Below are 57059 nucleotides of genomic sequence, written 5' to 3'. Positions count from 1 at the left end.
GACAGACGGTTCGTTGGCCCCAATCGCATCAATGACCACTATCGAAAAGGGTGATTATCGGAAAAATCGCCGCGACCTTAAGGTAGCTCCATAGATCGATGGAGGTCCTTATGATGTCTCAAGTTCAGATTATGTCCGTTATCGGCAGCGCCGTTCCCGCCCCTCTTAGAGAGCTGGGATTGCTCGCTTGCTGGTATTTGGTCAAGGACGGCGAACAGATCAGTGGTCCGCTCACCTCACTTCCGGCCGCCAAGGCGCTCTCCCAGCGGATCGGTACAGACCAGGCAGGCAAACTCAGCGCCTAAGGCAACTGAACCCGCGGTTTGGTTTCGATGAAAATGGCCCAACTCGACATGAACAGGGCAGCAATCAACGGGCCGATGACGAAGCCGTTAAGGCCAAAAATCGCCAGGCCGCCGAGGGTCGAGATCAGGATCAGATAGTCCGGCATCTTGGTATCCTTGCCCACCAGGATTGGCCGCAGCACGTTGTCGACCAGGCCAATCACGAAAACCCCGAACAGCCCCAGCACAACGCCCTGCCAGATGGCCCCGGTAAACAGGAAAAACGCCGCCACAGGTGCCCAGACAATCCCCGCGCCCACTGCTGGCAACAGCGACAGAAACGCCATCAACACCGCCCAGAGCAAAGCACTGGGGATGTCCAGAAACCAGAAAATCAAACCGCCTAATGCCCCCTGCGTGATCGCTACCAGCAGGTTGCCCTTCACGGTGGCCCGCACCACGCGATTGAATTTCAGTTGCAGACGGCGTTTCTGGTGTTCCTGCAGCGGTACAGCAGAGCGAACCTTACGTGCCAGTTCCGCGCCATCCCGCAGAAAAAAGAACAGCAGATAGAGCATGATGAAAAAACTCACCACAAAATCGAACGTGCCCTGACCGACACTGAAGACCTGCGTGGCGACAAACTCGTTGCCTGTCACCGCACTCTTGATGATTTTCTCCCGCAGCCCGTTCAATTCGCCCACCCCGAAGCGGTCCAGCAAGTGCTGGAAGTACGGCGGCAGGCTGTGCTTAAAATGCGTCACATACCCTGCAATGTCCAGCTCGCCACTTTCGATGCTCTTGTAAACAGCAGCCCCCTCCTGAACCAGCAAGACACTGAGGATGATCACCGGCAGGATCGCGATCACCAGACAAATGCTCAGGGTGAGCAGCGATGTCACATTGCGTTGCCAGCCGAACTTCAATTGCATCCGCCGCTGTAGAGGCGCAAAGAGGATGCCGAGAATCACCGCCCAGAACACCGCCCCGTAAAACGGCAGCAGAATCCAGATGAAGGCGACACTCACCAGTCCCAGCAAAATCGACAGCGATTTATCCTGTAGCGTCTCTTCGTTCATGTCCGATCCATGTCAGTCCGCCATAACGCAAAAGTTGCGCCCTGACGCCTTAGGCCGCCACGGTGATCGCAAGTGCCATCCGGTTGTTCATCAAGCATAGATGCAGATAAACAAACCCTCGGGCTAACACTTACCCCTGTAGGAGCTGCCGTAGGTTGCGAGCTTTTGATTGTGCTTTTTTCAAGATCAAAAAATCGCAGCCTTCGGCAACGCCTACAGAGGCTCAGGCGAATTCTTCGCGCAACATCGCCACAAACGCCTCTCGCGCCGGGTGAACGCCGGCATTTTCGTGCCAGTAAAACAGGTTTTCGATGGCGGTCAGCTCCGGGAACTCATAACCGACACAACCGGCGCCTTTGGCGTATTGATCGAACACGCCTTTGGGCACCAACGCCACGCCGGCCCCGGCGCTGACGCAACCGACAATCGCGCCGTAACTGGCCAGGCTGACAATCGGCAGCGCTTGCCCTTGGCGTAATAACCAATGCTCCAGCGCCGCCCGGTACGGACAACCTTGAGGCCACATGAACAGTGTCTTGTCGTGCAAATCCGTGATGTCGCGCACCAGCCCCAACGATGTCGAAGCAATCAATAGAAGGTCTTCGCGGTACATCGGTGTGCGTTTGAGGTGCGAGCGCTCGACATCCACGGCGACGATGGCGCCGTCGAGCCGATGGTTGAGCGTGTCATCCAGCAACTGGCCCCAGGTGCCGGTGGTCAGCTCCAGCGCCACCGCCGGGAAGCGCTTGTGGAATTTCGCCAGCAGGCGCGGCAGGCGCCCGGTGGCCGAGGACTCGATGGCACCAATGCGCAACGGCCCGGACGGCTCGGCCGAAGGGTCTACTGCTCGTTTGGCCTCTGCGGTCAGGGCCAGGATTTTCGAGGCATAGGCCAGAAACGTCTGGCCCGACGGGCTGATGCGCAAACCGCGACCTTCGCGCAGAAACAGCGCGACACCCAGCTCCGCTTCCAGCGACTTGATCCGTGCCGTGATGTTTGACGGCACGCAATGCAGCATTTCGGCGGCACGGGCAATGCTGCCTTCCTCGGCCACGGTCTTGAACATGCGAATCTGCGACAACTCCATACATCACCCAAAGTGAACAGTTGGCGCAGTATAAGTCAGTTGTGGAGAACGATCCGGTTTCTGATACTCAATGCACTTGCCTACCGGTGCACGATCATGAACTCCGTTTCGCCCGCCCCCGGCTCTCCCTTGAAAATCATTCTGGCCATGGCGTTTGTCGTGGCTTGCTGGGGCTTTTCCCCGACCGGCATCCACATCGGCCTGCAAGCTTATGATCCGGTGCATCTGGCGCTGCTGCGCTTTTTGCTGGCATCGCTGTTCATGGCTGTAGTCGCGGTGTTCAGGGGCATTCGCCTACCGAACCTTCGTGACATTCCGCTGCTGCTGGGGCTGGGTTTCTTTGCGGTGAGCCTGCATCACGTGGCGATCAATTTCGGCCAGCAAGGTGTGAGTGCCGGTGCGTCGAGCGTATTGGCACAGTCGACACCGCTGTTCAGCACGCTACTGGCGCGTTTTGTGTTCAAGGACCGGGTGAGCGTCTGGCGCTGGTGTTGCGTGCTGCTCGGACTGCTGGGCGTGGTAATCGTGGTGGCGGGCGATCATGGCTTGGGCAGCATCGATGCCCACGGCCTGCTGATCCTGCTGGCGGCGCTGTCCTGGAGTCTCTATTTCGCACTGCAAAAACATCACACCGGTCGCTACGACGGGTTGACGCTGGTCTGTTACACGGTTTGGTCGGGGACGTTGTTGCTGCTGATGTTCCTGCCTGGATTGGTGGAGCAAGTCGCCAACGCACCATTGCGAGTGCAACTGGCGGTGTTTGCCTTGGGGATTTTTCCCAGCGCGCTGGCCTATTTGACCTGGGCCTATGTGCTGGCGCATGTGGATTTGAGTCGGGCGACGATGACGCTGTATCTGGTGCCCCCGACGGCCATGGCGATTGCGTCCGTTGGCTTGGGTGAGCAGCCGACACTGATGGTGGGAGTTGGGGCGCTGGTGGTGTTGATCAGCGTGTTGGCGTTGAATCTGGAGCGGCGCGTGGTGGTGGTTCGAGCGGCCAGTGTTTGATGGTTGATTTGTGCTAAGGCAACTGGCCTCTTCGCGGGCAAGCCTCGCCCCTACTGGATTTGTGTCGAATCGAGTAGGGGCGAGGCTTGCCCGCGAAGAACGATGACTCGATTTCACTGACTATCAGCTCGGCGAAAAACGGTCCCGACTGTTGGTCAAGTGCAGCCACATCGCCGCCCGCGCTGCGTCCGGGTCCTGGCGTTTGATGGCGTTGAGAATCGCCTCATGCTCAAGGTTGGCCAATTCTCCGAGCTTGCTCAGGTCCACCGCGCCGCGCTCGGTCGCATTGACCCGGGTTCGCGGAATCATGGCGCTGCCCAGGTGTTGCATGATTTCGGTGAAACACACATTGCCGGTGGCTTCGGCGATCAACAGATGGAAACGCCGGTCAGCTTCGACGCAGCTGTCGTTATTGGCCAGCAGGCTTTGATAGTCGTCGAGCGCTTCACGCATCTGCACCAACTGCTGATCCGTGCGGCGAGTGGCGGCCAGCGCGGCGGCCTGGGTTTCCAGGCCCATGCGCAACTCCAGAATGCTGCGCACCCCCAGCGCGGTATCGACATTCAGCCGTAAGCCCTGCTCCGGCGCACGCTCCAGCACGAAGGTGCCGATGCCGTGGCGGGTTTCCACCAGCCCGGACGCCTGCAACTTCGAGATCGCCTCGCGCACCACGGTGCGACTGACCCCGTGTTCCTGAACGATCGTGTTCTCCGACGGCAGCTTGTCGCCGGGCGACATCTGCCCGAGCAGGATGCTCTGGGTCAGTTTGGCGACCAGGTCATGGGCCAGGTTATGGCTGCGCTTGCGGGCAGGTGCGTCGAGGTCTTCTTGCATAGCGATCATCCAAAGGCAGAGCTAGCGGAATCGTAGCATTGCGCTCAATTGGAATCTCAACAAAACATCGATCAGCTTGTATGACAACACTCAACAACAGGCGCAAAAACGCCCATACAACCAACGCCACCTCCTCTGAAAAGTATAACAACCGTCGAACAAAGCGCCATTTTGCTGGACGAAAGTTATTGCACGTCAAAAAAATCTAGTTGTATGATGTCTATCAACAACGCAGCATCCCGTCACACCCCGCATAAAAATAACGAGTGGGAGAAAACGCAGTGAATACATCCATCTCAGGGATGGACAAGGGTGCCGATTCGGCCCTGACGTCCGCCATATCGAAAGTCAAACGCCACGTCTTGCCGCTGTTCGTCATCATGTTCATCGTCAACTACATTGACCGCGTGAACATCGGCTTCGTCCGCGCCCACATGGAGCACGACCTGGGCATTGGCGCTGCCGCCTACGGCCTCGGTGCAGGCCTGTTCTTCATCGGGTACGCGCTGTTCGAAGTCCCGTCCAATATCCTTCTGCAAAAAGTCGGCGCACGCATCTGGCTGACCCGCATCATGCTGACTTGGGGCCTGGTGGCTGCGGCCATGGCGTTCATCCAGAACGAAACCCACTTTTACGTCCTGCGCTTTCTGCTGGGCGTGGCTGAAGCCGGGTTCTTTCCTGGAGTGATCTACTACTTCACTCGCTGGCTGCCCGGCGTGGAACGCGGCAAGGCGATTGCGATTTTCCTCAGCGGTTCGGCGGTTGCATCGCTGATTTCGGGCCCGTTGTCCGGTCTGCTCCTGCAAATCAACGGCTTCGGCATGCACGGTTGGCAGTGGATGTACTTCATTGAAGGGATGTTCTCGGTCGGGCTGTGCGTGTTCGTCTGGTTCTGGCTGGACTCAAAACCCCATGACGCCAAATGGCTGACCCCTGAAGAACAGGATGCGCTTGTCAAAACCATCGACGACGAACAACTGGCTCGCGAAGCGGCGACGCCAATCAAGCCATCGCTGGGCAAGCTGCTCAAGGACCGGCAGATCATCCTGTTTTGCCTGATCTACTTCTTCATTCAGTTGACCATCTATGCGGCCACCTTCTGGTTGCCGAGCATCATCAAGAAGATGGGTGACCTCAGCGACTTCCAGGTCGGGATGTTCAACTCGATTCCGTGGTTGCTGTCGATCATCGGCATGTACGCCTTCGCGACGCTGTCGGCCAAATGGAAGCATCAACAAGCGTGGGTCGCTGCTGCGCTGCTAATCGCTGCCGCCGGGATGTTCATGTCCACCACGGGCGGGCCGGTCTTCGCCTTCGTTGCGATCTGCTTTGCTGCACTGGGCTTCAAATCGGCGTCGTCGTTGTTCTGGCCTATTCCCCAGGCTTATCTGGATGCGCGCATCGCTGCCGGGGTGATCGCGTTGATTAACTCGGTGGGCAATCTCGGCGGTTTCGTTGCGCCGACCACCTTCGGCTTGCTGGAAGAGCGTACCGGCTCGATTCAAGGCGGGCTGTACGGCCTGGCCGCGACCTCGATCATCGCCGCGATCATTGTCTTCGCTGCACGCAACAACCCCAAAGCCGCACCTGTCACTGCTCCGGGCAAACCAGCGCCCCATCACGCCTGAACACTCATTCAAGAGCACGGTTGAAAGGAAAACAAAAATGACCTTACAAGAAACTGCCAAAGCCCCGATCATCACCAGCATGCAGGTTGTTCCGGTGGCCGGCCACGATGGCATGCTGCTCAACCTGAGCGGTGCCCACGGCCCGTTTTTTACCCGCAACATCGTCATTCTCAAAGACAACGCCGGCCACACCGGCGTCGGCGAAGTGCCGGGTGGCGAACGCATTCGCCAGACTCTCGAAGACGCACGCAGCCTGGTGGTTGGCAGCCCGATCGGCACTTACCAGAAGATTCTCAATCAAGTCCGCCAGACCTTCGCCGACCGCGATGCCGGTGGCCGCGGCCTGCAGACGTTCGACCTGCGCATCACCATCCACGCCGTCACCGGCCTGGAAGCGGCGCTGCTCGATCTGCTCGGCCAGCACCTGGACGTGCCGGTTGCCGCCCTGCTCGGCGAAGGCCAGCAGCGCGACGAAGTGAAGATGCTCGGCTATCTGTTTTATGTCGGTGACCGCAACGAAACCGACCTTGCCTACCGCAGCGAACCCGATGCTGATAACGACTGGTTCCGGGTGCGTCACGACAAAGCCATGACCGCCGAGGCCGTGGTACGTCTGGCCGAAGCGGCCCATGCTCGCTACGGCTTCAAGGACTTCAAACTCAAGGGCGGCGTGCTCAGCGGCGATGCCGAAATCGAAGCGGTCACCGCCCTGGCCGAACGCTTTCCCGAAGCACGCATCACCCTTGACCCGAACGGCGCCTGGTCACTCAAAGAAGCCATCCGCCTGTGCCGCGATCAGCACCAAGTGCTGGCTTATGCAGAAGACCCGTGCGGCGCGGAAAACGGTTACTCGGGCCGCGAAGTCATGGCCGAGTTCCGCCGTGCCACGGGCTTGAAAACCGCGACCAACATGATCGCTACCGACTGGCGGGGAATGGGTCATGCCATCCAGCTGCAATCGGTCGACATTCCGCTGGCCGACCCGCACTTCTGGACGATGCAGGGTTCGGTTCGTGTCGCCCAGATGTGTCACGAATGGGGCCTGACCTGGGGTTCGCACTCCAACAACCACTTCGATATTTCATTAGCGATGTTCACGCACGTCGCGGCGGCTGCGCCCGGTGAAATCACTGCCATCGACACCCACTGGATCTGGCAGGACGGCCAACGCCTGACCAAGGCCCCGTTGCAAATCGTCGAGGGCTGCGTGCAGGTGCCGCAGAAACCGGGGCTGGGTGTTGAGCTGGATATGGATCAACTGGCCAAGGCCCATGAGCTGTACAAGGGCATGGGCCTGGGTGCGCGGGATGACAGCGTGGCGATGCAGTTTCTGATTCCGGGCTGGACTTTCGACAACAAGCGACCATGCCTGGTGCGCTGATCGAAAATGCACGCCCCTGCTGGAAACTTGGCCTGATCAGCAGTGACGGGGTTTAATGACCGCTCTAAATCGAGCGGTCAGCCCAATGAAATCCCCTAAAACGATGAAGGACTCAATCGGCATTGCCAGGCCGAAAATGCTTGCGATTTGCTTGGCAATGCTCGCCACAAGCCCCTGTTTTGCGCAGGAAAATATCGAGTCCGTGGTGAACGACGCCGTGCGCCAGGTCATGCAAGCCCAGGGCATTCCCGGCATGGCCGTGGCCGTCACCCTCAACGGCAAACCGCATTACTTCAACTACGGCGTGGCCTCGAAAGAAAACCAACAGCCGGTGACCGAAAACACCCTGTTCGAAATCGGCTCGCTGAGCAAAACCTTCACCGCCACCCTCGGTGCCTATGCTCAGGCCAGTGGCAAACTGTCGTTCTCCGACAAGGCCAGCCGGGTGCTGCCAGCCTTGCGCGGCAGTGCTTTCGACACCATCAGCCTGCTGCAACTGGGCACTTACACCGCTGGCGGTCTGCCGTTGCAATTCCCGGATGCCGCCGATTCCACGGACAAGATGCTCGGCTATTTCCAGCAGTGGAAACCGGTCTACCCCGCCGGCACCCACCGGCAATACTCGAACCCCAGCATCGGGTTGTTCGGCTACCTGGCCGCACAAAGCATGGGCCAGCCGTTCGATGATCTGATGGAAAACACCCTGTTGCCCAAACTTGGGTTGAAGCACACCTATCTCAAGGTACCGCAGGCCCAGATGGACCTGTACGCCCAGGGTTACAGCAAGGACGACAAAACCGTGCGCGTCGGACCAGGAGCGCTGGACTCCGAGGCTTATGGGGTGAAAACCAGCGCCTCTGACCTGATCGGTTTCGTCGAAGCGAACATAAGGCCCGGCACACTGGAAAAGCCCCTGCAGCAGGCCATTGCCCTGACACACACCGGTTATTACAGCGTTGACGACATGACCCAGGGTCTGGGTTGGGAACTCTATAAATACCCGGTGACGCTCGATCAATTGCTCGCCGGCAACTCGACGCCGATGGCCATGGAAGCGCACAAGGTTCAGTGGCTGAATCCGCCTCAGTCTCCGTCGAAAGAGATATTGATCAACAAAACGGGGTCGACCAATGGCTTTGGTGCCTACGCGGTTTTCGTGCCTTCGAAAGGCATTGGCATTGTGATTCTGGCCAACAAAAACTATCCGAATGCGGAGCGCGTGAAGGTTGCGCATCAGATATTGAGTGCCTTGAGTAACTGACAGAGCAACATCAAAAGATCGCAGCCCCGCGGCAGCGCCTACATGGCCACTGCGCGCGACAAAACCGCCACAATCAACTTGTGCACGACACCTTTCATTGCATAGCCAACCAAACCGGGTACGATCGCGCCTTTTTTTATTCCACCTGCCATGCATCAGGCTCCCGGCGCTGTTACTTCGCTGCGGGACTATGCTGAATCAGGGCATGAGGGCTGATCGATGAAAGTGTTGCTGGTCGATGATCACGCGGTGGTGCGCATGGCGATCGGGATGATTCTGGCCCGTGAAGGCCATGAGATCGTCGGCGAGTGCGACAACGGCGTGGATGCGCTGAGCAAAGCCTTCGAACTCAAGCCTGATGCGATTGTGCTGGATCTCGACATTCCGCAACTCGATGGCATGGCGGTGATTGACCGTTTGCGTATCGGCGGCAGCCCGGCCCATGTGCTGGTGCATACCGGGCTGAAAGGCCAGGCGTATGCGGCGCAATGCATGCGTGCCGGTGCGGCGGCTTATCTGTCGAAAATCGATGATCCGGTGGAGATCGCCACGGCCCTGAAAGCGGTCGCCAGCGGCAAGACCTGGTTCCCCATCGGCACTTTCAATTCGGTGCGTAAAAGCGATTTCGCCCAGACCGATGCGCAATTGCTCAGCGCTGTTTCGCGCCGTGAACTCAAGGTGCTGCATGGTTTGGCGCTGGGCAAAAGCAATAAGGAAATTGCCGACGACATGCTGCTGAGCAACAAGACCGTCAGCACCTACAAAACCCGGCTGATGCAAAAACTCAACGCTGCCACGCTGCTGGAACTGATTGAGTTCGCCAAGCGTAACGATCTGGTCTGAATCATGACCACGATCTGTCGGGTGCTGCTGGGCGTGTTGATGCTCTTGTCATTCCCGGCATCCGCCGAACCTCTGTCACTGCTCAGCCGCGCCGCCGATAGCAGTGTCAGCCTGACGCTCAACGCTGAGCAGCGCCAATGGCTGGCCCATAAGGCCGTGCTGCGGGTCGGCGTGTACTTGCCCGACCGCCCACCACTGGACATGACCGCCAACCAGAAAGATTACGAAGGCCTGTCGGCCGATTACCTCGACGTGCTGGCGCGGGCGTTGGGCGTGCGCTTGCAGGTCACTCGTTATGCCTCTCAGGAACAGGCGCTGGCCGCTCTGCAGCAACGCGAAGTCGACCTGATTCCGCGCATCAACCACCTCGAAACGGTTTACAGCGATCTGCTACTGAGCGCGCCTTATGCCTACGACCAGGCCGTGCTGGTCAGCCGTTTCGGTACTCACTGGCCCAACGACCAGCCACCACCGGGCACCCGCGTGCTATTCGATCCCGACTGGATTGCGCAGGGGCGCGTAGTCGCACTGTTTCCCCAATTGCCGGTCGAGTCGGTGTCCTCCACCGAACAGGGGCTCGGCCGGGTGGCCTATGACGAAGGTCTGGTTTTGCTAACCGATGCGATTTCCGCGCAATACCTGCTGGAGCGCAGTTATCAGCAAAGCCTGAAGCAGACCCTACAGCGCGACTCCGAAGGTCTGGGTTTCAGTTTTGCGGTGCGGCGTCAGGACCGCCAGTTGCTGACACTGCTCAATACCGCGCTGGCGAAAATCTCGCCACCGGAACGTGCCGTGATCGCTCGGCGCTGGGGCATCGGTGCCAATCCGAAACTGGCCTACAACCGCCTGCAATTGACCGTCGGCGAGCAGCAATGGATCAAGGATCACCCGCAGATCGAAGTGTTGGCCAACGACTTGTACTCGCCTTTCAGCTTCTTCAACGCTGACGGTCAATTACGCGGCATGGCCGCCGACTTACTGGAGTTGATCAACGACCGCACCGGGCTGGTGTTCGTGCCAAGCAATATCACCTCGGTCGACGCGATGACTAGCCGTGCGCAACGGGACCCGGTCAGCATCATTGGTGCCCTGACATACAGTTCACGCCGCGAACCCAATTTGCTGTTTGCCCGCCCCTATGTGGTCAATCCCTTTGCACTGGTGACCCGCATCCAGCCGGAACATGCCGGCCTCGCCGGTTTGAAAGGCCGGCGCGTGGCAATCATCAAAGACTCGGCGGCGGCCAACTGGCTGGAGCGCGAGTGGCCAGACATTCTGCCGGTGGAAGTCGACACACCGATCGAAACCTATGAATTGCTCGCCGAAGGTCGAGTGGACGGTGTGATCCAGCCACAGATGGGCGCCGCTTACCTGATCGACCGGTTTTTTCGCGGTCGGCTGCAAATCGACTCGGTGATCGGTTCCCAACCCGCGCTGATCGGTTTCGCCACCGGCCATCAGAACACCGAACTGATCTCGATCCTCGACAAAGCCATGCTCGACATCGGCCCAGACACATTCACCAGCCTGGCCAACCGCTGGCAAAACCCGCAGGAAAGCCAGGGCGGCTGGAGCGCCTACAAAAACTGGTTCTTCAGAGCCGTGCTCGGCCTGATGGTCGTGGTGCTGGCGATCCTCGCCTGGAATCTTGGACTGCGTCGGCAAATCGCCGAACGGCAAAAAGCGCAAAAAGCCCTGAACGACCAATTGGTGTTCATGAAGGTGCTGGTGGATGGCACGCCGCATCCGATTTACGTCCGCGACCGCAAGGGTTTGTTGCTGACCTGCAATCGCGCTTACCTGCAAGTGATGGATATCGAACTCGACCAGGTGTTGAACAAGGGCCTGATCGAAGCGGACATTCTGCCTGTCGACGACGCCCATCATTACAAGCGGATTCACCGCGCGACGCTTGAAAGCGCCGAGCCGTCGTTCGCCAATTTCACCATGACGGTCAAGGGCCGGACTTACCACATCTACCACTGGGCCCTGCCCTATCACGATTCCGACGGCACCATGACCGGGGTCATTGGCGGCTGGATTGACCTGACCGAACAACAGAACCTGCAACACGCGCTGCATCAGGCCAAGGATCACGCCGAGGCAGCCAACCGTGGCAAGAGCCACTTCCTGGCGGTGATGAGCCACGAGATCCGCACGCCCATGAGCGCGCTGATCGGCGTGCTCGAACTGCTGCGTGACCAGCGCCCCGACGGGCAATTGATCGACATCGCGCAAAAATCCGCCAGCGGCATGATGGAGCTGATTGGCGAAATTCTCGACCTGTCGAAAATCGAGTCCGGCAAGTTCGAACTGCGGACCGGCGCCTGTCATCCGGTGAGGCTGGTCAGCACCGTGGCCGAGAGTTTTGCCAGCCTCGCCCAGCAGAAGAATGTCGCACTGGCTTTCCTCAACCATGGGCCGGACATTGCCGTGGACCTGGATTCGCTGCGATTTCGGCAGATCGTGTCCAACCTGATCAGCAACGCGATCAAGTTCACCCCGCGGGGCACAGTCGGCGTTGAGCTGACGCTGGAACCCGCACACGGTTCTGCCCATCTGCGCCTGCGCGTGACGGACACTGGCATCGGCATGAACGAGCAACAGCGCCAGCGATTGTTCCAGCCCTACACGCAATTCGATTCAAACGACACCGAATTGCAGGTCGGCACAGGCTTGGGCCTGGCGATCTGTCAGCAACTGACGCAAGTGATGGGCGGACGCCTTACTTGCGTCAGCGAGCCGGGGCAAGGGTCGTGTTTCACCCTGGAACTCGACGTGACGGCCGTGACGGAGGACGAGGCAATACCCATCAACGATGCTGGACCGGTTGCACCTCTGCCCGCCCGCAACATTCTGATCGTCGAAGATCACGAGTTCAATCGCGTGGTGCTGCAACGGCAACTGGAATCCCTCGGCATGCGGGTCAAGTGTGCAGAGAACGGCCTGGAAGGCTTGCGCCTATGGAGCCAGCAACCTTTCGACTACGTCATCACCGACTGCAACATGCCGCACATGAGTGGCGAGCAGATGGTCCGCCAATTGCGTGCGACCGAAGCCCGTGAAGGGCGCGCCGCCACTCATGTGGTGGGATTGACGGCCAATGCGCAACCCCAGGAAGTCCGGCTCTGCATCGAGGCTGGCATGAACGACTGTCTGTTCAAACCGGTGACCCGCTCGACCCTCGAACACTACCTGCGTCAGGCCGAACAAGCGCCACTGGAAACGACGCCCTGCTTCGACATTTCCAGGGTTCGCGACATCACGGCCGGCGATGCGGCAATGACCCGGCAATTGCTGAGCACGGTGCTGCGTACCAATCAGGAAGATTTCGATGCACTGCAGCAGCTGTCTGCCGCGGGTGACTTGTTGGCGGTGAAGCGTCTTTGCCACAAGATCCTCGGCAGCGCGCGGATCATCCATGCAGCGCCGTTGATCAGCACCTGTGAACAGCTCGAACAGGCTTGCGAGGCTGGCGTTCAAGGTCCGGAACTGACTCGATTGCTTGAAGCCTTCACCCTGCAAACAACCCGGCTTCAGGACAGTATTCGGGTCAGTATCAACGGCCAGTCGTAGGAAGTTTCCTACAATATTTCAGGAATCATCGGCGTTACCCACACCGTCGCCCTCCGCAGAATGCCCGCCACTTTCCTCTGCAGTCGGTGGCTTTCCATGTTCAAGGTCGGTGTGCGGTTTTCTCGTGTATCGGTATCCAGTGCCATGCTGTTGCTGGGCCTGGTGCCACTCAAGACGTTCGCCGCCAGCTGCGATCTGCTCACGTGCCTGACCACCGCTGAAGCCAATCTTTTGCTCAACGATGGTTCTTCGGTGAATGTGGGCACCGGCGGTTCCCTGATCGATAGCACCGTGAGCAATGGCAACATCCATATCTGGGATTCAGGTGTTTCGCAGGGCACGACGGTGCAGAACACCGGATGGCTGCAACTGCATGACACCGGGGCGGCCTACGACACCCTGTTGCAAAACGGTCAGATGGTGGTCTTGGGCTCGGCCACCGCACTTCGCACCACGGTCAATGGCGGTTTTCTGGATGTCGCGGAAAACGCAGTCGTCAGCGATACCCGTCTCAAGGGTGGCGCCATGTTTGTATACATGGACGCCCTCGCGAAAAACACCTCCGTCAATAATGGCCAAATGACTGTTTATCAGGACGCTCATGCCGAGCACACGACCGTGAATAACGGCGGCGTCCTGTCGGTCAATGACCGCGGTTCAGTCAGCGATTCAGTGGTCAATCAGGGCGGTCTGCTGGAAAGCGTAGCGGGCACCGCTGTGCACAACACCCTCGTCAATCAGGGCGGCCTCATGGTGTTGGGCGATCGGGCCGAAGCCAGTGAGACGACGATCAATCAGGGCGGTTTCCTGCAGCTCAAGGGCGACGCGATCCTGGGTTTTTCGAGCCATGTCGAGGGTCAGGTCAGCTTCGCCGATCCGGCCATTAACGGCTTCCATACGCTGACGATCAAAGGTCCGTTGAGCGGCAACGGCAGTTTCCTGATGAACACTGACCTGGCCTCATTGCAAGGTGACTTGATCAGGGTGCAAGGACCGATCAGCGACACGCATACCCTGGTGGTCACCGATTCGGGCAATGCGCCGGGTAGCGCGCGACCATTGATGCTGGTGGATGGCAACGGCGGCAGCGGCGACTTCAAACTCTACGGCGATACCGTGGATGCCGGCGCCTATCGTTACCAATTGCAGCACATTGGCGAAGACTGGTTTTTGCTCAACACCGCCGAGGTCGATCCGATCAACAAACCGGATGAAGGACGAGACCCACAAACGCCGGGTTTTCCTGCGGACCCTGCTGAGCCCGACATCCCGACGCGTCGTCCTCAAGCTGAAACCCTGAGTAAAGGCGCCAACGCGGCGGTCGCCAGTCACGCTGCCAGCGCAGCCCTGATCAGTGCGCAAATGAGCGCCACCACCGGACACTTTGGCGAATTGCGTTCCGGCAAGGATCAGGGTGGTTTGTGGACGCGTGGCTATGGCACCGAACAGCGCCTGGACACGGGCACCAGCCGGGCTTTCCAACAACAAGTGAACGGCATGGAAATCGGCGCCGATAAAGCCCTGCCCTTTCTTGATGGAACGCTTTACGTGGGCGGGTTGGTCGGCCAAGGCCAGGGACGACAGGATTTCGGTGAGGCCAGCAAAGGCACCATCGACAGTACGACTCTCGGGGCCTATGCCAGCTATCTCGACCGCTCCGGTTTGCATATCGACAGCGCTCTGAAGTACAGCCGGCTGGACAACGACATCGACATCACCAGCAACCTCGGAAAAAAGGTCAGCGCACACTTCAAGAACCATGCGGTGAGCGCTGATGTTCAACTCGGCAAGCATGTCGAACTGGGTCAAGGCTGGTTCGTCGAACCTCAAGCAGGGCTGCAGATGAGCCGCATCGGTCGCGGGCACTACACCGCCAGCAATGGCCTGAGCGTCGAACAGGATGCGATGACCTCGATGCAAAGCCGAGTCGGCGGCGTGCTTGGGCGCGATCTGCAATGGGGCAACGGCGTCGCGGTCAAGCCTTATGCCAAGGCCACCTGGATGACCGAACATGCTGGCGACAGTCACGTGAAGGTCAGCGGGGTAAAACTGGACAGCCGCCTGCCGGGGTCACGGGGCGAACTCGGTGGCGGGTTAATGGTGTCGGTGGCTGACAAGCACCATTTCTTCGTCGAAGGCGGGTACACCAAAGGCAGCGATATTGAACAGCCTTGGGCGGTAAATGCCGGTTATCGCTACAACTGGTAACCGTTGATCGATGCAAAACCGGTAGGAGCTGCCGCAGGCTGCGATCTTTTGATTTTTAAAAGCAAAGTCAAAAGATCGCAGCCTCCGGCAGCTCCTACATGGATCAGGTGGTCAGTGCTCGGTCAATCGTCGGGTTGCTCAGCAGGCTTGGCGGGTTTCGCTGGTTTGCCGGGCTTGGTGCCTTTGGCGCCCTTGGCCGGGGCCGGCTCGGCGGCGACCGGTGGCGGGGCGTATGCGGCGGCTTCCTTCTCCTCCGCCGGCAGCGCATCGATGGTGTCGAAGACCTTCTTCAGATCGACCGACTTCGACTCCTCCCCTGACCTTTCGAGCTTCACCTCACCGTCCTTGCCCACCAGAATCACTTTGGGCAACGCACCGGCACCGAGTTTCAACGAGCGGATGAGTGCCATGGTGTCCTGTTGGCCGAGATCCTTGCCATCGAGCTGGCCGAACATGTTCAGCACGCTGTACACCTTGATATTGCGCTGCGCAACACCCTGCTTGTTGGCCGGATCCTCCAGCGACTTTTTCAGGCTCACCCAAACCGGGTCAACGGTGCTCGGCGCAATAATGATCAGGGGACGGGCCCTGCCCTTGTCCATATCCAGCGGTGAGTCGCCATCGGCGGCGAACAAGGGGCCGGCAACTGCCAGCAAGGTAGCCAGGGTCAGTGACCTGATGAGCATGCGCATCTCCTTTTGATATCCACGCTCTAATGATTGCGCATCGCGGCGATCGTTCCGGGTGACGCTCCGCAAATGTGTTTCGCCTTGCCCAAAGCTTAGGTCAGGGCGGTCATTGCGCAACAGGCTGAACGTAGCGCTCGAAGGAGATATTTGATTACGCGGGTAGGCGGCGGGTGTATTTCGATGACCCGGACGGGCATCGGCTGGAAATTTTCACCCGCGAATGGAAGTTGGCGTGTCGCAAGCAATCAGAAGGCCAGTTTGTAACCGATCAGCAACAGCATGGTTGCCAGGCACGGACGCAGCAGTTCATCGGAAATGCGGCCCGTCAGGTGGCTGCCCAGGTAAATCCCCGGCAGCGAACCGATCAGCAGGAAACCCAGTACGTGCCAATCCATATTGCCCATGCTCGCATGACCAAGACCGGCGACCAGGGTCAGCGGCACGGCGTGCGCGATTTCAGTGCCCACCAGGCGACGGGTCGGCAGGAGCGGATAGAGAATGAACAACGCCACGGTGCCCAAAGCGCCGGCGCCGATGGAAGTCAGTGCGACCATGGTGCCGAGCACCAGGCCGGTGATGACCGTCAGGATATTGAGGCGCGTGCCACTCGGGTTGTAATTGCCGCCAGCACGTTTGTGGGCGAAATCCAGCAGACGCTTCTTGAACAGGATCGCCAGCGCGGTAGCGAACAAGACGAAACCCAAAGCCTGTTTGATGATCGCGTTCATGGCATCGGGGGCGCTGTGCAAGCTGCTGAGGAACCACAGCGTCAGCGCCACGGCCGGCACGCTGCCGAGGGTCAGCCAACCGGTAATCGCCCAATCGATGTTGTTGTTCTTTCTGTGAACCAGCACGCCGCTGGATTTAGTGATGGCCGCGTACAGCAAATCGGTGCCGACCGCGGTAGCGGGGTTGATGCCAAACGCCAGCAAGATGGGGGTCATCAACGACCCGCCACCCACGCCAGTCATGCCGACGATGAAGCCGACCACCAGCCCGGCCACAATCAACCCGATGTTCACTAATTCCATTGATACGTCCACATAGACTGCAAGGAAAATCTGGCCCGCAGCATAGCGATAATTCTTATAACCAGTTATATCGATGCGATCTATCTTTATGCCCAGAACATCCCGATGCAGGAGCTGTCGAGTGCAACGAGGCTGCGATCTTTTGATTTTGATTTTTCAAGATCAAGAGATCGCAGCCTCGTTCCACTCGACAGCTCCTACAGGGGGTTATTGGACGGGCAGGAAATTCAGGAACAACAGGCTCTGGGCGTAATTGAGGCCAATGCGCCGATACCGTTCGTCCAGCATCTGTGTCAACAGATCCAGGCGTGCAACGATTTTGCCGAACTCCACGGCAAAACTCAGGTTGCTGCCCTCTTCCGAAATCTCATTGGAAAACAGCAGCGGCTGGCCGTCCTGTTTTTGCCGCTGGCTCAAAATCCAGGTAGCGATTTCGATGTTGCGTGCGGCGTTGCTGACAAACGTCGGGTTGATCGCGTCCGTCATGTAGAACTCCAGGCGATTGCCGTGGGCGGTGACCAGCATGCTGCCGATGGCATAGATGAACGCACCGACCCGGTCGCCGAGGAACTCCGGGCTCATGGCAAACCGCAACGCCGCCAGGTCTTTTTTGCCACCCAGCGTGGGCAGCGACTGCTGCTGTTCGATGGCCATGCGCACTTGTTTGCCGGCGGTGCGGGCGTCAAGGAAACCGGATTTTTTCAGCTCGTCGGGATTGCGCAGGTACAGTTTGCTCATCAGCAGGTACAGGCTGTCGAGGTTGTCGCGCATGGTCAGGGTGGCCATGCGGTCGACACTGGTTTGCAGAAATTCCTGGGGCTTGCCTTCACGCATCTGAGTAAAAAAGTCGTTGCCGTCCTGATGACTGCAACCGCTGGCGCAGAGCAGCAACAGGCCGGCCAGCAGGCGAATTCGGTAACGGTGAAGGGGCAACGCTCGAACCATAAGGGATGGGCTGGCACATGTTTGCGCGGCGGGAGTCGCCGCAACCTGGCTATGGATAGAGCCGGTCGTTGCGAAAAAGTGCAGTGTAGACAGTCATCAATCGATCACCGGCAAAGCCAGGATCAAAAAATCGCGACGTCATGTAGGAGCTGCCGCAGGCTGCGATCTTTTGATCTTCTGGCGGAACCCGGAAGCTATGCTAATGCCAACAGTAATATTGATCTGGACTTAGACGGAGATTTGCATGCGTTCTCTCGAGTTGGCCGGCGTCAACGTGCCGGTCATCGGCCAAGGCACCTGGAAAATGGGCGAAGACCGCTCCCGGCACAGTGAAGAGGTGGCGGCCCTGCGCATGGGCATCGAGTTGGGCATGACGCTGATCGACACCGCCGAGATGTACGCCGACGGTGGCGCCGAGATCGTGGTGGGTGAAGCCATCGCCGGCCAGCGCGACGAGGTTTTCCTGGTCAGCAAGGTCTATCCGCACAACGCCAGCCGCCAAGGCATTCCCCAGGCCTGCGAGCGTAGTCTGCGTCGACTGAACACCGACTACATCGATCTCTACCTGCTGCATTGGCGCGGCCAATATCCCCTTGAGGAAACAATCGAAGCCTTCGAACAGCTGCGCGAAGCCGGCAAGATTGGTCGCTGGGGCGTGTCCAATTTCGACGTCGACGATCTGCAGAAACTGCCCGCTCCGGCCTGCGCCACCAATCAGGTGCTCTACAACCTGGAAGAGCGCGGCATAGAATTTGATTTACTGCCCTGGTGCCAGCAGCACAAAATGCCTGTCATGGCGTATTGTCCGATTGGTCAGGGTGGGAAGATGTTGACCCATGCCACGCTCAGGCAAGTGGCCGCCCGTCACGATGTGACGCCGGCACAGGTGTCACTGGCATGGCTTTTGCGCAAGGATGGGGTGATCGCCATCCCTAAAGCGGTACGCCCCGAGCACGTGCGACTTAACGCACACGCGGCGCAATTGACGCTTGAGGCTGGGGATCTGGAGGCGCTGGACCAAGCGTTTCGCGCGCCACAACGCAAGCAGCGCTTGGCCATGGTCTGAGCCATCGCAGTCTGCCCGAGGGCTTCAATATGAGAAGCACCGATGCGCTTGACGCCTTTAACCTGCAGCGCTTTGTTCAGGCGCAGGACCCGGTGTTCGACCGGGTTCAGGCTGAGTTGAATGCCGGTCACAAGCGCAGACATTGGATGTGGTTCATCTTTCCGCAGTTTGCCGGGTTGGGGAGCAGTGATATGTCCCGACGCTTCGCGATCCGCTCCCGGGAGGAAGCCCAAGCCTATCTCGACCATCCATTGCTGGGCGCGCGGCTTCGGACGTGCACACAAGAAGTGCTGAATATCCCGCAACGTTCGGTGGCGGAGATTTTCGGCCATCCCGATGATCTGAAATTCCACTCATCGATGACACTCTTTGCTCAGGTCGCCGACGACGACAGCCCCTTCCATCAAGCCTTGAACCAGTACTTCCACGGCATTCTGGACGACTGGACATTGTCACTGATGGACTCAAAACAGGCCCAATTGCCCACCGATCAGGGTTGAGAAATCGTCGTCGACAAACGGCAAAATCGCGTCGGCCACCGGTTGCAATTGCTTCGTGACGTAATGGTCGTAATCGATGGGTGCGCTGCGAATCTCCAGCGGCTCAGGACCGGCGACGGTGATCACATAACTGATCCAGCCGCCATTTTGATATTGCCGCGGGCGGCCTTGCTGGTCGTTGTAAGCGTCGGCGATACGCGCCGCCCGCACATGCGGCGGGACGTTGCGCTGGTAGTCGTCGAGGGTACGGCGCAGGCGTTTGCGGTAGATCAGGCGTTCGTCGAACTCACCGGCCAGGGTCTTGCGCACATAATCGCGCACATAGTCCTGATAAGGTTTGCGATTGAAGATGCGCAGGTACAACTCCTGCTGGAACTGCCGTGCCAGCGGCGACCAGTCGGTGCGTACGGTTTCCAGGCCTTTGTAGACCATTTCATCGGTGCCATCGGCACGGGTGACCAGCCCCGCATAGCGCTTCTTGCTGCCCTCCTCCGCACCGCGAATGGTCGGCATCAGGAAGCGTTTGTAGTGAGTTTCGAACTGTAGTTCCAGCGCACTTTCCAGCCCGTATTCCTGCTGCACGTGCTCGCGCCACCACTGGTTGACGTGATCCACCAGCGCGCGGCCGATCTGTGCGGCCTCCTGCTGACCGTGGGCGCGGCGCAGCCAGACAAAGGTCGAATCGGTGTCGCCGTAAATCACCGTGTGCCCCTGGTCTTCGATCAACTTGCGGGTGCGCAGCATGATTTCGTGACCACGCAGCGTGATGGATGAAGCCAGGCGCGTATCAAAGAAGCGGCAACCGCTGGAACCCAGCACGCCGTAGAAAGCGTTCATGATGATCTTCAGCGCCTGGGACAGCGGCGCGTTGTGTTCGCGCTTGGCAATCTCCCGGCCTTCGGCGACACGGGCAACAATGGCGGGCAGGCAATGCCGGGTGCGGGAAAAACGCGCCCCGCGAAAGCCCGGCACGGACTCACTGTCATCGGGATGTTTGAGTCCTTCGATCAAGCCCACCGGGTCGATGAGGAAAGTGCGGATGATCGAGGGATAGAGGCTTTTGTAATCGAACACCAGCACCGACTCGTACAACCCCGGTTGCGAGTCCATGACGAATCCGCCGGGGCTGGCTTGCGGCGGGCGCCCGCCGAGGTTCGGCGCGACGAAGCCCTGGCGGTGCATCAGCGGCATGTAGAGGTGAGTGAACGCCGCCACCGAACCGCCCATGCGATCTACCGGCAACCCGGTGACGCTGGCTCGCTCCAGCAAAAATGTCAGCAACTCGGTCTGGGCGAAAATCCGTGTGACCAGCTCGCAGTCCTTGAGGTTGTACTTGGCCAGCGCCGGTTTGTCCTCGGCGAACATACGGTTGATTTCGTCCATGCGCTGGTACGGGTTGTCGATCGACTTGCCCTCGCCTAGCAAGGTTTGCGCGACGTTTTCCAGGCTGAACGACGGGAAGCTCCAGGTCGCCGAGCGCAGGGCTTCGATGCCGTCGATGATCAAGCGGCCAGCGGCGGAAGCGAAATAGTGGTTGCCGTTGCCGTGTTCACGCCACTGCATTTCCTCGCCACCACGCCCCAGTTTCAGCGGCACCGCCAGGCGCCTGGCGTGTTCGTGCAGCACCCGCAGGTCGAACTGCACGACATTCCAGCCGATGATCGCGTCCGGGTCGTGTCGGGCGAACCATGCGTTGAGTTTTTTCAGCAGCAGAGTCCGGGACTCGCAGTATTCGAGCTGGAAATCCACTTGGCTGTCGTCGCCATTGGGCGGGCCGAGCATGTACACCTGACGTTCGCCGCAGCCTTCCAGGGCGATTGAGTACAACTCGCCCTGGGCGGTGGTTTCGATGTCCAGCGAGACCAGTTTGAGGTTCGGCCGGTAGCCGGGGTCAGGCTTCATTTGCGCATCAATCAACAGGCCATCGGCACCCGGCGTACCACCAAAACGCACCGGGGCGGTGATGAAGCGTTCCATCATATAGCGTTCCGGTGGCCGCACATCCGCCTCGAACACCTCGACACCGGCCCTGCGCAGCGCGTTTTCCAGGCGCATCAATTGCCCGTGCTGCTGGCAATAAAGGCCGAGCACCGGACGGTGTTCGAAATCCTGCAAGGCCAATTCTCGCAGTTCGACGTTCTTTTCGTCATGCAGCAGCGCCTCGGCCTGCTCGCGGTGGGCTTCGGGGATGAATGCCACTGAGGGCTGATGAGGCAGGCGGATGCGCCGGGGACCGGTATCGGTCGCCAGCCAGAACTCGACTTCCGTGCCGGTCGGGGTGTCGCGCCAATGCCGGGTCAGGACGAAGCCCTGCGGTAAATCCACCACTGCAAACCTCTCATTTAATTCAGAGGGTGATTCTACGCGTATCCGTAGGAGCTGCCGCAGGCTGCGATCTTTTGACTTTGATTGTGAACAGCAAGATCAAAAGATCGCAGCCTGCGGCAGCTCCTACAGGGGGATGGGGTGGCTTTACCGAAGAAAAACCGCCAAATGACGTTTTTTGAGTGTTATGTGCCGTTTTCTCTCTTGCCCTCAACGCTTGGGTCTACGATTCTTCAAGAACAACGACAACACCCGAGAAACCGCCATGAAAACCGTCGCGCAACTGCTCAAGTTGAAAGATCAGAAGAATCAGGAAGTGCACCAGATCAAACCTGATCATATGGTGCTCGAAGCGCTGATGAAGATGGCCGAGAAGAACGTCGGCGCCTTGCTGGTGGTGGAGAATGACGAGGTGCTGGGCATCATCAGTGAGCGCGATTACGCGCGCAAACTGGTGCTGCATGGCCGCTCTTCGGTGGGTACGCCGGTACGCGACATCATGGTGTCGCCGGTGATCACCGTGGATACTCACCAAACCGTCGACACCTGCCTGGGCATCATGTCCGACAGACGCCTGCGTCACCTGCCGGTGGTGGAAAACGGCAAGTTGATTGGCTTGCTGTCGATTGGCGACCTGGTCAAGGAAGCCATTGCCGAACAGGCGGAATTGATTCGCCAGTTGGAGCAGTACATTCGCGGCGAGTAATGCGAAAGCACAGCAAATCCTGTAGGAGCGAGCTTGCTCGCGATGAGGCCATTCCAGCCGACATTGATGTTTAATGTAAGGCCGCCATCGCGAGCAAGCTCGCTCCTACAGTAGATTTCGGTGCTCAGCCTGGCCAATGCCGGGCAAACACCGGTGCCAGCGTCGGATGCCGGTCGATGCGTTCCAGCCAGGCGAAAAACCCCGGTCGGGCATTGCGCAAATGTTCGCGGCTCCCCGCCCACCGGCTGACCACCGCCGCCAGCACATCCAGCGCCCCAGGTGTTTCGGCGCCCAAGTACAACTCGCCCGAGAACTGATCGGCAAACACCTCCCAACTCCAATGCAGCCGTGTACGGGCGCCTGTCATGAGGTTTTGCCGTGACGATTCATCGGCTTCGGCCAACCAGCGTTCGGGGTAGTCGATTATGCCGATGGCCGCATAGCAATTGCTGACGATGTAGACCAGACCACGAATGGCCTGATCGCGGTCGGCAGGATCACTCGGCAACAACTTCGCCTGGGGGAACGTCAGCGCCAGGTGAATCAGGATTGCCGCGCTCTCGGTGAGGATGCTGCCGTCGGGTAATTGCAGCGTCGGTATCTGTTTCAGCGTATTGAGCTTTTCCAAGGCCAGGGCTGCCTCCGGGGTCGCTTCGACATCGATGAAACGATAGGCAATCTCGCACAGTTCCAGCGCGGCCTCGATCGCCGCGGCACCCGAATTGCGGTGACCATAGAGCTGATACATGCACATCTCCTTTCGGTGATCTCTTTGCAGCGACTGACTCTACTCACAGTAGAAAGACTCTTTTTACCAGCACGCGCCCGCTCACCAGTGTAGAAGCCGCTACCTGTCTCGCTCTGGCCATCCGACGACCGCATCATCAGGCCCACGATGGGTATGCCGTTCGCCCTATCAATGCCGTCGATGTTCACCATCACGTCAATGAAGTTCTCATAAAAAATCCACGGCGTAACATCAGCTCCATACCAACCAATAACACCCCGGAGCACACGATCATGAAACGCCAAACCATCCTCAGCATCGCTTTCTCGATCTTCGCAGTGAACGCTTTCGCCGCTTCCTCTGCTCAGCCTGTCGTCGCTGAAGGCGGTTCGGATCGTCTGATTGAAAGCCGTGTCGCTGAAGGTGGTTCGGATCGCCTGATCCAGAATCGTGTGGCCGAAGGTGGCTCCGACCGCCTGATCGAAAACCGCGTCGCTGCTGATGGCTCGGATCGCCTGCAAGGCAACACCGTTGCCGCCGATGGTTCCGATCGCCTGCAAGGCAACACCGTCGCCGCCGATGGCTCTGACCGCCTGCAAGGCAACACCGTCGCCGCCGATGGCTCTGACCGCCTGCAAGGCAACACCGTCGCCGCCGATGGCTCGGACCGTCTGCAAGGCAACACCGTTGCCGCTGATGGCTCGGATCGCCTGCAAGGCAACTCCGTCGCCTGATCAAAATAGCTTCACCGCAACACCCACAAAAAACCCGGCCTGATCAGCCGGGTTTTTTCATGCCTGCGAATATTGGTTACGGGTGACTTGAGATCAAGAGATCGCAGCCTTCGGCAGCTCCTACAGGGGATCACATGTAGGAGCTGCCGAAGGCTGCGATCTTTTGATCTTGTAATCCATCGACCTCGTTTATTCTGTGCGCCCCATGCCACGAAATCACCGGAGACATACGTGCCACTCACCGCCCGCGAGATTTACCAGCAACTGCGCGACGCAGCCATGGGCATCCGCACACTCAAGCGCCTCGACCAACAGCCGACGCCGGGCCAGGTGCAGGTCGACATCGAAGGCTGGTTGCTGAGCCTCGATTTTGACGGAACTCACTTGCACCACTGCCAGAGTTGCCAACGCCCGGACGGTCATGACCAATTCGATGGATTACAACGTTATGGCACCGACCCGGTCAGCTTGCTCAGCACCTGGGAGTTGGCGCAAATCGAGCGATTGCTGATTGAAACCGCGCCTCGTTGAAATCTGCCAGCCTCTCGTTACGTGGCCGCACCTGTGCTACATATCTACTGATTGTGAATCCCGTGTTTATGAGGTTTGCCCATGTTTCACTGCTTACGCCTGCCGCAACTGCTGACCTGCGCCCTGTTCGGTTTACTCGCGGGCGGCGCACAGGCCGCCACACCCTCCCCGGCACCTGATACCTTGCAACCCTTGCTGTCGACGATCAGCGAGCGCCTGGACCTTGCCGATCTGGTAGCGCTGACCAAGTGGGACAGTGGCAAGCCGATCCAGGACACGACTCGCGAAGCGCAGGTCATCGCCAATGCCAGGAAGCAGGCGGCCGAACGCAAACTCGACCCGGACGAAGCCGCCGACCTGGTCGCCGCACAGATAGAGGCCAACAAACTGGTGCAATACGGGCTGCTCGCGCAATGGCAAGCGGCACGCAAGGCACCTGACATGCCACGACCGGACCTCAATCAGATCAGGCCAAAACTGGATGAGTTGCAAAACCGTCTGTTACAGCAATATGCCGACTTCCAACCCTATCGCGTTGACCCGGAATGCCCGGTCTGGCTGGCTCAACAACGCTCCAGCCTGATCAGGGATGCCCTGCATGGTCAGGCACTGATTCGTGCCACCGGCGAGTTGTGCATCACGGACCAGGAAGGGTGAAATTGGCCCGTGCAGGAGCAAAGCTTGCTCGCGCAAGCGTTATGTCAATCGACATCAATGTTGAATATGCCGGCTCATCGCGAGCAAGCTCGGCTCCAACGGATTTCGGGTCATTGACTAAGTCAATAGTCACCATTAACTCAATGAAGTTCTCTTAAAAAATCCACGGCGTAACATCAGCTCCATACCAACCAATAACACCCCCGGAGCACACGATCATGAAACGCCAAACCATCCTCAGCATCGCTTTCTCGATCTTCGCAGTGAACGCTTTCGCCGCTACCTCGGCTCAACCTGTAGTCGCTGAAGGCGGCTCGGATCGTCTGATTGAAAGTCGTGTGGCTGAAGGTGGTTCTGACCGCCTGATTGAAAACCGCGTCGCCGCCGATGGCTCCGAGCGTCTGCAAGGCAACACCGTCGCCTAAATACATCGCCGCACCGCAAAACCCAAGAAACCCGGCCTGATCAGCCGGGTTTTTTCATGCCTGCGATTATTGGTTACGGGTGACTGAAGATCAAAAGATCGCAGCCTTCGGCAGCTCCTACAGGGGAACGCGGTTAATGTAGGAGCTGCCGAAGGCTGCGATCTTTTGATCTTCAATCACCCCACGCATGCAATAAAAAATCCCGACCTGATCAGCAGGCTTTTTTGTGGATGCTAATTAAGCGAATCTAGAGTTCCCTTCTGTGGCCCCGACATGAGCAAAACTGAAGCGCTGGCCAAAATCCTGCTTGGCCCTGTATTGCTGATCCAGGGTGCGTACACCCGTCGGGTCACGCCGAAACTGCCCGAAGCCGAGGGCGAACGCACAGGTGTGGCCGGCAGTGGCAATGTTTTGCGTATGTTGATTCTGGGCGACAGTGCCGCTGCCGGTGTGGGGGCCTCGACCCAGGCCGAGGCCCTGAGCGGACAGTTGGTCAACCGATTAGCCAAGGACTACCAGGTCGAGTGGACGCTCTGGGCCAGGTCTGGCCTGGATTCACAAGCGTTGTTGGAACGCCTCGGACAGCAAGCTGCGCAACCCTTCGATGCGGTGTTGCTGTCCATCGGCGTCAACGATGTCACGAGCTCATTGTCGGCTGATCAATGGATCGCCCGGCAACGGCATTTGATGGAAGTACTGCGCAGCAAGTTCGAAGCGAAGCAGATTGTCGTCTCCCCGCTCCCGCCGATGCATCTGTTTCCCGCGTTACCGCAACCGCTGCGCTGGTATCTGGGTAACCGGGCGGCGCGTTTCAATAGGCAGCTTGCCGAACTGGCGGCGAGCAAGGATCACTGTAGGATGCTGACAACCCGGTTGGCGCCAGTGGCCGGTTCGATGGCGCGCGACGGCTTTCATCCGGGCCCGGCGATCTACAGTGTCTGAGCAGACGATGCTGCGCAAGTCATTGCCCGGGGTTTTGCTGAAACCGCAGTTTGAACAACAACAAAAAACAGGAGTTGAACATGTCTGAACTGAAACTAAACCCACACGCCGCAGAATCTTTGAGCCAGTGGCACGCCATGATCCGCACCGGCGACTTGAAAGCCTTACCCGAATTGCTCGACCCACAAGCGGTGTTCCGTTCACCGATGGCGCACACGCCGTACCCGGGAGCGCCGGTGGTGTCGATGATCCTCAACACGGTGTGTCAGGTGTTCGAAGACTTCACCTACCACCGTGAACTGGCGAGCGCCGATGGCTTGAATGTCGTGCTGGAATTCAGCGCCAAGGTCGGCGAAAAACAGCTCAAGGGCATCGACATGATCCGCTTCAATGAGCAGGGAAAAATCGTTGATTTCGAGGTGATGGTCCGACCGCTCAGTGGCTTGCAGGCGCTGGGCGAGGAAATGGGCAAGCGCCTCGGTGCTTATCTGGCTGCCAGTAAAGCCTGATCATCGTGCCGCGCCGGTCGAGATTTCCGCACCACCTGCAATTCGACCGGCTCGCAGAAACAAGCTCGACAGCGCAAACGTAACCAGCGCTCGCCCGGATCGTTATGCACGGTGGCGCGCCAGACCATCGAAAGTTCCTGCACCGGCAGCACCAGCGGTGCCGGTTCAGCCCTCATTCCCGCCGCAGAGGCCATCGCCTTCGCCACGTAATCCGGCACGATCGCCAGCAGGTCACTTTGCGCCAGCAACACCGGCAGCGCACTGAACTGCGGGACGCTCAGCACGACTTTGCGTTGCAGGCCCACTCGGCTCAAGGCGTGATCCGTGTCATCCAGGGCATGGCCCATTGACGACACCATGGCATGGGGGCGACGGCAGAACTCATCCAGCCCCAATGGGCCAGGCTGACTATCGGCCCGCAGCAACATCGGGCGAATCGGTCGCAATCCCTTGCGCCGCGAGTTCGCTGGCAACTCAAGGGTATGGCTGATGCCCAGGGAGATGTCGCCGCCAAGCAACATCTGTGACATCTGCCGCTGGTCGACGCGACGCACGACCAACGTGATGTTCGGCGCCTCGACACGCAGTTGCCGTAACAGGCGTGGCAGCAGCGCGTATTCGACATCGTCGGACAAACCCAGATGAAAAGTGGCCTCACTGGTACGCGGGTCGAACGATTGGCAGCGACTCAACGCAGCCGCAATGCCATCAAGCGCCGGTGCCAGGTTGGCAAAGATTTCCTCGGCCCTTGCGGTGGGCTCCATCACCCGCCCTGAACGTATGAACAACGGGTCATCGAACAGCAAGCGCAAACGGCTCAGCGCACCACTGATGGTGGGCTGTCCGAGAAACAACTTCTCGCCGACACGGCTGACATTGCGCTCATGCATCATCGTCTCGAAGACCACCAGCAAATGGATGTCGGCACGACGCAAGTCATTTCTGTTCATGAGTTCGTTACTCGGCACGCGGCCAATGAGGAGTTCAGAGGTGCAGGAACAGGTTATGCGCGCCGCTGAAAATCGTCTGCCGTCCATGCGGACATCACGATCATGCGTTAGATGAACGCGTTAATACTTGAGTATAGAGATGACCTGAAAAGCCAATTTAATGAATGGGTTACGCGCTCAGGCCGGCATGTTGCCAGATCAGATTGATGGCAGATAATTCGGGTTTTTTGTCCTAACCGCAGCGGAACCCGTGCTTCTACGATAGGGACCCGATTCTCTGCTCCTAGCCCGAATAAAAACCGAGGCGCGCATGATCGAAATCAAAACAAACCAGCCTGCCAACGCACGCAACGCGCCTCCCTTTCTAAAAGGAACTTGCAGCAAGATGCTGTACAACTGCGGCCAAAGGACTTCTCGCTTCTTGATTGCCCTCGGCCCCAACGCGCTGGAAAACGCACTGGTGTGGCTGATGGCTCTGATTGTCGCGTATGGAATATTGATCAATACCGAAACCCGGACCGACCTCGCCACCACGACGTTTTACATCGCGCTGTTGCTGATGGCGATCAACCTGTTTTCGATCAGCGCGGTGATCGTCGTCGCGTTGTCGTGCATGTTGGTGCTGACTTCGATATTCCTTTATCAGGGCGTTTTTCAGCGCTGGGAATCGACGACCGAATTGCTGCGCAGTCTGACAGTGCTGGCGGCGATTACCTTTCTGGCGCTGCGCAGCAAGCAAGTCTCCGACCGACTGCGCCACAAGGAAGTTTATATGGTGGGTGCCCAGCGCCTGACCCAGACAGCTTGCTTTGGCTTTCGCGCAGACCTCGGGAGTATGGGCTGGTCGGAGCAAGCGGCACGGATCCTCGAGTACCCGGCGGGCATGCCCGCTACAGTTTCATTGTTCCTGGCGCGCACTCACCCCGATGACCTGCCATTGGTGCTGGCCGGTTTCGACAAGGCTGCGCGCCATGAAAGCCTGATCGAGGTCAAACATCGACTGCTGATGCCCGACGGGCGAATCAAGCATTTGCACATGTTCGCCACCCCGCTCTTCACCCGGCATGGAGGCTTTGAATACCTGGGCGCGCTGATGGACGTGACCGCCAGCAAGCAGGCCGAAGAAGCGCTGTACCGCGCCCAGACTCAGTTGGCCCACGTCACCCGCGTAGCATCTCTGGGCGAACTGGCAGCCTCCATTGCCCATGAGGTGAATCAACCGCTGGCGGCAATCACCAGCAGTGGCGAAGCTTGCCACAACTGGCTAAGCCGCCCGGTTCCAGACCTCGACGAAGCACGCCAGGCACTGGATCGGATCATCGCCAGCTCGATTCGGGCGAGCGAGATCACGGGGCGGGTCAGGGCCTTGTCGCGCCAGTCCGATCCGCTGCGCCAGAGCGAATCGCTTAATGACATCGTCAGTCAAACCCTGTGTCTGGTCAGGCATGAGCTGTTCCATCACAACATCATGGCGAAAATCGACCTCGCTACCTTCGATGCTCAAGTCAGCGCCGATCGCGTGCAACTGCAGCAGGTCATCATCAATCTGATCATCAACGCGTGCCAGGCGATGGACGTGGTCACAGCCTCCCGGCGGACCCTGCACATCCGAACCTGGGTGAAGGACAACGAAGCCGTGCTGGAAGTGACCGACCAGGGTTTGGGCATTCCAGCCGATACCCTGTCGCATTTGTTCACGCCGTTTTTTACCACCAAGGAGAACGGCCTGGGCATGGGGCTTTCCATTTGCCGCTCGATCATCGACTTCCATGACGGGAGAATCTGGGTAACCAGCGAAACCGGCCAAGGCAGTTCGTTTCTGTTTGCATTGCCAGTGCTGGTCGCCGAAGAGTCTGGCTACGCATCGGCCATTTAAGGCAACGGCCTGAAGCGGATAGACCCAGGTATTAAACGACTATCCACACGTATGAGTGCCTCCAGCCCGGCATGCACTTAATGTAGCCGCCGTCGCAATCAACACCGCGCGGAGGCGGCTGCATGTCAAAACACCTTGGGAATACGTAATGAACGAACATCATCCCATCAACAGAACCACCCACAATGAGCCCATCGTTTTCATCGTCGATGACGATGCGCCGCTGCGCGAATCCCTCGGCAGCCTGTTGCGCTCCATCGGTCTGCGAATCGAATTGTTCGGTTCGGTTGCCGAGTTCATGAAGTACCAGCGACCGGACACGCCCAGTTGCATGGTGCTGGATGTGCGGCTGCAAGGCAGCAGTGGCCTGGATTTTCAAAACGCCTTGGCCGCCGCCGGAATCAATGTGCCCATCGTGTTCATTACCGGGCACGGCGATATCGCGATGACGGTACGGGCCATGAAAGCCGGAGCGGTCGACTTCCTGACCAAACCCTTTCGTGAGCAAGATTTGATCGATGCCGTGTGCGCTGCCCATACGCGGGACAAACAACGTCGTGAGTCCGAGCGCTACGCCGATGATTTGCGTGTACGCCACGGCATGCTGACGGCACGGGAACAAACCGTCATGGCCCTGGCGGCCTCGGGCTTGATGAATAAGCAGATTGCCGGGGAAATCGGCCTGAGCGAAATCACGGTCAAGATTCACCGTGGCCAGGCCATGCGCAAAATGGAAGCACGTTCGTTTGCCGATCTGGTACGGATGGCCGAGGTAATCTCGGCTCAAGCCTCAAGGAAGTGACTATACGCACGTATACTGTGCATCGATTGAGGACGGCGTATCTTGCAACGATGGCGGACAGCATTTAGTGCTTTGCGCTTCACCGCAGGGCAGACCGATGCGCAATGAGGCAATCATTTCCGTTGTCGACAACGATGAATCAGTTCGAATGGCACTGGACAGTTTATTGCGTTCCAGCGGGTATACGGTACTTACCTATGCCGGCGCTCATGAGTTCCTGTTTTCCAAAGGTCCCGGCATCACCGATTGTTTGATCTCCGATATACAAATGCCGGACATGGACGGCATCCAGATGTATGAATTACTGGCGTCCATGGGCATTCATATCCCGGTCATTTTTATCAGTGGAAACCCTGACGCATTACGCCATCCAAACGCCAACACCATGAAACCTATTGCTTTTTTACCAAAACCTTTTCCAACCGACACGTTGATTGCCTGCATCGAAACAGCAATTAACCGAGGCACTGGCGTACGCTGATTTTTTGCAATTAATACCTTGGTATAAGCAACTAACACTTAGACATACCTGGGCTTACCCTTTGTAGCAGTGTTTCATGCAACCTCCTCGAATAACATCTTCCCCAGATCAAGTCCGACTCAACCTCTTGTTGCGATATTTATTCACGTCGGGACATCAGTAAAACCGTTCGCGCTTGAATCGCAGCACTTTTCAATGCCCTCGATTGTTCTTCAGGAGCTAAACAATGAAACAGCAGATTTTGATTATTGGTGCAGGCTTCGGTGGTGTATGGAGCGCATTGAGCGCTGCCCGACTGCTGGACAAGCACGATCGTAACGACATCGAGATCACCGTTTTGGCTCCCCAGGCCGAGCTGCGCATTCGCCCGCGTTTCTACGAGCCCAACGTGCACAACATGAAGGCGCCACTGCTCGACCTGTTCGGCGCAGTAGGGGTGAAATTCGTACAAGGTTCGGCTGAGCTGATCGACGAGAAAAACAAACACGTGAGCTATCGCAGCACCTCTGGCACCCAAGGCAAATTGAGTTACGACCGCCTGGTGCTCGCCGCTGGCAGTCAACTGATGCGTCCGCCCGTCGAAGGGATGACCGAGCATGCGTTCGACGTCGATCAGATCGAAGCCGCCATACGCCTCGAAGCCCACATCAACTCGCTGAAGAACTTGCCGGCCAGTGCAGCCCGCAACACCGTGGTGGTCGCTGGTGGTGGCTTCACCGGCATCGAAACCGCGACCGAAATGCCGGCGCGCCTGCGTGCCGTCCTGGGCGACAACGCCGATATCCGCGTGATCGTCGTCGACCGCGGTCCGCAAGTGGCCGCCGCGATGGGTGACGGCATTCGTCCTTCGATTGTCGAGGCTTCGGAACACCTGGGCATCGACTGGTTTCTCAACGCGACCGTGGCCTCGGTGGATGCCAGCGGCGTCACCCTCGCCGATGGCCAGCGGATCGAGTCCAACACCGTGATCTGGACTGTCGGTTTCCGAGCCAATCCACTGACCGAGCAGGTGCAAGGTACCCGCGATCCTCAAGGCCGGTTGCATGTCGATCCGCATTTGAAAGTGCGTGGCCATGCTGATGTGTTCGCCTCGGGCGATGTGGCGTATGCCGCGACGGATGACCTGGGCAACTTTGCCGCCATGTCCTGCCAGCACGCCATCGCTTTGGGTCGCTATGCCGGCAACAACGTTGTCGCCGACCTGCTGGGTATCGACCCGTTGGTCTATAGCCAGCCCAAGTACGTCACCTGCCTGGACCTGGGAGCCTGGGGCGCGGTGTACACAGAGGGTTGGGATCGCCAGGTGAAACTGGTGAAACACGAAGCCAAGGAACTCAAGACCCAGATCAATTCCGTGTGGATCTACCCACCGGCGGCGGAGCGTGCCACTGCACTGGCTGCGGCTGACCCGCTGATTCCGGTGGCGTAACAGCTATTGACCCTGCAAGGGTTGCAGGTCGAAACCCGGCAACCACTGCCGCTGTTGCTCACGACGATTGAGGAGGTTAAGCGCAGGTAATCGATAGGTAACCGTCTGTACCCCGGCCAGCCCTCTCCTTGCTGAGCAGGGAAACTTCCCGAACGCCCGCCACCGTTTTTTTGGCGGGCGTTTTTTTCAAGTCTGGTCCCTTGCCGTTCGATAGAAAAATCCTGGAAAAATAAATGTCTATCATCAAACGTTGCAAAGCCCTTTTTTTATCAGACGCCCTAGCCTGGCTGGCCGCCGTAACGGTCGGCAGCATGATATTTATTATCAACTCATTGCTCGAAATCGACGTCGCCCCGACGCTGCTTTACATCACCCTGGTGTTCATGTCGGCAAACGTTTTTTCCATTCCGGTTTTCCTGACCGCAGCCATCAGTTGCGTGGTCATTCTCACTATCAGCTTCATTGTCGATGAAGGTTATCGAGATCAAAGGCTCATCGCCGGTTTCGTGCGCTGTCTTATCGCGCTGACCACCATCACCCTCCTGGCACTGAGGAGCAAACGAGCGACCGACACGTTGCGTCGAAAGGAAGCGTTCTTTCTGGGCGCGCAAAAACTCAGTCATACCGGCAGTGTCGGGTTCATTCCTGATGACGAAAAAGCGGTGTCGTGGTCAGACGAGTCCGCGCGAATTTTCGAATACCCGCTGGACGCCGCCCCGACCATTGCCATGATCAGGGCGCGCACTCATCCCGACGACTTGCCCATTGTCGAAAGTGTTTTACAGCAGGCCGCGCGCCAGGAATGCCTGATCGAAGTCGAGCATCGCCTGATCATGCCGGATGGCCGAATCAAGTACGTACAGATGATCGCCAACCCGTTGTTCAATCATGGCGGGCGCATCGAATATGTCGGTGCATTGATGGATGTCACGGCATCGAAACACGCCGAAGAAGCGCTTTTCCACTCTCAAGCGAAACTGGCCCATGTCACGCGGGTGACCGCCATGAGCGAACTGGCAGCGTCCATTGCCCACGAAATCAACCAGCCGCTGGCGGCCGTGATCGCCAGCGGCGAATCCTGCAAACGCTGGATCAATCGTCCTGAACCCAACCTGGAAGAGGCACGTCGCTCACTGGACCGCGTGATTCAAAACTCCTGCCGGGCTTCCGATGTCATTGCTTGCATCAGGGCGTTGTCGCGCCAGAGTGAGGTGCAGCGCAAGGCTGAAGCGTTCGATGAGATCGTCAGTGACTCATTGAGTCTCATGCAACATGACACCGCCAGCCACCAGGTACGTGCGCACCTGCAATTGGGCGCCTCTGGTGCTTATATACAAGGCGACAGGGTTCAGCTCCAGCAAGTCATCATCAACCTGATCATCAATGCCTGCCAGGCCATGGCCAACGTGCATGACCGACCACGGACACTGCGCATCAATACCTCGATAAACAATAACGAAGCCGTGCTTGAAGTCGCCGACTCCGGCACAGGCATCGCCGAGGACATTCTGACGTCGCTGTTCGATCCGTTTTTCACCACCAAACATAACGGCTTGGGAATGGGTCTCTCGATTTGCCGCTCGATTATCGAATTCCATGGCGGGCGCATCGGGGTAACCAGCACGGTGGGACTCGGCACCCAGTTCTTTTTTGCCATACCGCTCACCGCCCTGACCCACGATGAACAATCGCCCTCGGCTGTCGGCTTCGGGGTGTGAAATCACGGGAGTGATTCAACGTGTTGATTGATTCGATAAACCAACGTCATGACCTGGCGACATGGAGACCAAACAGTGCCCCTCGATGAAACGATCCATAGCGTTAAAAACGCCGCCTGCGCAAAAACGCAACCGCATACCATCGTGTTCGTGGCCTATCCGCAAATGGGCCTGCTGGATCTAACCGGCGCTCAAACGGTGCTCTGGGCGGCGACCCACCATCTGGCCGAGCGCGGCTTGGCAGGCTATGCCGTGCACACTGCCAGCCTGGAAGGCGGATCAATCCAGACCGCTGAGGGCCTGGTGGTACACACCCGAAGTTTGACCGGGTTTGCCAACAGCCCGATCGATTCACTGATCGTCCCCGGCACGCCGTTCATTCGTCAGGTCATGGCCGATCACGCGCCGCTGGTGGACTGGTTGCGCGGTGCCTCGGCCAAAGCCAAACGCACAGCATCGGTGTGCAGCGGCACTTTTCTGCTGGCTCAGGCGGGTTTGCTCAATGGCCGGCGCGTGGCGACTCACTGGATGTTTGCCGAACTGTTCGAGCGATTGTTCCCTCAGGTCGAACTCGATCGCGAGGCGATTTTCGTGCAGCAGGACTCGCTGTGGACTTGCGCTGGCGTGAGTGCCGGTATCGATTTGGCCCTGGCATTGGTCGAAGCGGATCACGGTCGCGAAGTGGCGATGCGGGTGGCCCGGAGCATGGTGGTGTACTACCGACGACCGGACAATCAGGATCAATGGCGCACGCTGTTGCAATCACAATTCCCGGCGAATGGCTAACCACTCATACCCGGATATAACGGGCCTGCCCCCATGTGCTACGCCGTCGTCTTGAGGTAGGAGTGTTATCAACGCCACGCCAATTTATTGTGAGTGACACCCAACGTATCCACTATCGCGCTGATGCGCTTGCCTGGGGGCGGTTGCCATGAACGCACTACAAAAGTTGTATCTCGTCAGTCATCCGATGCGCATCAGTCGTTACGGCGCGCACACCTCCCTGTCGACTGCCGAGCGCGTGGAGATTGTCGATGTCCTGAGGGAAATGCTGAGTACTGCACTGAGCCTCCTTGCGCAAATCAGACGTGGCCAGCAGCACCTGCACACGGTCAGCTTCCTGCCGATACAACAGCTGTTTCACCGTCTGGTACGAGCGAATGTGGCCTATGCCGATTTCCTGGCGGCGCGCATCGCCGACCTGGGTGGCCACGCTGAAAAGACAGCCCTCTATCGCCTGAATGACATCCGCGAGCCTCGCTGTTTTGCCGAGAGCATCCAAAGTATTTGTCGGGCAACGCGTCGCCTCCGGGCCGCCAACGCCCTGTTGCGCGATTACTGCGAATGCGCCATTGCCAACAAGGACAATGCCAGTAAACGGCTCTTCACAGAGTGCGCACAGCGTAACGCGCAGTTCATCGCGCTGATCGAGGACAACCTGACCCAACCCATGTAGGAGCTACCGAAGGCTGCGTTCTTTTGATCTTTAGCGGTCTAAATGTCGAAGATCAACAGATCGCAGCCTTCGACAGCTCCTACAGGGTTCCATGGTATTCACCAGAACATAACGCCTTGACATGCAAATGCTAATTATTATCATGCTCGATCATTTCTGACGCCTTAGAAATCCTCGGGGTGACCGTAATGCTGTTCGCTTAGGGACGAACGTTGTACCTGTGGCGTGTGCGCAAACCGAGCGTCGATGGCATCATCCCCCGCTAAGTCGATTGATCGACCAAGGAAGTCCCTGATGCGAATGAAATCACTGCTGGCGTGTGCCGGCGTGCTCCTCAGCCAGATGGCCGTCGCCGACGCCCTGCCGCAGCGTTGGGTCAGCGCCGGTGGCGCGATCAGCGAGTGGGTGGTCGCCCTGGGTGGAGAGCGCAAGCTGGTGGGTGTCGACAGCACCAGCCAGTACCCGCGCTCGCTGCACAGCCTGCCGAGCATTGGCTACCAGCGTGCGCTGGCGGCTGAAGGGATTCTGGCGCTGAAGCCGGACATTCTGGTCGGCAGTGCCGAGATGGGTCCTCCACCGGTGCTGGTGCAACTCAAGGCTGCCGGGGTGCGCATCGAATTGCTCTCGGCCCAGCCTGATGTGCCGTCGTTGCAGCACAACCTGACCGAACTCGGGCAATTGCTCGGCAAACAGGCAGAAGCGCAGGCGCTGATGGAGGCTTATCAGCAGCGCTTGAACAGTCAGGCCGAATGGGTCAAACAGGTGCAGCAGAAAAACCCGGCCCCTAGGGTATTGATGCTGCTCAGCCATGCCCGCAGCAATCTTCAGGCGGCCGGCAAAGACACGCTGGCAGCCTGGATGATCGATCAGGCCGGCGGGGAAAACCTGGCCGAGCACAACGGTTATAAACCTGTATCCAACGAGGCCATGCTAGCCCTGGACCCGCAGGTCATCATTTTCGCCGATGGCCGTCTTGAAGGGGGCACCTCACCGGCAGCGCTGCTGGAGCAGAACCCGATCCTCGCACAAACCCAGGCCGGCCGTGAGGGCCGGGTGCTGGTGATTGATCCGACACTGTTAGTGGGTGGCCTTGGCCCACGAGTGCCCGCTGCGCTGGAAACCTTGTCGAAGGCGTTTTATCCGTCGGCAGTGGTCCAGACAACCGAGACCAACTGATGACGGCAATCGTTCAGCCACGGCCGATGCTGATTTTCCTGGGCCTGTTGTTAGTGTTGGTGTTCTGGCTGTCCCTGGCCTTGGGGCCGGTCAGCCTGCCGCTCAGTGATACTTTGCTGGCCGGTCTGCGCCTGCTCGGCTTGCCGGTGGACGGCGGCGACACGCAACAGGCCGAGCTGATCCTCGGGCAGATTCGCCTGCCGCGCAGTTTGCTCGGCATCGCCGTCGGTTCGGTACTGGCGTTGTCCGGTGTGGCGATGCAGGGCTTGTTCCGCAATCCACTGGCAGACCCTGGCCTTGTCGGCGTGTCCGGTGGCGCTGCATTGGGTGCAGCCGTCGCCATCGTCGGCGGCAGCATGCTCGGTGAGATGCCACCGGCCCTTGAGCCCTATCTGCTCTCGGTGTGCGCCTTCGCCGGTGGCTTGTTCGTCACAGCGGTGGTCTATCGATTCGGCCGCAGCAATGGCCAGACCAACGTCGCTACCATGTTGTTGGCGGGCGTGGCGATGACGGCGATGACCGGTGCCGGTGTCGGGCTGTTCACCTACCTGGTTGATGACGCGACGTTGCGCACCCTGACCTTCTGGAACCTGGGCAGCCTAAACGGTGCCAGCTACCCACGCCTGTGGCCGTTATTGATCGTGGCGGTGGGCGTGGCGTTGTGGTTGCCGCGTCGCGCGGCAGCACTCAATGCGATGTTGTTGGGCGAATCGGAAGCCCGTCATCTGGGCTTCAATGTCGAGCGGATCAAACTGGAGCTGGTGTTGTGCACGGCGCTGGGTGTCGGCGCAGCGGTGGCGGCGGCGGGTTTGATCGGCTTCATCGGGCTGGTGGTGCCGCACCTGATGCGCCTGCTGGTCGGTCCGGATCATCGGGTGTTGTTGCCGGCCTCCTTGCTCGCCGGTGCCAGCCTGCTGTTGTTGGCCGATCTGGTCGCCCGCCTGCTGCTTGCTCCGGCCGAATTGCCGATTGGCATCGTCACCGCACTCATTGGTGCACCCTTCTTCCTTTATTTGCTGGTACGGGGGCGCTCCTGATGCTGCGGGCAAACAACTTGCTGGTCCGCCGTGGCAGTCGCACCGTGCTGGCGGGCATCGATATCGAGCTGCGTGGGGGTGAAGTCCTGGGCGTACTCGGGCCGAACGGTGCCGGTAAAAGCACCCTGCTCGCCGCCCTGTGCGATGAGTTGCCAGCCAGCGAAGGCACGGTCAGCCTGGATGAGCGCAAGCTCACCGACTGGCCCGGTCAGGAGCGGGCCAGACGCCTGGCGGTACTGCCGCAGAGTTCGAGCCTGAACTTCGCCTTCTCGGTCAATGAAGTGGTGGGCATGGGCCGCTTGCCCCATGCCAGCGGTCGCGTGCGCGATGCCGAAATCGTCGCCGAAGCGCTTCGTGCCGCCGACGCCTTGCACCTGGCCGGGCGCAGCTATCTGGCGCTGTCCGGTGGCGAACGCCAGCGTGTGCATTTGGCACGCGTTCTGACACAACTGTGGCCGGGCGCCGAGGGTCAAACCTTGTTGCTCGACGAGCCGACATCGATGCTCGACCCGCTGCACCAGCACACCATCCTGCAGGCGGTGCGCGATTTCGCCGGGCGCGGCGCGGCGGTGCTGGTGATCTTGCACGACCTCAATCTGGCCGCACGTTATTGTGATCACCTGCTGCTGTTACAGGACGGTCGCCCCCACGGCTACGGCACCCCGGACGACGTCCTGACCGCCGAAGCGCTGGAGGCGGTGTATGGGCTGCAAGTGCTGATTCACCGGCACCCGGAGCGTGGCCACCCTTTGATCATCGCGCGCTGATCCGCGCCCTTCCTTCTCACAAGGAAACCCGATGCGCATTCTGCTGCTATGCCTGATCAGCCTGCTGGCTGCCTGCCAATCCCATTACGTGACACCGCCGCCGGCAGCAATTGCCCCACAAGATCGCGGTCACGCCGACCTCGGCGTCATACGCGAACTCGCCACCGGCCGCACGGTTACCCCGCAGGAACTGGTCGAACGCCTGGCGGTTGCGCCACGAGTGCTGGTGGGTGAACAACACGACAACCCTGATCACCACGCCCTGGAATTGTGGCTGCTGCGCGAACTGGCGGCGCAACGTCCGCAGGGCAGTCTGCTGATGGAAATGCTCAACCCCGACCAACAAGCCAAAGTCGATGCCGCGCAGGCCGCCACCCGTGCCGGCCAACCACCGGCCGACCCTTATCAGGCGCTGGCCTGGCAAGCCAATTGGGATTGGGGTGTTTACGGGGCATTGGTCAACTACGCGCTGCGTCAACCTTACCCGCTGATGGCGGCCAACCTGGACCGCTCGCAGATCATGCAGATCTACAAGCAGCGACCGACGCTCACCGGCCCGGCATCGACCACCGAACAGGTGCAAGCCACGCTGCTGGACGACATCCGCGCGTCCCATTGCGGTTTGCTGCCCGAGTCGCAGATGCCGGCCATGCTCGCCGTGCAGCAGCAGCGTGACCGGCGCATGGCCGAACGGCTGTTGGCCGCGCCTGCACCTGCCTTGTTGTTGGCCGGGGCGTTCCATGTCCGCAAGGACCTCGGCGTGCCGCTGCACCTCGAAGACCTCGGCACCGGTCAAGGTACTGCCGTGTTGGTGTTGGCCGAAGCGGGTAATACCGTGACTGCCGAAAGCGCTGATTACGTCTGGTACACGGCGGCGCAACCGGAGGAGGATCACTGCGCCCAATTGCGTCGTTAAGCCGGAAAATCAAAAGATCGCAGCCTTCGGCAGTGCCTACACGGATCTCAATGTAGGAGCTGCCGAAGGCTGCGATCTTTTGATCTGGGTCTTGATTCTGCATTTGATCTTCTTGCCACACCCAAGAGGCGTAAAAGCGAAACTGCCAGCGGCAGTGACCGCAGCAATGGAAATGTACTCCTGACAAAACAAGGTGCCTGTCACTCCATCGCGAGCAAGGTCGCTCCTACAGTGGACCTGGTACAGCCGTCAGATCAGGCCAATCTTCAAGGCGCCTGAAACGTCTGCAGATACGCCAGCAAATCGTCAATTTTCTCCTGATCGCTGATGCCCCAGAAAATCATCCGCGTACCTGACACCACTGACTTTGGAGCCTCGATGTACTGCGCCAGTTTCTCCCGCGTCCAGACCACGCCGGATGTCTTCATGGCGTCGGAATATTGGTAATCCGTGGTGGTCCCGGCCAGACGCCCGACAATACCGTTGAGCTGTGGCCCGAACGAAGCCCGCGCCGACTCTCCGATCTGATGGCAGCCGCCACACACCCGTTTGAACAATTTCCCGCCCGCCTCGGCATCACCCTGTGCCTGCGCTTGCGCGCCGAGCAGGCTTGTACCGAGGACTAAGACCAGGGACATCACCGCCGCTTTGTTCATTTACAGCTCCAGATCAGGCGTCGCATATCGCAAAAAATGGCCGCTATTTGAGCATGACTCGGCGCTCGGGCCGAAGCTTTTCAGAGGTGAAAGATGAAAGGCTGCCGTCCATCCTCCGCCAACGGTCGTACTGCCATTCCAGCCTAAACTGGCCTCTTCACGCACACCTACAGACGGAGGCACGGTCATGAAAATTGTCGTCATCGGCGGAACGGGTTTGATTGGAACCCAGCTCTGCCAGTTCCTGCGCGAGGGCGGACACGACGTTCTGTCCGCCTCGCCGAGCTCAGGGGTAAACGCGGTCACCGGCGAAGGCTTGCAGGCAGCGCTGCAAGGTGCCGAGGTGGTGGTCGACGTCGCCAACTCACCCTCATTCGAAGATGCCGCCGTACTGGAGTTCTTCGAGGCATCCGGGCGCAATCTCTTTCCCGCCGAGAAAGCCGCCGGGGTCAAACACCACGTTGCGCTGTCGGTGGTGGGCACCGAACGGATGCTGGAAAGCGGTTACTTCCGGGCCAAGATGGCCCAGGAAGAGTTGATCAAGAAATCCGGCGTGCCCTACTCCATCCTGCGCGCCACGCAGTTTTTCGAGTTCGTCGGTGCCATTGCGCAATCCGGCGCACAAGGCGACACCATTCGCCTGACCTCGGCCGCTTTGCAGCCGGTGGCCTCGGCCGATGTGGCGGCGGCACTGGCGAAAATCGCCGTGGGCGGGCCCACGGGCAAGACCTCGGAAGTGGCCGGGCCGGACAAGCAGCCGCTGGTGTCGTTCGCCAAAATCTATTTGCAACACACCAAGGACCAAAGGGAAGTGATTACCGACGATAACGCCGGTTACTTTGGAGCCAATATCAACGACCAGTCGCTGACACCGGGCGCCAATCCCATCCTCGGCGCGATCCACTTCGATCAGTGGCTCGACCGCGGCAACGCCTGACGCTGACGAACGAGGGCAACCCATTCGCCCTCAGCCCAACCACGCAGTAGCAGACCCCCGGACTTCACAAGGAGCGTCTCATGCGAACCCACTTTCTCTTCGTCTTACTCGCACTGTCATTCACCACCACCCTGCCGGCCCAGGCCCAAACCGCCGCCGCGCCGCCTCCGGTCGTCACGCCGATTTCGGAGACGCCGCTGCCCGACTACCCCGGCAAAGAAGTGCTGATGCTCACCGTCGAGTTCCCTCCCGGCGGGGCCGACCCGATTCATCGGCACGACGCCCATGGTTTTGTCTATGTGCTCGAAGGTTCCATCATCATGGGGGTCAAGGGTGGCAAGGAGGTCACGCTGTTACCCGGACAAACCTTCCACGAAGGCCCCAATGACATACACACGGTGGGCCGCAACGCCAGCCAGGACAAACCGGCAAAATTCGTGGTCTTTCTGTTGAAGGACCAGAACAAACCAGCGGTCATCCCGGTCAATTGACCGAACCTTTTCGCATCGCAGGCCCATTGAAATGCGGGGGGGGGGGAAATTATCACGGCAACAAAAAATCCGGAGCCTGATACAGGACTCCGGATTTTTTTGGGCAACGGCGTTTACTGAACGTTTTTCAGCTTGATCACGTCACCGGAAACATTGGTGGTGTAGCCGTTCAGGACCCAGGCCCAGAACCAGCGTTCCTGCACCTGGGTGTTGATCATGGCATCGCCGCCCTTGGCTTTGATTGCCTCGTCCTGTGCACGCACAAAACGGCTGTTCTGCCGAATAGGGATGAGCCCGAACAGCATCAGGCCTGTGGCGCTGGCTTCGCTGTGGCCCAAAACGGTGTATTGGCTGCTGTCGTAATGGTGGGTATTCATCGGGGCGCTGCTGCAACCTGCCAACACGAGACCAAACACAGCACCAGCAACGACTTTACTGAGGTATTTCACTGCACAACTCCATGAGAAAGCGCCCGGGATCCATCTCTCGAGCGGCGCCATTCTAGCGAAAATGATGGCCAATGGATATCACCCTCTAAACACAAAAAGATCGCAGCCATCGGCAGCTACTACACAGAAATGCATTCTCATGTAGGCGCTGCCGCAGGCTGCGATCTTTTGATCTTGCTACCCGTTTTTAAGGCCCGGCTTCAATCCTGGAAATCGGTAGACAGCGCCAGCGCGTTCCACTCGGCCAGTTCCTGTGCGACCAAGCGGTTTTTCGCTTCGATGCGCGCGATGGTATCGCTGCCCAATGCCAGCCGTTGTGGCGGCTTCGGTGCATTGACCAGGGCGAACATGGCCTCGGCAAACTTCACTGGGTCACCCGGCTGGGCATGGTTGGCCGATGCCGCATATTTGCGCATCGCGCCGACGGTTTCATCGTAGTCCGGCAATTCCAGAGCAGTTTTCACCAGCGACTGCTCATCAAGGAAGTCAGTGCGGAAGAAACCCGGCTCGACCACCGTGGCGTGAATCCCTAACGGTGCCAATTCCTGATGCAGCGCTTCGGTAATCCCTTCCACCGCGAACTTGGTGGAACCGTAGACGCCCCAACCCATGTAGGCCTGATAGCCGCCGATGGAAGAAATGTTGATCACATGACCGGAGCGCTGGCGGCGCATGTGCGGCAATACCGCGCGGGTCACGTTGAGCAGGCCGAAGACGTTGGTGGCGAACAGCCGCTCGGTCTCGCTGGCGCTGGTTTCTTCCACCGCCCCCAACACGCCGAACCCGGCATTGTTGATCAGCACGTCGATGCGGCCGAAACGCTTGATGCCTTCCGCAACCGCCTGATGCGCTTCTTCTTCACGGGTCACATCCAGACGCACCGCCAGCAAGTTGGGATGATCGCCCAGGCGGGCGGTGATTTCTTCAGGTTTACGAGCGGTGGCAATCACCGCGTCGCCGGCACGCAGAGCACGTTCTGCGATGAGAGTACCGAAACCACGGGAAGCCCCAGTAATGAACCAAGTACGCATTTCAACGCCTCCTGTCAGCGGCCCCTGCGGTATTGCAGGGGCTTCTTGATGAGTTGACGCCACTTTAAATCTCCATTACTGATGTGATAATCCCAATAATTTTGCATGGCTTTGTGAAAGGCATTCACAGATGAAAGCACCTTCAGCGGCGGACCTCTCGACCTTCCTCTGCGTGGCCACCCACCTGAACTTCAGCCGCGCGGCAGTCGAACTCGGGCTCACGCCTTCGGCGTTAAGTCATTCGGTGCGCACCCTTGAAAACCGGCTCGGTGTCAGGCTGTTCAATCGCACGACACGCAGCGTCGGGCTGACCGAGGCCGGCGAGCGCTTGCAGGCGCGATTGAAACCAGCGTTTCGTGACATCGACGACGCCCTGGAAGACCTCAACAGTTTTCGCGACAAACCCTCCGGCAACCTGAGGATCACCGCCGGGCGTCAGGCTGCCGAACTGGTATTGCTACCGATTGCCGCCAGGTTTCTTCAAGCCTATCCCGACGTAACATTGGAGATCGTTGCAGACGATGGCCTGGTCGATGTGGTCTCGGGCGGCTTTGACGCCGGGGTTCGCTTCGGGGCGCGCCTGGAAGCAGACATGGTCTCATTGCCCATCGGTTCGTTCCTGCGCTCGGTGGTGGTGGGTGCTCCGTCGCTCATGCAGCGGCACCCCGCTCCACAGAAACCCGAGGACTTGCACGGCCTGCCCTGCATCCGCCATCGCTTCCCGAGCGGCACGCTGTATCGCTGGGAATTCGAGCGCGGCGGTATCGCCGAAGAAATCGAAGTGGACGGGCCGCTGACACTCGGCGACGTCAGCCTGATGGTCGGCCCGGCGCTGCAAGGAGTCGGCCTGGCCTACATTTTCGAAGACATGGCCAAGGCGTACATTGCCGACGGCCGCTTGATCCAGGTGCTGGCCGACTGGTGCCCTTTCTACCCCGGGCTGCACCTGTATTACCCGAGTCGTCGCCATGTACCGGCTGCGCTCAAGGCCTTTATTGAATGTGTACGCGCGGACCGGCAACCCGGTTGACTCAGGCGTATCAGGCCTTGAAATATTCCAGGGTGTGCGCCATTTGCTTAAAACCGGCGAGAACTCCATCCTACGGCCGCGCCCTGCCAGTCGAATCAATCACTGAAAACCATTAACCCAGCCTGAGAGAAAACCGATGGTCACTTGCTACCTGAAATACGTGCTTGACCCATTCAAGCTCGAAGCGTTTGAACACTACGGCAAGCTGTGGATTCCCCTCGTGGAAAAATTCGGTGGCCAGCATCACGGCTACTTCCTGCCGTCCGAAGGCGCCAACAACATCGCCCTGGCGATGTTCACCTTCCCCAGCCTCGCGGCCTACGAAACCTATCGCCAAGACTCGATGAACGATCCTGAATGCATCGCCGCCTTCAAGTACGCCGAAGAAACCCGCTGCATTCTCAGTTATGAGCGCAGTTTCTTCCGGCCGGTGTTCGGTGAGTCGAACCAGCCAACAGCGTGAAAAAGCTCAAGGCGCGTTGACCACAATGTAGGTCACATCGCTGCCCTGATACTGCGGCTGGTACCAGGTTGAACCGCACTGCAGGTACGCGGTGTTGTACTGGATAACCTGCACACATTCGGCGGGCATCTGTGCCGGTGTCATGATGGAACCGACGACTGCGGCGGTGACCGCGACGGTAGCGGTGACCGCCGCCGCAGCGGCCAGCGGATGATAGTGATCGTCGTAGCCATAACGGCCATTCCCGTCCACATCGATGTCCACATCGCGGTTGCTGTTGATATTGACGTTGCGGTTGCTGTTATCGATGTTGGTGCGGTTACCTGAATTGACCTTGTTGCCGGTATTGGCCCGGTTACCCGAATTGACCTTGTTACCGGTATTGGCCCGGTCACCTGAATTGACCTTGTTACCGGCATCAGGCCGGTTATCTGATGTGACCCGGTTACCGGCATTTGGCCGATTGCTGGTGTTGACCCGATTGTCGGCGTTGGGCGCTCGTTGCGCAGCGTTGCCGGTGTTCATGCGCCGGGCCTGTGGCGCACTGGCTGGCGGCGGCCGATTCACTGAAGCCCTGGCACGTCCTTGCGCGCGCTGCCCCCTGGCGTCAGCTTCGCCAATCAGGCCTATCGTCAGTGCCGATGCCGTAACCAGCGATAACAACAGGCCGCACCACATTGCCCGATTCATATCACTCCCCTCCCTGCTCACTGGCTTTCTTCAAAGGAATGGCCACATCCCCTTTGCCCGGTTTGAAGGTGAAGATGGAATCATTGAAGGTCGGCTTCAGGTTCCAGCGGTAGACCGCGCTGTACTCCGGGAAACTCGCTTCATCGGTGGTGGTGATCACCAGTTTGCACGGCAACGGTTTTTCGGCCCGGGTAATCCACAACTGCCAGTCAACCCCTTGCTGCCGGAAGGCCAGGTGGTCGCATAGCCTGCCATTGATCGTTGAAGGCCCGACGTACAGTGCCTCTTTCAGCGCATCGATCTGTGCCTGGTCACGGCCAAACAGGAACAAGTCCTCCATGGGTATCTGCAAACCGTAATGGTCTTCGATCCTGTGCAACGTTTCAGCCAGCGTCGGCGCTGCATCGACCGTGGTGTAGTACTTGAGAAACGGCGAGTACTGGGTCAGTTTCTTGCCGTTGTAGAAGAACTCCCGCGTCCGGACATCGCCCTCGGTCTTGGCGTACAGGCGATCCCCCTTGCGCACGGTCAGCGTACTGATGGCCTCGCTTTTGATCTTTTGCCCTGACTCCAGAACAGTGTCCTGGGAGACCTCGGCGCTCACCTCGAATTTCGGCAGGCTGCGCAGGTAGTTGCCCATATCGATGAGTTTGTCGACCACTTGCGGGTTGACCAATGGTGGGGTATTGGAAGGTGGTGGGTCTTCAGCGCGGACGACGGGACCGACGACCAGCGCGCACAACAGACCAATAACACAGAAGGGGCTTTTCATGGGGCCGGCTCCTGGCCGGCGCGCAAATATTACGCTTGGGCCTCAAGGCTGATTAACAAGCCTAGTTGTCGCCACACCTGATCGCCAATCCGTTAATGGATTACCGGCCAGTAAATCGTTCGCCAGGCATCGGGAAACAGCAACGGCTAAAAATCAGCCTTGCTTCAGGTCCAGGCAATAGGTGTAGTAGCCCGCATCTCGCACATAACCCAACGACTCATACAACCGCTGCGCGCTGTGGTTATCGATGGCGGTTTCCAGGGTCATGCCCTTGGCACCGGTCAACAACGCAAAATCGCGGGCGGTGTTCATCAGCAATGTGCCCACACCTTTGCCTCGGGCGGCGGGTGCGGTAAACAGGTCGCCGAGCAGCCAGGTGCGGTGCGCGTCGATCGAGGAAAAGGTCGGGAACAACTGCACGAAACCCAATGCTTCGCCGCTGCCATCCTCGGCATAAAAAATCACCGACTCGTCGCGGGCGATGCGTTCGGCGATGAAGGCGCGGGACTGTGGCAGGTTCGAAGGCTGATCGTAGAAGCCGCGATAGGCGTCGAACAGGCTGGCGATTTTATCGAGGTGGGAAGCGTCGGCGCGCAGGGCCTGGATTGCCATGAGGGTGCTCCATTGCGGTTTCAGGGATTTACAGCCTAGATCAAATGTAGGAGCTGCCGCAGGCTGCGATCTTTTGATCTTGCTGTGTAGAACATCAAAATCAAAAGATCGCAGCCTGCGGCAGCTCCTACATGAATCGGTGGGCCCCGGGGATTGGCGGCTGCATCCGATCAATGCTGCGGGCATCAAACCCGCACGTTACGCCCCGGCAATGTCGAGCGCTGGCTGTTTTCCCAGTTCTCGACCAGCCCCACCGGTGCATCGGACGCTGGCAGCATATTGCGCCCCAACACCAGGTCCGAAGCCCGCTCGGCGAGCATGATGGTCGGCGCATTGAGGTTGCCGTTCGGCTCGGTCGGGAACACCGAGGAATCGATTACCCGCAACCCGGCGATGCCGTGCACCCGAAGTTCGGAATCGACCACCGCCATGTCGTCCTCGCCCATGCGGCACGAGCCGCAAGGGTGGTAAGTACTTTCGAGGTTGTCGCGGACAAAGGCGTCGATTTCCTCGTCAGTGTTGACCAGTGGCCCCGGCGCGATTTCACCGTCGCGGAAACGGTCCATGGCTTTCTGACCGATGATCTCCCGAGTCAGGCGAATGCAGCGGCGGAAGCCTTCGCGGTCCTCTTCGCGTTGCAGGTAGTTGAAGCGGATTTCCGGGTGTTCATAAGGGTCGGCGGAACGCACGCGCACATAACCACGGCTTTTCGGTTTGTTCGGCCCGGTGAGCACCATGAAACCATGGCCCTTGATCGGTTTATTGCCGTCGTAACGCATCGCGGCGGGCAGGAAATGGAACTGAATGTCCGGCCAGCGCAGGCCTTTATCGGAGCGGATGAAACCGCCGGCCTCGAAGTGGTTGGTCGCGCCGAGTCCGTCCTTGAACAACAGCCAGCGCAGGCCGATCAACAGCTTGCTCAGCGGGTCCATTTTGCTATTGAGCGTCACCGGTTCCTTGCAGCCGAACTGGATGTACACCTCGGCGTGGTCCTGCAGATTCTCCCCTACTCCCGGCAGGTCGTGGCGCACGCCGATCCCGGCTTTGCGCAGGACTTCAGCCGGGCCGATTCCGGAGCGTTGCAGCAGGTGCGGCGACCCAATCGGCCCGGACGAGATCAGCACTTCGCGGTTGCAATAGACCTGATGGGTCTGGCCACCGTGGTCATAGATGATGCCCACGGCACGCTTGCCTTCGAGGATGACCTGACGGGTCATCGCATGGGTAATCACCGTCAGGTTCGGACGGCCCATGGCGGGTCGCAGATAAGCGTTGGCGGTGGAACAGCGCACGCCGTTTTTCACGGTCATGTGCATCGCGCCGAAGCCTTCCTGCATGAAGCCATTGCAGTCATCGGTCTTGATGTAGCCCGCTTCGGCACCGGCTTCGACCCAGGCCCCGTACAGCGGATTTTTCATGTGGTTGCCGTTGGTCGTATGCAGCGGCCCGGTTTGCCCGCGATAGCTGTCACCACCCGACTCGTAGCTCTCGGCGCGCTTGAAGTACGGCAGGCAATTCTTGTAGCCCCAACCCTGGGCGCCGAGGGTTTCCCACTCGTCGAAGTCATAGGCGTGACCACGGATGTAGACCAGGCCATTGATCGACGACGATCCCCCCAGCACCTTGCCCCGTGGGCAGTGAATCCGACGGCCGTTGAGGTAGGTTTCCGGTTCGGTTTCGTAGCGCCAGTTGTACTTTTTGGTGTTCATCGGGATCGAGAACGCACTCGGCATCTGGATCACCACGCTCTTGTCGCTGCCGCCGAACTCCAGGACCAGCACCGAAGTGGTCGGGTCTTCGCTCAGGCGGTTGGCCAACACACAACCTGCCGAGCCTGCGCCGATGATGATGTAGTCGTATTTTTGCGTGTTCATGATTATCTCCGGACCGCCGATTCGTTGAAAACGGGCATCGACGGTTTGCTCGATTTGTCGCCAGTGGTGTATTGCGGATTGGTTTTTTCGATGTGCTGGATAACCGCTTCTTCGCGTTTGAGGTCGATCGAACGGCTAAGCCAGTAGTACGCCAGACCCGAGACGATCAGCCCGACCAGCCAGGCGATGTCGATGCTGCCGAGGGCCTTGGCCAGTGGGCCGACATACACTTCACGCTGCTCGACGCCGTCGAAGATGTAGAAGAACGGGATCATCGACACAAACCCGATGGCATACGCGGCGATACCGCGCAGGCCCCAGCTGCCGTAGATGTTGCCGTGGGGCATGAAGAAGTGCGGGATGGCGTAGCGGCCCTTGCGCACAAAGAAGTAATCGGTGAGGTTGACCGAGGTCCAGGGCACCAGGAAGTACAACATCACCACCAGATAGATGCCGAGTACCGACAGGCCTTTGCCCGAACTCTGGATGCTCAACGCCACGCCCAGTTGCAGCAGGATCACGAAGCCGATCGCCAGAATCCGCGCCTTGCGGGTCGGCTCTATGTGCTTGATCGAGTCGACGCAGGTCAAGGTGGTCAGCTTGGCGCTGTAGATATTCATCGCGATCACCGGCAGGAACGCCAGGATAGTAATGACCACCACCGCCGTGCCCATCAGCGGCGACACGGTATTGCCCACTTGCCCAAGGGCCACCAGCACGTCGGTTGAGTGCAGGTGATCGGCCAGCCAGCCACCCACGGAAATCATCCACGCGCCGGACAACGAAGCACCCAGGAACACCACCGCAATCAACTTGCCGCTGGAAGTGTTTTTCGGCAGATAACGCGAGTAGTCGGACACGTACGGGGCGTAAGCGATGTTGTAGCTGGCCGCTGCTGCGAACTGGGCGATGAAGCCGGTCCAGTTGAAGCCCAACGGCGCCGGGGCCACTTCACCTGCACCGAGCACCGGCAGCGCGGCATCTGGCACCCAACCCATCAACACGGCCAAGGTCACCAGCCCGTACAGCGGCAGCGACAGGTACAACGCCCATTTGAAACTGCGGTGCATCCAGTCATGGCCGAGGATCGCCAACACCGCCGCCGGAATGGTCACCGCCACCGCGATCACTGCGGGGTTGAAACCGAACAGCGTGTGCAGTCCCTGCATCATCAGCACGAGGTTGACGATGTTGAAACCGGCGAACACGAACAGCGTCGCCAACAGCACCAGAATCACCCCGCGATAGCCGAATTGCGCACGGGACTGGATCATCTGTGGCAGCCCCAGGTGCGGGCCTTGGGAACCATGAAACGCCATGAACAGCGTGCCGAACATGATGCCCAGTGTGCCGGCCAGTGTGGTCCAGAGCGCGGTCAAACCGACGCTTGGGCCAACGAAGCCAATGGTCATGGTGAAGAAGGTGAAGTTACCGAGGAACCAGAACGGGCCCTGGCTCGACAGTTTGTCGGTGCGCTCGTTCTCGGGGATGAAATCGATGGAATGGCTTTCGACGACAGCTCTGTCATCGAGGGCCGACACGCTCACGGCGGGCTTGGCGTTAGTGTTCATGATGGTCTCTTATTGTTGGAAGATCATGACGAGATAACTGCATTCTTTTGGGTGAACGACGCCCCTTGGCCTCCTTGCCGTTCCCGATTGTTCATGCCTGCCCCTGTAGGAGCTGCCGCAGGCTGCGATCTTTTGATCTTTGGTGTCCTGTCAGAAGGCTGAAAATCAAGATCAAAAGATCGCAGCCTGCGGCAGCTCCTACAGAAGCCGGGTTCGTCAGCTCGGCAGCGTGATCCACACGGCTTTGGTTTCCAGCAGGTAATCGAGCTGCTCCGCGCCCAGGTCCTTGCCGAACCCGGACTGCTTGTAGCCACCGAACGGCATCGATGGGTCGAGAGTGCCGTGTGCGTTGACGTAGACCGAGCCTGCTTTCAAACGCGGAATCAGACTGTGCACCTTGCCCAGGTCATTGGAATACAGTGCCGCCGCGAGGCCGTAAGGCGAGTCATTGGCCAGGGCCAGCGCCTCTTCTTCATCATCGAATGGCGCGGTGACCAGCACCGGGCCGAAGATCTCTTCCTGGACGATGCGCATGTCATTGCGGCAATGGGCAAAAATGGTCGGCTCGACGAAGAAGCCAGGCCCTTCGACCGGCTGGCCGCCGTAGACCAGTTCGGCACCTTCCTGCTTGCCGGTTTCGATGTACTCGGTCACGCGCTGCTTTTGCAGGGCCGAGACCAGTGGACTGATGAAGCACTCCGGATCGAGACCCGGCGCCATTTTCAACGTGCGGGTGTAGGCGATCAGTTCGCGGAGGAATTCGTCGTAGACGCTGCGATGAACGTAAGCCCGCGTACCGGCGTCGCACACCTGGCCGGAGTTGAAAAACACACCATTGGCGACCGCTTGCGCAGCGGCCGGGATGTCGGCATCGGCCAGGACGATTACCGGTGATTTTCCTCCCAGTTCCAGGGTAAGTCGCTTCATTTCGTCCAGCGCCGCGCGGCCGACGGTACGGCCGACCGGGGTAGAACCGGTGAAGGTCAGTTTGTCGATGCCAGGATGCGTGGCCATGGCCGCGCCGACCACGCTACCGCGCCCGGTGACGATGTTGATCACGCCGTCCGGAATCCCTGCTTCCTGCACCAGTTCGGCAAAACGCAGGGCCGACAATGACGTCAATTCGGCGGGTTTGACCACCACGGTGCAACCGGTGGCCAACGCCGCGCCGAGCTTCCAGGCCATGGTTTGCAGCGGGAAATTCCACGGCACGATAGCGCCGACCACGCCCACCGCTTCCTTGCGGGTATAGGCCAGGTAATTGCCCGGCAGCGAAGGCTCGACGGTGCGGCCGTGGAGCTTGGTGGCCCAACCTGCGAAATAGCGCAGTGTGTCGACGGTGCCCTGGATATCCACATCCTTGGCGAAAGCCACGGATTTGCCCATGTCGATGGATTCGATTTCCGCCAGTTCCGCGGAGTTGGCTTCAATCAGGTCAGCGAGGCGCTGCATCAGTCGTTCGCGTTCCGCCGGCTTGGCCTGGCGCCAGGCACCGCCGTCGAACTGGGTGCGGGCAGCGTGCACGGCGCGGTCCAGATCCTCGGTTGTGCCCATTGGAATGCGGGTGATCAGGCCTTCGGTCGACGGTTCGATGACTTCGGAAGTCTGGCCGTCGCTGGCGTCGACCCAGGCGCCGCCGATGAACATTTTCTGCACTTTGCTGAGGAAGGTCTGCGTGGCTTCGCTGACGCCGAACTTTTGCAGGTACTGCTTGACGATCGTGTCCATTTTTATTCTCTCTGCCCGGCAGTCAGGTCCTGCCGGGGCTGTGGTTTCGATGATCGGTGTGGGCTGTCAGGCTGGAACGGATTCGCTCTGCGCCGCACGCACCTTGGCCTTCTCGTGGAAGATGAAACCGATGCTGTTGAGCAGCAGTTGCGCGGCGAGAATCGAGGTCATGCCGGTTGGGTCGTACACCGGTGCCACCTCCACCAGGTCCATGCCGACGATGTTGCCTTGGCTGCGTTTGGCCAGGGCCTGGATGATTTCCAGCACTTCGTAGTAGAGGAAGCCGCCGTGGCTTGGGGTGCCGGTGCCGGGGGCGATGGACGGGTCGAAACCGTCGATGTCGATGGTGATGTAGTAGTTGATGTTCTGCGGGATCAACGCCAGCACGCCTTCAACGCCGAGGCGGCGTACATCGCGCACCGAGAGGATTTTCGAACCGGCTTCGTGGGCGGCTTCGTAGTCGTCGCGGTTGGACGACGAGACGTTGCGGATGCCCATTTGGGTCATGCCGACAATGTGGTTCATTTCCGACGCGCGGCGCAGCGGGTTGCCGTGGCCGTAGCGAACGCCGTGGCGCTCGTCGACGAAATCCAGGTGCGCATCGAAGTGGATGATGTGGATCGGGCCACGGCCTTCGAATGCCTTGATCACCGGCGCGTGCACCGAGTGATCGCCACCGAGCACCACCGGCATCACACCGGCATCGAGGATCTTGCGCACCGCGTATTCGGTGTTCTTGTTACTGGTGACCATGTCGGTGTGGACGATGTCGGCATCACCGACGTCGACCATGCGCACGTCGGCGGCGGTCAGGTACATGACGTCATCTTCGTGGTCGTAGGCGCCGGCATGGCCGAAGGAAAACAGCGTCGATGCCTCACGAATCCCGCGTGGCCCAAAGCGTGCGCCGGAACGCCATTGGGTGCCCATGTCGTTGGGCACCCCGAGCACCGCGACGTCCGCATCCAGTGCGTCCCAATCAGTGCACACCGGGGATTTGCCAAAGGTGCAATGACCCACGAATGGCAGGTTCAGACGACCGGATTCATAACCGTTATTCGACATTTCAAGCCTCTCCACTTCTTGTTATCGGCCTGGCGGACTGCAAGGCGACCGCCGTTGAAATGACTATGGGCGCACCTTTTCGTGGAAAAAATGCTAAACATCAGATACTCATATCGGCATTACCGATGCATCCACACGCGGGAGGTCCAAGGTGATTCAACTGCACGATGTCGACCTGAAGTTGCTTCGGGTGTTTGCCACGATTGTGCGCTGCGGCGGTTTCTCGGCTGCGCAAGCGGCGTTGAATGCCGGTCAGTCCACCATCAGCGAACAGATGACCCATCTGGAAACCCGCCTGGGGGTCAAACTCTGCCAGCGCGGGCGCAGCGGTTTTCGACTGACCGAGCAAGGCGTGGCGATTCATGAAGCCACTCAGCGCCTGCTCTCGGCGGTGGAAAATTTCTGCATGGACGCCGACGTGCTCAAGCAGCACATCAGCGGCAAACTCAACCTGGGCATCATCGACACCACCATCACCGACCCCGACTCACCGATACCGCGCACCACCCAACGCTTCGTCTCACGCGGGCACGATGTGCACCTCAGCGTGTATGTCGGCGAACCCGCCGAACTGGAAGAACGGGTGCTCGACGGTCGCTTGCACCTGGCCATCGGGCACTTCCCGATCTACGTGCCGGGCCTGCTGCACTCACCGCTGTATCAGGAAGCGCTGGGGTTGTATTGCGGGCGGCGGCATCCGTTGTTTGGCAGCAAAACCGAGGGCGACGAACTGCTCGAAGAAATCGCCGCGAGCCGGATTGTCGTGCGCGGCTACATGCAGCAATACGACCTGGAACACCTGGGCGTGAGCAAAGCGGCGGCGACCGTGGACAACATCGAGGCACTGGCGATCCTGATCATCTCCGGCGCTTACCTGGGCTTTCTGCCGGCGCACTTTGCCGCGCAATGGATCAAGACCGGCGAGATGCACCAACTGGCACCGAACAGCTTGCAGCTGATGTCGCCGTTTGACGTGATCACTCGGCGCGGCACGGCGCCGCCGCCGATACTTCAGGCGTTTCTTGAGGATCTGGCGGCGTGTTCGCGTAAAACCCCGACAGCCGAGAAACACTGACGGCTCGCCAAACTTGAACAGAGGCCGCCATACTCATCGAAGCTTCCTCACTGGCTCAGGTTACCTATGCGCATCCACGTCACCTTCATCGACCGCGTCGGCATCACTCAGGAAGTCCTGGCCCTGCTCGGTGGGCGCAGTTTCAATCTGGACGCCGTGGAAATGGTGCCACCCAACGTCTACATCGATGCGCCGACCCTCGGCGCCGAGGTGCTGGAGGAATTGCGCGAAGCCTTTCTCGGGGTGCAAGGCGTGCAAGCGGTGACGATGGTCGACATCCTTCCGGGGCAACGTCGGCGTCTGCAACTCGATGCGTTGCTCGCGGCCAGTTCCGACCCGGTGCTCGCGGTGGATGATCGCGGCCATGTGCTGCTGGCCAATCCGGCGCTGATCGCCCTGTGTGGCCGCGAACCGGACGGCGAATCCTTGAGCGCACTGTTCGATGATCCTGATTTGCAACCGACGCTGATCGAGCACGGCTTTCGCTTGCCGATGCGCGAAGTCAGCCTCGGTGGCCACACGTTGCTGCTCGACGCCATGCCGATCACCGAGGCTGGTGCCCTGCTCACCCTGTATCAACCCAACCGCATCGGCGAACGCCTGTCGGCGCTGCACCATGATCACGCCGAAGGCTTCGATGCGCTGCTCGGCGAGTCGCCGCCGATCCGGGCGCTCAAAGCCCGCGCCCAGCGGGTGGCGGCGCTCGATGCTCCACTGCTGATCCAGGGTGAAACCGGCACCGGCAAGGAACTGGTAGCCCGCGCCTGCCATGCGATCAGCGGCCGCCACGACGCGCCGTTTCTGGCGCTGAACTGCGCGGCACTGCCAGAAAGCCTGGCCGAGAGCGAACTGTTCGGCTACGCCCCCGGGGCCTTCACTGGCGCGCAACGGGGCGGCAAACTCGGGCTGCTGGAACTGGCCGATCAGGGCACGGTATTTCTCGATGAAGTCGGGGAAATGTCGCCGTACTTGCAAGCCAAGTTGCTGCGCTTTTTGAGCGATGGCTGCTTTCGGCGGGTCGGTGGTGATCGCGAGGTCAAGGTCAACGTACGGATCCTCAGCGCCACCCACCGCGACCTGGAAAAAATGGTCAGCGAAGGTCACTTTCGCGAAGACCTGTTCTACCGCCTCAACGTGCTCAACCTGCAAGTCCCGGCGTTGCGCGAGCGCGGCCACGACATTCTGTTGATGGCCCAGCATTTCATGCAGCAAGCGTGCGCGCAGATCCAGCGCCCGGTCTGTCGCCTGGCGCCGAGCACCTTTCCCGCACTGCTCGGCAACCGCTGGCCGGGCAATGTGCGGCAGCTACAAAACGTGATCTTCCGTGCGGCGGCCATTTGCGAGAACCCGTTGGTCGACATCGACGACCTCGACATCGCCCGCACGGCGGTGGAGCGGCAAAACGACGGCGAGGTGGGCAGCCTGGAAGATGCCGTCGAAGGCTTTGAAAAGAAATTGCTGGAACAGCTCTACCGCAGTTACCCCTCCAGCCGCTTACTGGCGGCGCGCCTGCAAACTTCCCACAGCGCGATAGCCATTCGACTGCGCAAATACGGCATCCCCCCACGGTCCCTGTAGGAGCTGCCGCAGGCTGCGATCTTTTGATCCTGATCTTGATTTTTGATTTTTCGATTTCAAAGCCGCCAAAGATCTAGATCAAAAGATCGCAGCCTGCGGCAGCTCCTGCATGTCTGTATTTCAATACAGTGTATTGAAATCAAGACAAATCCCCCGCGACGCCTCTGGACCGGGCTTCGCGCTCCACTCTGCCCACACCTGTATTGATTTCAATACGGAAGCAGTGCGGTCTCTCACCGAAAATAGCCCTAAGCAATTGATTTAAAACGAATAACTAACATTGGCACCACCCTTGCTATCTCTCCTCCAGCCACGCTCGATGCCCAGCACGAGCCTGCCCATCGCCATCCGCCACCTGTAGCGGATGAGTCAGAACAATGAGGAGTTGAGATGAGCGAATTGCGTTTTACCGTCGAGCACGAATGGTTGCGTCTTGAGAGCAATGGTCTGGTCACCGTCGGCATCACCGCGTTTGCCCAGCAGGCGCTGGGGGATGTGGTGTTCGTTCAGGTGCCTGAGTTGGGGAGCTTCGACGCCGGTGCCGAAGTGTCGGTGCTGGAGTCGGTGAAAGCCGCCAGCAGCATCACCATGCCGCTGGACGGCGAAGTGGTCGAAATCAACTCGACGCTGGACGGCAACCCTGAGCTGGTCAACGAAGACCCGCTGGGCGAAGGCTGGTTCTTCCGCTTCCAGCCAACCGACCCTGAGGCCGTCGGCCAATTGCTCGATCAAGCCGCTTACGACCGCCTGATTCAAGACCAGACCGACGCGTGAGGACTTCCCATGACCACCCTCCTCGACACCCGTAACGAATTCATCGCCCGCCACATCGGCCCACGCGCCGGTGACGAGCAAGCGATGCTCAACAGCCTCGGCTTCGACTCGCTGGAAGCCCTGAGCGCCAGCGTGATTCCGGACAGCATCAAGGGCACCAGCGTGCTCGGCCTGGAAGACGGCCTGAGCGAAGCCGATGCCCTGGCCCTGATCAAATCCATCGCCGGCAAAAACCAGCTGTTCAAGACCTTCATCGGTCAGGGTTACTACGGCACCCACACGCCGTCGCCGATCCTGCGCAACCTGCTGGAGAACCCGGCCTGGTACACCGCATACACGCCGTATCAACCGGAAATTTCCCAGGGTCGTCTCGAAGCGCTGCTGAACTTCCAGACCCTGATCAGTGACCTCACTGGTCTGCCGATCGCCAACGCCTCGCTGCTGGATGAAGCCACCGCCGCCGCCGAAGCCATGACCTTCTGCAAGCGCCTGAGCAAGAACAAGGGCAGCCACGCCTTTTTCGCTTCCGTGCATTGCCACCCACAGACCCTCGACGTGTTGCGCACCCGTGCCGAGCCGCTGGGCATTGACGTGGTGGTCGGCGACGAGCATGAACTGACCGACGTGACGCCGTTTTTCGGTGCCCTGCTGCAATACCCGGCGAGCAACGGTGATG

The 57059-nt window shown here is 59.3% G+C and carries 53 protein-coding genes and 3 pseudogenes; 37 read left to right on the top strand and 19 right to left on the bottom strand.

Annotated features, from left to right (window positions below; genetic code table 11):
- Nucleotides 1-113: 113 nt before the first annotated feature.
- Nucleotides 114-305, top strand: a complete 192-nt coding sequence (locus tag KUF73_RS25930) for a hypothetical protein (protein ID WP_218440892.1) — start codon at nt 114-116, stop codon at nt 303-305.
- On the opposite strand, the gene KUF73_RS25925 is transcribed toward KUF73_RS25930, so the two are convergent.
- Together KUF73_RS25925 and KUF73_RS25920 are read right to left on the bottom strand one after the other, a co-directional pair.
- Nucleotides 302-1363, bottom strand: coding sequence for an AI-2E family transporter (locus KUF73_RS25925; RefSeq protein WP_218440840.1), 1062 nt, complete (start codon nt 1361-1363; stop codon nt 302-304). The genes KUF73_RS25930 and KUF73_RS25925 overlap by 4 nt on opposite strands.
- A 223-nt stretch (nt 1364-1586) precedes the next feature.
- Nucleotides 1587-2450 carry a LysR family transcriptional regulator gene (locus KUF73_RS25920; protein WP_218440839.1) on the bottom strand — a complete coding sequence of 288 codons (864 nt, stop codon included), beginning with the start codon at nt 2448-2450 and terminating at the stop codon, nt 1587-1589.
- A gap of 96 nt (nt 2451-2546) precedes the next feature.
- Between KUF73_RS25920 and KUF73_RS25915 the strand changes: the two genes are divergently transcribed.
- Nucleotides 2547-3458, top strand: a complete 912-nt coding sequence (locus KUF73_RS25915; protein WP_218440838.1) for a DMT family transporter — start codon at nt 2547-2549, stop codon at nt 3456-3458.
- 123 nt (nt 3459-3581) lie between these two features.
- Here KUF73_RS25915 and KUF73_RS25910 read toward each other — a convergent pair whose 3' ends face one another.
- Entirely contained in the window at nt 3582-4292 is a 711-nt protein-coding gene (locus KUF73_RS25910) for a FadR/GntR family transcriptional regulator (RefSeq protein WP_218440837.1), read from the bottom strand.
- A 281-nt stretch (nt 4293-4573) separates the two neighbouring features.
- Between KUF73_RS25910 and KUF73_RS25905 the strand changes: the two genes are divergently transcribed.
- The 6 genes from KUF73_RS25905 to KUF73_RS25880 all read left to right on the top strand — a co-directional run bounded on the left by KUF73_RS25905 (nt 4574) and on the right by KUF73_RS25880 (nt 15189).
- Nucleotides 4574-5920 carry an MFS transporter gene (locus KUF73_RS25905; RefSeq protein ID WP_218440836.1) on the top strand — a complete coding sequence of 449 codons (1347 nt, stop codon included), beginning with the start codon at nt 4574-4576 and terminating at the stop codon, nt 5918-5920.
- A 37-nt stretch (nt 5921-5957) separates the two neighbouring features.
- The gene (gene gudD / locus KUF73_RS25900; protein ID WP_218440835.1) at nt 5958-7301 is read left to right on the top strand and encodes a glucarate dehydratase; all 1344 of its coding nucleotides are present in this window, start codon (nt 5958-5960) and stop codon (nt 7299-7301) included.
- Between the two features lie 103 nt (nt 7302-7404).
- Nucleotides 7405-8562, top strand: coding sequence for a class C beta-lactamase (gene ampC / locus KUF73_RS25895; RefSeq protein ID WP_218440891.1), 1158 nt, complete (start codon nt 7405-7407; stop codon nt 8560-8562).
- A 219-nt stretch (nt 8563-8781) separates the two neighbouring features.
- Complete coding sequence (locus KUF73_RS25890; protein ID WP_218440834.1) at nt 8782-9405, top strand: response regulator transcription factor; 624 nt, start codon at nt 8782-8784, stop codon at nt 9403-9405.
- Nucleotides 9406-9408: 3 nt separating this feature from the next.
- Nucleotides 9409-12981, top strand: a complete 3573-nt coding sequence (locus KUF73_RS25885) for an ATP-binding protein (protein ID WP_218440833.1) — start codon at nt 9409-9411, stop codon at nt 12979-12981.
- A 96-nt stretch (nt 12982-13077) separates the two neighbouring features.
- Entirely contained in the window at nt 13078-15189 is a 2112-nt protein-coding gene (locus tag KUF73_RS25880; protein ID WP_218440832.1) for an autotransporter outer membrane beta-barrel domain-containing protein, read from the top strand.
- Between the two features lie 122 nt (nt 15190-15311).
- Here the strand turns inward: KUF73_RS25880 and KUF73_RS25875 are convergent, their stop codons facing one another.
- Nucleotides 15312-15875 (bottom strand): DUF4174 domain-containing protein, encoded by a 564-nt coding sequence (locus KUF73_RS25875; RefSeq protein WP_218440831.1) that lies wholly within the window; start codon nt 15873-15875, stop codon nt 15312-15314.
- A gap of 134 nt (nt 15876-16009) precedes the next feature.
- Between KUF73_RS25875 and KUF73_RS31875 the strand changes: the two are divergent.
- A pseudogene (locus KUF73_RS31875) lies at nt 16010-16099 on the top strand (VOC family protein); the annotation flags it as partial.
- A gap of 24 nt (nt 16100-16123) precedes the next feature.
- Here the strand turns inward: KUF73_RS31875 and KUF73_RS25870 are convergent.
- Nucleotides 16124-16909, bottom strand: a complete 786-nt coding sequence (locus tag KUF73_RS25870) for a sulfite exporter TauE/SafE family protein (RefSeq protein ID WP_218440830.1) — start codon at nt 16907-16909, stop codon at nt 16124-16126.
- A gap of 207 nt (nt 16910-17116) precedes the next feature.
- Nucleotides 17117-17854: a hypothetical protein gene (locus KUF73_RS25865; RefSeq protein WP_218440829.1), complete on the bottom strand. Its 738-nt coding sequence runs from the start codon at nt 17852-17854 to the stop codon at nt 17117-17119.
- Between the two features lie 244 nt (nt 17855-18098).
- Here KUF73_RS25865 and KUF73_RS25860 point away from each other — a divergent pair, with 244 nt between their 5' ends.
- Both KUF73_RS25860 and KUF73_RS25855 read left to right on the top strand, forming a co-directional pair.
- Complete coding sequence (locus KUF73_RS25860) at nt 18099-18920, top strand: aldo/keto reductase (protein ID WP_218440828.1); 822 nt, start codon at nt 18099-18101, stop codon at nt 18918-18920.
- Nucleotides 18921-18949: 29 nt separating this feature from the next.
- A complete protein-coding gene (locus tag KUF73_RS25855) occupies nt 18950-19420 on the top strand; it encodes a DUF1810 domain-containing protein (protein ID WP_218440827.1) in 471 nt (156 codons plus the stop codon).
- Here KUF73_RS25855 and KUF73_RS25850 read toward each other — a convergent pair.
- Nucleotides 19385-21745, bottom strand: a complete 2361-nt coding sequence (locus tag KUF73_RS25850; RefSeq protein WP_218440826.1) for a DNA polymerase II — start codon at nt 21743-21745, stop codon at nt 19385-19387. The two genes, KUF73_RS25855 and KUF73_RS25850, sit on opposite strands and share 36 nt — an antisense overlap.
- A gap of 265 nt (nt 21746-22010) precedes the next feature.
- Here KUF73_RS25850 and KUF73_RS25845 point away from each other — a divergent pair, with 265 nt between their 5' ends.
- A complete protein-coding gene (locus KUF73_RS25845; RefSeq protein WP_007944798.1) occupies nt 22011-22451 on the top strand; it encodes a CBS domain-containing protein in 441 nt (146 codons plus the stop codon).
- Between the two features lie 124 nt (nt 22452-22575).
- Here KUF73_RS25845 and KUF73_RS25840 read toward each other — a convergent pair whose 3' ends face one another.
- The gene (locus KUF73_RS25840; protein WP_218440825.1) at nt 22576-23199 is read right to left on the bottom strand and encodes a glutathione S-transferase N-terminal domain-containing protein; all 624 of its coding nucleotides are present in this window, start codon (nt 23197-23199) and stop codon (nt 22576-22578) included.
- 272 nt (nt 23200-23471) lie between these two features.
- On the opposite strand from KUF73_RS25840, the gene KUF73_RS25835 reads away from it, so the two are divergent.
- From KUF73_RS25835 to KUF73_RS25810, 6 genes and pseudogenes are all read left to right on the top strand, one after another.
- The gene (locus KUF73_RS25835) at nt 23472-23912 is read left to right on the top strand and encodes a hypothetical protein (protein ID WP_218440824.1); all 441 of its coding nucleotides are present in this window, start codon (nt 23472-23474) and stop codon (nt 23910-23912) included.
- Nucleotides 23913-24191: 279 nt separating this feature from the next.
- Nucleotides 24192-24443 carry a hypothetical protein gene (locus tag KUF73_RS25830; RefSeq protein WP_371135557.1) on the top strand — a complete coding sequence of 84 codons (252 nt, stop codon included), beginning with the start codon at nt 24192-24194 and terminating at the stop codon, nt 24441-24443.
- An 81-nt stretch (nt 24444-24524) separates the two neighbouring features.
- Complete coding sequence (locus KUF73_RS25825; protein ID WP_218440822.1) at nt 24525-25100, top strand: chorismate mutase; 576 nt, start codon at nt 24525-24527, stop codon at nt 25098-25100.
- Nucleotides 25101-25318: 218 nt separating this feature from the next.
- A pseudogene (locus KUF73_RS25820) lies at nt 25319-25522 on the top strand (hypothetical protein); the annotation flags it as partial.
- A gap of 276 nt (nt 25523-25798) precedes the next feature.
- Nucleotides 25799-26467: an SGNH/GDSL hydrolase family protein gene (locus KUF73_RS25815; RefSeq protein ID WP_218440820.1), complete on the top strand. Its 669-nt coding sequence runs from the start codon at nt 25799-25801 to the stop codon at nt 26465-26467.
- 80 nt (nt 26468-26547) lie between these two features.
- Nucleotides 26548-26976 (top strand): nuclear transport factor 2 family protein, encoded by a 429-nt coding sequence (locus KUF73_RS25810; RefSeq protein ID WP_218440819.1) that lies wholly within the window; start codon nt 26548-26550, stop codon nt 26974-26976.
- Here KUF73_RS25810 and KUF73_RS25805 read toward each other — a convergent pair.
- Nucleotides 26952-27926: a LysR family transcriptional regulator gene (locus KUF73_RS25805; protein ID WP_218440818.1), complete on the bottom strand. Its 975-nt coding sequence runs from the start codon at nt 27924-27926 to the stop codon at nt 26952-26954. The two genes, KUF73_RS25810 and KUF73_RS25805, sit on opposite strands and share 25 nt — an antisense overlap.
- Nucleotides 27927-28311: 385 nt before the next feature.
- Here KUF73_RS25805 and KUF73_RS25800 point away from each other — a divergent pair, with 385 nt between their 5' ends.
- From KUF73_RS25800 to KUF73_RS25750, 11 genes are all read left to right on the top strand, one after another.
- A complete protein-coding gene (locus tag KUF73_RS25800; RefSeq protein ID WP_218440817.1) occupies nt 28312-29802 on the top strand; it encodes a sensor histidine kinase in 1491 nt (496 codons plus the stop codon).
- Nucleotides 29803-29950: 148 nt separating this feature from the next.
- Complete coding sequence (locus KUF73_RS25795; protein ID WP_218440816.1) at nt 29951-30604, top strand: response regulator transcription factor; 654 nt, start codon at nt 29951-29953, stop codon at nt 30602-30604.
- A gap of 97 nt (nt 30605-30701) precedes the next feature.
- Nucleotides 30702-31085, top strand: a complete 384-nt coding sequence (locus KUF73_RS25790; RefSeq protein WP_218440815.1) for a response regulator transcription factor — start codon at nt 30702-30704, stop codon at nt 31083-31085.
- Nucleotides 31086-31311: 226 nt separating this feature from the next.
- Complete coding sequence (locus KUF73_RS25785; RefSeq protein ID WP_218440814.1) at nt 31312-32514, top strand: NAD(P)/FAD-dependent oxidoreductase; 1203 nt, start codon at nt 31312-31314, stop codon at nt 32512-32514.
- A gap of 311 nt (nt 32515-32825) precedes the next feature.
- On the top strand, nt 32826-34232 hold the full coding sequence (locus KUF73_RS25780) for a sensor histidine kinase (protein WP_256345692.1): 1407 nt from the start codon (nt 32826-32828) through the stop codon (nt 34230-34232).
- A gap of 75 nt (nt 34233-34307) precedes the next feature.
- Entirely contained in the window at nt 34308-35018 is a 711-nt protein-coding gene (locus KUF73_RS25775) for an AraC family transcriptional regulator (RefSeq protein WP_371135555.1), read from the top strand.
- Nucleotides 35019-35166: 148 nt separating this feature from the next.
- Nucleotides 35167-35691 carry a ferritin-like domain-containing protein gene (locus KUF73_RS25770; RefSeq protein WP_218440811.1) on the top strand — a complete coding sequence of 175 codons (525 nt, stop codon included), beginning with the start codon at nt 35167-35169 and terminating at the stop codon, nt 35689-35691.
- A 294-nt stretch (nt 35692-35985) separates the two neighbouring features.
- On the top strand, nt 35986-36867 hold the full coding sequence (locus KUF73_RS25765; protein ID WP_218440810.1) for a hemin ABC transporter substrate-binding protein: 882 nt from the start codon (nt 35986-35988) through the stop codon (nt 36865-36867).
- 53 nt (nt 36868-36920) lie between these two features.
- Nucleotides 36921-37904: an iron ABC transporter permease gene (locus tag KUF73_RS25760; protein ID WP_218440890.1), complete on the top strand. Its 984-nt coding sequence runs from the start codon at nt 36921-36923 to the stop codon at nt 37902-37904.
- The gene (locus KUF73_RS25755; protein ID WP_218440809.1) at nt 37904-38671 is read left to right on the top strand and encodes a heme ABC transporter ATP-binding protein; all 768 of its coding nucleotides are present in this window, start codon (nt 37904-37906) and stop codon (nt 38669-38671) included. Before KUF73_RS25760 ends, KUF73_RS25755 begins: the two co-directional genes overlap by 1 nt.
- Before the next feature lie 31 nt (nt 38672-38702).
- Nucleotides 38703-39587, top strand: a complete 885-nt coding sequence (locus KUF73_RS25750) for a ChaN family lipoprotein (RefSeq protein WP_218440808.1) — start codon at nt 38703-38705, stop codon at nt 39585-39587.
- A 266-nt stretch (nt 39588-39853) separates the two neighbouring features.
- On the opposite strand, the gene KUF73_RS25745 is transcribed toward KUF73_RS25750, so the two are convergent.
- Nucleotides 39854-40243, bottom strand: coding sequence for a cytochrome c family protein (locus KUF73_RS25745; RefSeq protein WP_218440807.1), 390 nt, complete (start codon nt 40241-40243; stop codon nt 39854-39856).
- 187 nt (nt 40244-40430) lie between these two features.
- Between KUF73_RS25745 and KUF73_RS25740 the strand changes: the two genes are divergently transcribed.
- Together KUF73_RS25740 and KUF73_RS25735 are read left to right on the top strand one after the other, a co-directional pair.
- The gene (locus KUF73_RS25740; protein WP_218440806.1) at nt 40431-41180 is read left to right on the top strand and encodes an SDR family oxidoreductase; all 750 of its coding nucleotides are present in this window, start codon (nt 40431-40433) and stop codon (nt 41178-41180) included.
- A gap of 80 nt (nt 41181-41260) precedes the next feature.
- Nucleotides 41261-41671, top strand: a complete 411-nt coding sequence (locus KUF73_RS25735; RefSeq protein WP_218440805.1) for a cupin domain-containing protein — start codon at nt 41261-41263, stop codon at nt 41669-41671.
- 113 nt (nt 41672-41784) lie between these two features.
- On the opposite strand, the gene KUF73_RS25730 is transcribed toward KUF73_RS25735, so the two are convergent.
- Together KUF73_RS25730 and KUF73_RS25725 are read right to left on the bottom strand one after the other, a co-directional pair.
- The gene (locus KUF73_RS25730; RefSeq protein WP_218440804.1) at nt 41785-42120 is read right to left on the bottom strand and encodes a hypothetical protein; all 336 of its coding nucleotides are present in this window, start codon (nt 42118-42120) and stop codon (nt 41785-41787) included.
- A gap of 200 nt (nt 42121-42320) precedes the next feature.
- Complete coding sequence (locus KUF73_RS25725; protein WP_218440803.1) at nt 42321-43151, bottom strand: oxidoreductase; 831 nt, start codon at nt 43149-43151, stop codon at nt 42321-42323.
- Nucleotides 43152-43281: 130 nt separating this feature from the next.
- On the opposite strand from KUF73_RS25725, the gene KUF73_RS25720 reads away from it, so the two are divergent.
- Nucleotides 43282-44181: a LysR family transcriptional regulator gene (locus tag KUF73_RS25720; protein WP_218440802.1), complete on the top strand. Its 900-nt coding sequence runs from the start codon at nt 43282-43284 to the stop codon at nt 44179-44181.
- Between the two features lie 136 nt (nt 44182-44317).
- Nucleotides 44318-44644 (top strand): NIPSNAP family protein, encoded by a 327-nt coding sequence (locus tag KUF73_RS25715; protein ID WP_218440801.1) that lies wholly within the window; start codon nt 44318-44320, stop codon nt 44642-44644.
- A 6-nt stretch (nt 44645-44650) separates the two neighbouring features.
- On the opposite strand, the gene KUF73_RS25710 is transcribed toward KUF73_RS25715, so the two are convergent.
- The 7 genes from KUF73_RS25710 to speB form a co-directional block, all read right to left on the bottom strand.
- Nucleotides 44651-45334 (bottom strand): hypothetical protein, encoded by a 684-nt coding sequence (locus tag KUF73_RS25710; RefSeq protein WP_218440800.1) that lies wholly within the window; start codon nt 45332-45334, stop codon nt 44651-44653.
- A gap of 1 nt (nt 45335) precedes the next feature.
- Nucleotides 45336-46106, bottom strand: coding sequence for a DUF2092 domain-containing protein (locus KUF73_RS25705; RefSeq protein WP_218440799.1), 771 nt, complete (start codon nt 46104-46106; stop codon nt 45336-45338).
- Between the two features lie 153 nt (nt 46107-46259).
- Complete coding sequence (locus KUF73_RS25700) at nt 46260-46718, bottom strand: N-acetyltransferase (RefSeq protein ID WP_218440798.1); 459 nt, start codon at nt 46716-46718, stop codon at nt 46260-46262.
- A 185-nt stretch (nt 46719-46903) separates the two neighbouring features.
- Nucleotides 46904-48592, bottom strand: coding sequence for a choline dehydrogenase (gene betA, locus KUF73_RS25695; protein ID WP_218440797.1), 1689 nt, complete (start codon nt 48590-48592; stop codon nt 46904-46906).
- Between the two features lie 2 nt (nt 48593-48594).
- Nucleotides 48595-50163, bottom strand: coding sequence for a cytosine permease (locus tag KUF73_RS25690; RefSeq protein ID WP_218440796.1), 1569 nt, complete (start codon nt 50161-50163; stop codon nt 48595-48597).
- A 216-nt stretch (nt 50164-50379) separates the two neighbouring features.
- Nucleotides 50380-51891 (bottom strand): aldehyde dehydrogenase, encoded by a 1512-nt coding sequence (locus KUF73_RS25685; RefSeq protein WP_218440795.1) that lies wholly within the window; start codon nt 51889-51891, stop codon nt 50380-50382.
- A gap of 66 nt (nt 51892-51957) precedes the next feature.
- Nucleotides 51958-52956: an agmatinase gene (gene speB, locus KUF73_RS25680; protein ID WP_218440794.1), complete on the bottom strand. Its 999-nt coding sequence runs from the start codon at nt 52954-52956 to the stop codon at nt 51958-51960.
- A 151-nt stretch (nt 52957-53107) separates the two neighbouring features.
- Between speB and KUF73_RS25675 the strand changes: the two genes are divergently transcribed.
- The 4 genes and pseudogenes from KUF73_RS25675 to KUF73_RS25660 all read left to right on the top strand — a co-directional run.
- Nucleotides 53108-54031: a LysR family transcriptional regulator gene (locus tag KUF73_RS25675; RefSeq protein ID WP_218440793.1), complete on the top strand. Its 924-nt coding sequence runs from the start codon at nt 53108-53110 to the stop codon at nt 54029-54031.
- 66 nt (nt 54032-54097) lie between these two features.
- The gene (locus KUF73_RS25670) at nt 54098-55609 is read left to right on the top strand and encodes a sigma-54-dependent transcriptional regulator (RefSeq protein WP_218440792.1); all 1512 of its coding nucleotides are present in this window, start codon (nt 54098-54100) and stop codon (nt 55607-55609) included.
- A gap of 390 nt (nt 55610-55999) precedes the next feature.
- Entirely contained in the window at nt 56000-56383 is a 384-nt protein-coding gene (gcvH, locus tag KUF73_RS25665; protein ID WP_218440791.1) for a glycine cleavage system protein GcvH, read from the top strand.
- Between the two features lie 9 nt (nt 56384-56392).
- A pseudogene (locus tag KUF73_RS25660) lies at nt 56393-57059 on the top strand (glycine dehydrogenase (aminomethyl-transferring)); the annotation flags it as partial.

This window comes from Pseudomonas sp. PD9R, from assembly GCF_019200975.1.
In the GTDB taxonomy this organism is placed as follows: Bacteria; Pseudomonadota; Gammaproteobacteria; order Pseudomonadales; family Pseudomonadaceae; genus Aquipseudomonas.
This window is presented reverse-complemented; position numbering and strand designations above follow the sequence as displayed.

Bases quoted from the DNA above. Each gene is read 5' to 3' on its own strand.
- KUF73_RS25930 (WP_218440892.1), top strand. From the start codon at position 114: ATGTCTCAAGTTCAGATTATGTCCGTTATCGGCAGCGCCGTTCCCGCC.
- KUF73_RS25865 (WP_218440829.1), bottom strand. From the start codon at position 17,854: ATGGTTCGAGCGTTGCCCCTTCACCGTTACCGAATTCGCCTGCTGGCC.
- KUF73_RS25700 (WP_218440798.1), bottom strand. From the start codon at position 46,718: ATGGCAATCCAGGCCCTGCGCGCCGACGCTTCCCACCTCGATAAAATC.
- speB (WP_218440794.1), bottom strand. From the start codon at position 52,956: ATGTCGAATAACGGTTATGAATCCGGTCGTCTGAACCTGCCATTCGTG.
- KUF73_RS25795 (WP_218440816.1), top strand. From the start codon at position 29,951: ATGAACGAACATCATCCCATCAACAGAACCACCCACAATGAGCCCATC.
- gcvH (WP_218440791.1), top strand. From the start codon at position 56,000: ATGAGCGAATTGCGTTTTACCGTCGAGCACGAATGGTTGCGTCTTGAG.
- KUF73_RS25785 (WP_218440814.1), top strand. From the start codon at position 31,312: ATGAAACAGCAGATTTTGATTATTGGTGCAGGCTTCGGTGGTGTATGG.
- KUF73_RS25755 (WP_218440809.1), top strand. From the start codon at position 37,904: ATGCTGCGGGCAAACAACTTGCTGGTCCGCCGTGGCAGTCGCACCGTG.
- KUF73_RS25860 (WP_218440828.1), top strand. From the start codon at position 18,099: ATGCGTTCTCTCGAGTTGGCCGGCGTCAACGTGCCGGTCATCGGCCAA.
- KUF73_RS25685 (WP_218440795.1), bottom strand. From the start codon at position 51,891: ATGGACACGATCGTCAAGCAGTACCTGCAAAAGTTCGGCGTCAGCGAA.
- KUF73_RS25880 (WP_218440832.1), top strand. From the start codon at position 13,078: ATGTTCAAGGTCGGTGTGCGGTTTTCTCGTGTATCGGTATCCAGTGCC.
- KUF73_RS25825 (WP_218440822.1), top strand. From the start codon at position 24,525: ATGTTTCACTGCTTACGCCTGCCGCAACTGCTGACCTGCGCCCTGTTC.
- KUF73_RS25740 (WP_218440806.1), top strand. From the start codon at position 40,431: ATGAAAATTGTCGTCATCGGCGGAACGGGTTTGATTGGAACCCAGCTC.
- KUF73_RS25805 (WP_218440818.1), bottom strand. From the start codon at position 27,926: ATGAACAGAAATGACTTGCGTCGTGCCGACATCCATTTGCTGGTGGTC.
- KUF73_RS25720 (WP_218440802.1), top strand. From the start codon at position 43,282: ATGAAAGCACCTTCAGCGGCGGACCTCTCGACCTTCCTCTGCGTGGCC.
- KUF73_RS25790 (WP_218440815.1), top strand. From the start codon at position 30,702: ATGCGCAATGAGGCAATCATTTCCGTTGTCGACAACGATGAATCAGTT.
- KUF73_RS25770 (WP_218440811.1), top strand. From the start codon at position 35,167: ATGAACGCACTACAAAAGTTGTATCTCGTCAGTCATCCGATGCGCATC.
- KUF73_RS25725 (WP_218440803.1), bottom strand. From the start codon at position 43,151: ATGCGTACTTGGTTCATTACTGGGGCTTCCCGTGGTTTCGGTACTCTC.
- KUF73_RS25670 (WP_218440792.1), top strand. From the start codon at position 54,098: ATGCGCATCCACGTCACCTTCATCGACCGCGTCGGCATCACTCAGGAA.
- KUF73_RS25745 (WP_218440807.1), bottom strand. From the start codon at position 40,243: ATGAACAAAGCGGCGGTGATGTCCCTGGTCTTAGTCCTCGGTACAAGC.
- KUF73_RS25780 (WP_256345692.1), top strand. From the start codon at position 32,826: ATGATATTTATTATCAACTCATTGCTCGAAATCGACGTCGCCCCGACG.
- KUF73_RS25910 (WP_218440837.1), bottom strand. From the start codon at position 4,292: ATGCAAGAAGACCTCGACGCACCTGCCCGCAAGCGCAGCCATAACCTG.
- KUF73_RS25885 (WP_218440833.1), top strand. From the start codon at position 9,409: ATGACCACGATCTGTCGGGTGCTGCTGGGCGTGTTGATGCTCTTGTCA.
- KUF73_RS25710 (WP_218440800.1), bottom strand. From the start codon at position 45,334: ATGAATCGGGCAATGTGGTGCGGCCTGTTGTTATCGCTGGTTACGGCA.
- KUF73_RS25765 (WP_218440810.1), top strand. From the start codon at position 35,986: ATGCGAATGAAATCACTGCTGGCGTGTGCCGGCGTGCTCCTCAGCCAG.
- KUF73_RS25735 (WP_218440805.1), top strand. From the start codon at position 41,261: ATGCGAACCCACTTTCTCTTCGTCTTACTCGCACTGTCATTCACCACC.
- KUF73_RS25690 (WP_218440796.1), bottom strand. From the start codon at position 50,163: ATGAACACTAACGCCAAGCCCGCCGTGAGCGTGTCGGCCCTCGATGAC.
- KUF73_RS25705 (WP_218440799.1), bottom strand. From the start codon at position 46,106: ATGAAAAGCCCCTTCTGTGTTATTGGTCTGTTGTGCGCGCTGGTCGTC.
- KUF73_RS25870 (WP_218440830.1), bottom strand. From the start codon at position 16,909: ATGGAATTAGTGAACATCGGGTTGATTGTGGCCGGGCTGGTGGTCGGC.
- KUF73_RS25920 (WP_218440839.1), bottom strand. From the start codon at position 2,450: ATGGAGTTGTCGCAGATTCGCATGTTCAAGACCGTGGCCGAGGAAGGC.
- ampC (WP_218440891.1), top strand. From the start codon at position 7,405: ATGAAGGACTCAATCGGCATTGCCAGGCCGAAAATGCTTGCGATTTGC.
- KUF73_RS25840 (WP_218440825.1), bottom strand. From the start codon at position 23,199: ATGTATCAGCTCTATGGTCACCGCAATTCGGGTGCCGCGGCGATCGAG.
- KUF73_RS25915 (WP_218440838.1), top strand. From the start codon at position 2,547: ATGAACTCCGTTTCGCCCGCCCCCGGCTCTCCCTTGAAAATCATTCTG.
- KUF73_RS25875 (WP_218440831.1), bottom strand. From the start codon at position 15,875: ATGCTCATCAGGTCACTGACCCTGGCTACCTTGCTGGCAGTTGCCGGC.
- KUF73_RS25715 (WP_218440801.1), top strand. From the start codon at position 44,318: ATGGTCACTTGCTACCTGAAATACGTGCTTGACCCATTCAAGCTCGAA.
- KUF73_RS25815 (WP_218440820.1), top strand. From the start codon at position 25,799: ATGAGCAAAACTGAAGCGCTGGCCAAAATCCTGCTTGGCCCTGTATTG.
- KUF73_RS25835 (WP_218440824.1), top strand. From the start codon at position 23,472: ATGAAACGCCAAACCATCCTCAGCATCGCTTTCTCGATCTTCGCAGTG.
- gudD (WP_218440835.1), top strand. From the start codon at position 5,958: ATGACCTTACAAGAAACTGCCAAAGCCCCGATCATCACCAGCATGCAG.
- KUF73_RS25810 (WP_218440819.1), top strand. From the start codon at position 26,548: ATGTCTGAACTGAAACTAAACCCACACGCCGCAGAATCTTTGAGCCAG.
- KUF73_RS25845 (WP_007944798.1), top strand. From the start codon at position 22,011: ATGAAAACCGTCGCGCAACTGCTCAAGTTGAAAGATCAGAAGAATCAG.
- betA (WP_218440797.1), bottom strand. From the start codon at position 48,592: ATGAACACGCAAAAATACGACTACATCATCATCGGCGCAGGCTCGGCA.
- KUF73_RS25890 (WP_218440834.1), top strand. From the start codon at position 8,782: ATGAAAGTGTTGCTGGTCGATGATCACGCGGTGGTGCGCATGGCGATC.
- KUF73_RS25750 (WP_218440808.1), top strand. From the start codon at position 38,703: ATGCGCATTCTGCTGCTATGCCTGATCAGCCTGCTGGCTGCCTGCCAA.
- KUF73_RS25800 (WP_218440817.1), top strand. From the start codon at position 28,312: ATGCTGTACAACTGCGGCCAAAGGACTTCTCGCTTCTTGATTGCCCTC.
- KUF73_RS25925 (WP_218440840.1), bottom strand. From the start codon at position 1,363: ATGAACGAAGAGACGCTACAGGATAAATCGCTGTCGATTTTGCTGGGA.
- KUF73_RS25830 (WP_371135557.1), top strand. From the start codon at position 24,192: ATGGGCATCCGCACACTCAAGCGCCTCGACCAACAGCCGACGCCGGGC.
- KUF73_RS25855 (WP_218440827.1), top strand. From the start codon at position 18,950: ATGAGAAGCACCGATGCGCTTGACGCCTTTAACCTGCAGCGCTTTGTT.